Annotated in this window: 41 protein-coding genes and 1 pseudogene (1 of these 42 running past the window's edge); 39 read left to right on the forward strand and 3 right to left on the reverse strand. The window is 41.1% G+C overall.

What is annotated here, in order from left to right; translation table 11 throughout:
- Window positions 1–457 precede the first annotated feature (457 nt).
- Together IEW69_RS14055 and IEW69_RS14060 are read left to right on the forward strand one after the other, a co-directional pair.
- Window positions 458–3,619: a SusC/RagA family TonB-linked outer membrane protein gene (locus IEW69_RS14055; protein WP_188627511.1), complete on the forward strand. Its 3,162-nt coding sequence runs from the start codon at window positions 458–460 to the stop codon at window positions 3,617–3,619.
- Between the two features lie 12 nt (window positions 3,620–3,631).
- Window positions 3,632–5,119, forward strand: coding sequence for a RagB/SusD family nutrient uptake outer membrane protein (locus IEW69_RS14060; RefSeq protein ID WP_188627512.1), 1,488 nt, complete (start codon window positions 3,632–3,634; stop codon window positions 5,117–5,119).
- 226 nt (window positions 5,120–5,345) lie between these two features.
- Here the strand turns inward: IEW69_RS14060 and IEW69_RS17100 are convergent, their stop codons facing one another.
- Entirely contained in the window at window positions 5,346–5,474 is a 129-nt protein-coding gene (locus tag IEW69_RS17100; protein ID WP_188627513.1) for a recombinase family protein, read from the reverse strand.
- A 357-nt stretch (window positions 5,475–5,831) separates the two neighbouring features.
- Here IEW69_RS17100 and IEW69_RS14070 point away from each other — a divergent pair, with 357 nt between their 5' ends.
- Window positions 5,832–9,125, forward strand: coding sequence for an RHS repeat domain-containing protein (locus IEW69_RS14070; RefSeq protein WP_188627514.1), 3,294 nt, complete (start codon window positions 5,832–5,834; stop codon window positions 9,123–9,125).
- Complete coding sequence (locus tag IEW69_RS14075) at window positions 9,076–12,393, forward strand: DUF6443 domain-containing protein (protein ID WP_188627515.1); 3,318 nt, start codon at window positions 9,076–9,078, stop codon at window positions 12,391–12,393. Before IEW69_RS14070 ends, IEW69_RS14075 begins: the two co-directional genes overlap by 50 nt.
- Window positions 12,394–12,602: 209 nt before the next feature.
- Here IEW69_RS14075 and IEW69_RS14080 read toward each other — a convergent pair whose 3' ends face one another.
- Window positions 12,603–13,001, reverse strand: coding sequence for a hypothetical protein (locus IEW69_RS14080; RefSeq protein ID WP_188627516.1), 399 nt, complete (start codon window positions 12,999–13,001; stop codon window positions 12,603–12,605).
- 1,044 nt (window positions 13,002–14,045) lie between these two features.
- On the opposite strand from IEW69_RS14080, the gene IEW69_RS17105 reads away from it, so the two are divergent.
- The 24 genes and pseudogenes from IEW69_RS17105 to IEW69_RS14200 all read left to right on the forward strand — a co-directional run bounded on the left by IEW69_RS17105 (window position 14,046) and on the right by IEW69_RS14200 (window position 42,364).
- A complete protein-coding gene (locus IEW69_RS17105) occupies window positions 14,046–14,234 on the forward strand; it encodes a transposase family protein (RefSeq protein WP_188627517.1) in 189 nt (62 codons plus the stop codon).
- Window positions 14,176–15,942, forward strand: a complete 1,767-nt coding sequence (locus IEW69_RS14090) for an RHS repeat domain-containing protein (RefSeq protein WP_188627518.1) — start codon at window positions 14,176–14,178, stop codon at window positions 15,940–15,942. Before IEW69_RS17105 ends, IEW69_RS14090 begins: the two co-directional genes overlap by 59 nt.
- An 81-nt stretch (window positions 15,943–16,023) precedes the next feature.
- Complete coding sequence (locus IEW69_RS14095) at window positions 16,024–16,992, forward strand: RHS repeat domain-containing protein (RefSeq protein ID WP_188627519.1); 969 nt, start codon at window positions 16,024–16,026, stop codon at window positions 16,990–16,992.
- A 5-nt stretch (window positions 16,993–16,997) separates the two neighbouring features.
- Window positions 16,998–17,600, forward strand: coding sequence for an Imm26 family immunity protein (locus IEW69_RS14100; RefSeq protein ID WP_188627520.1), 603 nt, complete (start codon window positions 16,998–17,000; stop codon window positions 17,598–17,600).
- Window positions 17,601–17,605: 5 nt separating this feature from the next.
- On the forward strand, window positions 17,606–17,857 hold the full coding sequence (locus IEW69_RS14105; protein ID WP_188627521.1) for a hypothetical protein: 252 nt from the start codon (window positions 17,606–17,608) through the stop codon (window positions 17,855–17,857).
- Between the two features lie 131 nt (window positions 17,858–17,988).
- A pseudogene (locus tag IEW69_RS17120) lies at window positions 17,989–18,333 on the forward strand (transposase); the annotation flags it as partial.
- A 362-nt stretch (window positions 18,334–18,695) separates the two neighbouring features.
- Window positions 18,696–19,124 carry a type IV pilin protein gene (locus IEW69_RS14115; RefSeq protein ID WP_188627523.1) on the forward strand — a complete coding sequence of 143 codons (429 nt, stop codon included), beginning with the start codon at window positions 18,696–18,698 and terminating at the stop codon, window positions 19,122–19,124.
- Between the two features lie 54 nt (window positions 19,125–19,178).
- Window positions 19,179–19,637 (forward strand): hypothetical protein, encoded by a 459-nt coding sequence (locus tag IEW69_RS14120; RefSeq protein ID WP_188627524.1) that lies wholly within the window; start codon window positions 19,179–19,181, stop codon window positions 19,635–19,637.
- Window positions 19,634–21,085 carry a GspE/PulE family protein gene (locus IEW69_RS14125; RefSeq protein ID WP_188627525.1) on the forward strand — a complete coding sequence of 484 codons (1,452 nt, stop codon included), beginning with the start codon at window positions 19,634–19,636 and terminating at the stop codon, window positions 21,083–21,085. The genes IEW69_RS14120 and IEW69_RS14125 overlap by 4 nt, the downstream gene beginning before the upstream one ends.
- A 23-nt stretch (window positions 21,086–21,108) precedes the next feature.
- The gene (locus IEW69_RS14130; protein ID WP_188627526.1) at window positions 21,109–23,052 is read left to right on the forward strand and encodes a type II secretion system protein GspD; all 1,944 of its coding nucleotides are present in this window, start codon (window positions 21,109–21,111) and stop codon (window positions 23,050–23,052) included.
- A complete protein-coding gene (locus IEW69_RS14135; protein ID WP_188627527.1) occupies window positions 23,052–24,107 on the forward strand; it encodes a hypothetical protein in 1,056 nt (351 codons plus the stop codon). The genes IEW69_RS14130 and IEW69_RS14135 overlap by 1 nt, the downstream gene beginning before the upstream one ends.
- A 4-nt stretch (window positions 24,108–24,111) precedes the next feature.
- Window positions 24,112–24,630: a hypothetical protein gene (locus IEW69_RS14140; RefSeq protein ID WP_188627528.1), complete on the forward strand. Its 519-nt coding sequence runs from the start codon at window positions 24,112–24,114 to the stop codon at window positions 24,628–24,630.
- A 15-nt stretch (window positions 24,631–24,645) separates the two neighbouring features.
- Complete coding sequence (locus IEW69_RS14145) at window positions 24,646–25,599, forward strand: fibronectin type III domain-containing protein (protein ID WP_188627529.1); 954 nt, start codon at window positions 24,646–24,648, stop codon at window positions 25,597–25,599.
- 5 nt (window positions 25,600–25,604) lie between these two features.
- Window positions 25,605–26,090 (forward strand): hypothetical protein, encoded by a 486-nt coding sequence (locus IEW69_RS14150; protein ID WP_188627530.1) that lies wholly within the window; start codon window positions 25,605–25,607, stop codon window positions 26,088–26,090.
- Complete coding sequence (locus IEW69_RS14155) at window positions 26,090–26,635, forward strand: toxin-antitoxin system YwqK family antitoxin (RefSeq protein WP_188627531.1); 546 nt, start codon at window positions 26,090–26,092, stop codon at window positions 26,633–26,635. The genes IEW69_RS14150 and IEW69_RS14155 overlap by 1 nt, the downstream gene beginning before the upstream one ends.
- Before the next feature lies 1 nt (window position 26,636).
- Window positions 26,637–27,887: a hypothetical protein gene (locus IEW69_RS14160; RefSeq protein ID WP_188627532.1), complete on the forward strand. Its 1,251-nt coding sequence runs from the start codon at window positions 26,637–26,639 to the stop codon at window positions 27,885–27,887.
- A gap of 26 nt (window positions 27,888–27,913) precedes the next feature.
- Window positions 27,914–28,243 carry a hypothetical protein gene (locus IEW69_RS14165; RefSeq protein WP_188627533.1) on the forward strand — a complete coding sequence of 110 codons (330 nt, stop codon included), beginning with the start codon at window positions 27,914–27,916 and terminating at the stop codon, window positions 28,241–28,243.
- The gene (locus tag IEW69_RS14170) at window positions 28,224–28,748 is read left to right on the forward strand and encodes a PulJ/GspJ family protein (protein WP_188627534.1); all 525 of its coding nucleotides are present in this window, start codon (window positions 28,224–28,226) and stop codon (window positions 28,746–28,748) included. The genes IEW69_RS14165 and IEW69_RS14170 overlap by 20 nt, the downstream gene beginning before the upstream one ends.
- On the forward strand, window positions 28,739–29,902 hold the full coding sequence (locus IEW69_RS14175; protein WP_188627535.1) for a type II secretion system F family protein: 1,164 nt from the start codon (window positions 28,739–28,741) through the stop codon (window positions 29,900–29,902). Before IEW69_RS14170 ends, IEW69_RS14175 begins: the two co-directional genes overlap by 10 nt.
- 556 nt (window positions 29,903–30,458) lie before the next feature.
- Window positions 30,459–34,640 (forward strand): DUF5977 domain-containing protein, encoded by a 4,182-nt coding sequence (locus tag IEW69_RS14180; RefSeq protein ID WP_188627536.1) that lies wholly within the window; start codon window positions 30,459–30,461, stop codon window positions 34,638–34,640.
- Between the two features lie 37 nt (window positions 34,641–34,677).
- Complete coding sequence (locus tag IEW69_RS14185; protein WP_188627537.1) at window positions 34,678–37,905, forward strand: RHS repeat domain-containing protein; 3,228 nt, start codon at window positions 34,678–34,680, stop codon at window positions 37,903–37,905.
- Between the two features lie 4 nt (window positions 37,906–37,909).
- Window positions 37,910–38,314, forward strand: a complete 405-nt coding sequence (gene bfi1, locus IEW69_RS14190) for a Bfi1 family immunity protein (protein ID WP_188627538.1) — start codon at window positions 37,910–37,912, stop codon at window positions 38,312–38,314.
- A 701-nt stretch (window positions 38,315–39,015) separates the two neighbouring features.
- Window positions 39,016–40,041: a hypothetical protein gene (locus tag IEW69_RS14195; RefSeq protein ID WP_188627539.1), complete on the forward strand. Its 1,026-nt coding sequence runs from the start codon at window positions 39,016–39,018 to the stop codon at window positions 40,039–40,041.
- Window positions 40,007–42,364 (forward strand): hypothetical protein, encoded by a 2,358-nt coding sequence (locus IEW69_RS14200; RefSeq protein WP_188627540.1) that lies wholly within the window; start codon window positions 40,007–40,009, stop codon window positions 42,362–42,364. The genes IEW69_RS14195 and IEW69_RS14200 overlap by 35 nt, the downstream gene beginning before the upstream one ends.
- Window positions 42,365–42,368: 4 nt before the next feature.
- On the opposite strand, the gene IEW69_RS14205 is transcribed toward IEW69_RS14200, so the two are convergent.
- Complete coding sequence (locus IEW69_RS14205; RefSeq protein ID WP_188627541.1) at window positions 42,369–43,238, reverse strand: transglutaminase-like domain-containing protein; 870 nt, start codon at window positions 43,236–43,238, stop codon at window positions 42,369–42,371.
- A 38-nt stretch (window positions 43,239–43,276) separates the two neighbouring features.
- Between IEW69_RS14205 and IEW69_RS14210 the strand changes: the two genes are divergently transcribed.
- The 11 genes from IEW69_RS14210 to IEW69_RS14260 all read left to right on the forward strand — a co-directional run.
- Window positions 43,277–44,059, forward strand: coding sequence for an O-methyltransferase (locus IEW69_RS14210; protein ID WP_188627542.1), 783 nt, complete (start codon window positions 43,277–43,279; stop codon window positions 44,057–44,059).
- 87 nt (window positions 44,060–44,146) lie between these two features.
- Window positions 44,147–45,127, forward strand: a complete 981-nt coding sequence (locus IEW69_RS14215) for a deoxyhypusine synthase family protein (protein ID WP_188627543.1) — start codon at window positions 44,147–44,149, stop codon at window positions 45,125–45,127.
- A 253-nt stretch (window positions 45,128–45,380) separates the two neighbouring features.
- Window positions 45,381–46,673: a c-type cytochrome gene (locus IEW69_RS14220; RefSeq protein ID WP_188627544.1), complete on the forward strand. Its 1,293-nt coding sequence runs from the start codon at window positions 45,381–45,383 to the stop codon at window positions 46,671–46,673.
- 44 nt (window positions 46,674–46,717) lie between these two features.
- Window positions 46,718–49,747, forward strand: a complete 3,030-nt coding sequence (locus IEW69_RS14225) for a TAT-variant-translocated molybdopterin oxidoreductase (protein ID WP_188627545.1) — start codon at window positions 46,718–46,720, stop codon at window positions 49,745–49,747.
- Between the two features lie 23 nt (window positions 49,748–49,770).
- Window positions 49,771–51,243: an NrfD/PsrC family molybdoenzyme membrane anchor subunit gene (gene nrfD / locus IEW69_RS14230; protein ID WP_188627546.1), complete on the forward strand. Its 1,473-nt coding sequence runs from the start codon at window positions 49,771–49,773 to the stop codon at window positions 51,241–51,243.
- Between the two features lie 2 nt (window positions 51,244–51,245).
- Window positions 51,246–51,782, forward strand: a complete 537-nt coding sequence (locus IEW69_RS14235) for a DUF3341 domain-containing protein (protein ID WP_188627547.1) — start codon at window positions 51,246–51,248, stop codon at window positions 51,780–51,782.
- Window positions 51,775–52,356, forward strand: a complete 582-nt coding sequence (locus tag IEW69_RS14240) for a c-type cytochrome (protein WP_308420593.1) — start codon at window positions 51,775–51,777, stop codon at window positions 52,354–52,356. The genes IEW69_RS14235 and IEW69_RS14240 overlap by 8 nt, the downstream gene beginning before the upstream one ends.
- Before the next feature lie 22 nt (window positions 52,357–52,378).
- Window positions 52,379–53,593 carry a quinol:cytochrome C oxidoreductase gene (locus tag IEW69_RS14245; RefSeq protein ID WP_188627549.1) on the forward strand — a complete coding sequence of 405 codons (1,215 nt, stop codon included), beginning with the start codon at window positions 52,379–52,381 and terminating at the stop codon, window positions 53,591–53,593.
- A 63-nt stretch (window positions 53,594–53,656) separates the two neighbouring features.
- The gene (locus IEW69_RS14250; RefSeq protein WP_188627550.1) at window positions 53,657–54,925 is read left to right on the forward strand and encodes a cytochrome c oxidase subunit II; all 1,269 of its coding nucleotides are present in this window, start codon (window positions 53,657–53,659) and stop codon (window positions 54,923–54,925) included.
- Between the two features lie 19 nt (window positions 54,926–54,944).
- Window positions 54,945–56,840 carry a cytochrome c oxidase subunit I gene (locus tag IEW69_RS14255; RefSeq protein WP_188627551.1) on the forward strand — a complete coding sequence of 632 codons (1,896 nt, stop codon included), beginning with the start codon at window positions 54,945–54,947 and terminating at the stop codon, window positions 56,838–56,840.
- 87 nt (window positions 56,841–56,927) lie between these two features.
- Window positions 56,928–57,671: the 5' portion of a COX15/CtaA family protein gene (locus IEW69_RS14260; protein WP_188627552.1), read on the forward strand. The gene runs 315 nt beyond the window's last position; 744 of the gene's 1,059 nt are visible here — the first part of the coding sequence; it begins with the start codon at window positions 56,928–56,930; the stop codon falls past the right edge of the window.

Below are 57,671 nucleotides of genomic sequence, written 5' to 3' on the forward strand. Positions count from 1 at the left end.
ACTTCTTTGAAATACAAAAATACTTTTTTGTCTTAAATGTTTGGAATTTAAAACAGTACCTTTTTTTTTACGCTTACTTTCCTGGTGCGAACTACCGCATCGATGGCGGTAACATTCCAGTCGTGTAAGGAAAGGCCTCGAGTCAAACGCAGACCAAACGCACAGCAACCCCAGACGAAACGCACACCAAGCGCACACAACCTGTGCGATTGCTGTGCGTTTGGTGTGTCTGTTAACTGGTCTTGAACCGTGTCGATATTCTGTTTGGAGCGGGCGTTTTTGGATTTTCCTTTTTAATCGCTTGGTTAAATTTGCCTAACAATCTTTGGTGTCAGAATCCTTTTTTGAGAAATTTTTTAGAGGTTAAAACAATCTATTCTACATTTTGGTAAATTATTTCTCTGAATATTTCTATATTCAGCTCAACTTAAAAACTCTTAACCAACTCATTTCCATTATGAAAAAACTATTACAAAGTTTGTTTATTTTGCTTTGCATTGCCCAAACGGCAGTCGCGCAAAATCGGACAGTCACTGGTACAGTTACGTCCAGCCAGGATGGTACGCCGCTCCCGGGCGCTACAGTGAAAATTCCAGGGTCCAAAACCGGGACCCTAACATCGGCAGAAGGCCGGTATTCAGTTTCCGTACCGAGCTCAACAACAACGTTAGAGTTCTCCTACATTGGCTACGTCCTGCAAACAAAAGCCCTTGGAAGTTCAAACGTTGTGAACGTAGCACTGGTTTCCGACGCTAACGACTTAAATGAAGTTGTGGTAACAGGCTACGGTAACATTCAACGTAAGAGCTTTACAGGCGCTTCATCAACGGTTACAGCAGAGCAAATCGCGAACAAACCCGTACAAAGCTTTGGTCAGGGTTTAGTTGGTCAGGCTACAGGTGTGAGTATTGTTCAACCAAATGGTTTGCTAAATAACCCTCCTGTAATTCGTGTTAGGGGGCTAAGTTCATTATCCCTTTCTTCCTTTCCTTTGGTTGTTGTAGATGGTATTCCAATTTCGACATCTAACTCTTCTGCGAATTCAGCGGCGAACAACCCACTTGGAGACATTAACCCGGAGGATATTGAAAGTATCGACATCTTAAAAGACGCTGCCTCTACCGCTATATATGGCTCCAGAGGTGCAGCTGGTGTATTAATCATCAACACTAAAAAAGGTAAAAGAGGGGAAACTCGTCTTAATTATGATGGCTGGGCAGGTGTAAGCAATGCAGTAAGGCTACCTGAAGTAATGAATGCAAGTGAATACGTTGCATACAAAAATCAAGCAGTTAGAAATTTAAAACAGGTTAACCCAACTGCGCAAGTACCGTCCGATGCGGAAGGCAATAGCTTTCTTCCAAATGTGCGAGGCGATGGGTCTATTGTAGATACAGACTGGAACGATGTGGTTTATCGTCAGGCCTTCACACAGAACCACAATGTGAGTTTGAGCAGTGCAACTGATAAGACCACCTACTTTCTTTCTGGTGGTCTGTCAGATCAGCAAGGATTTTTGAAGGGAAACAACTTTAAAAGGTATAGCGGCCGCGCAAATGTCTCGCACCAGGCTACCAGTTATTTAAAGCTAACGATGAACATGGCTTACACCAATTCTTTTAATCAGAGTCCAAACAGTGGTTCTACTGATGGCGGTGCGTTTGCCAGTTCAGGATTAGGTAGATTGGCTTTTGCTTTAGCGCCTAATTTAAGACCATTTAATGATGATGGTTCTTATAGCTTAAATGCTACGGGTGGTACAATTGGAAATGGGTCAAACTTAGTTTCCTCTACCTGGTCGAATCCGGCTGTTCTAATTGATAAGGATAGAAATACATCAGAAACCACTCGATTCATAGCGAATTTAGGCGCGGAACTTAAACTAGCTGATGGTTTGTTTTTGAAATCTTCGTTCTCATGGGACCGTGGAAACACAGAAAACTACAGGTTCTGGAATCCGCTGTCGGGTGACGGATTCAGCACAACTGGAAGTGCCTATAACAACAACAATCGCAGAAACAACCGCAACTTTATCAATACGCTAAACTATAATAAAGTATTTGGTGGCGTTCATAGTGTGTCCCTGATTGCAGGTAACGAAGCCCAAAGCACCAAGGTAGATGACTGGGGTGCAAACCGTACAAACTTATCTGATCCTTTCTACACCCAGTTTCAAGGTCAGTTTATCAACAACACTGCTGCAGGAAATGGATTATCTGCAACTGCTTTAGCATCTTATTTAGCAATTGCTAACTATAACTACGACAATAAATACTTCATCAGTGGTAACTTCAGAAGAGATGGTAACTCCGGTTTTTCTGAGGCAAAAAGATGGGGTAATTTTGGTGGCGGTTCATTAGGATGGGAAGTGACAAAAGAAGGCTTTTTTGCTAATTCATCGCTAAGCACCATCATCAGTAATTTGCGCATCAGAGGTAGCTATGGTGTAGTTGGTAATGCTGCAGTTGGCGCTTACAATTATTACACCACGTATGATCCGACATTATACGGCGAAAGTGGTACAGGCTTCGTTTTCAACAGAGCTGGAAACGTGGATCTTGGATGGGAAACCAGCAAGCAAACAGACGTAGGTATTAACATCGGTTTCTTATCAAATCGTTTCTCACTGGAAGTAGATTACTTTAACAAGAATATTGACGGACTTATTCTTGCCGTTCCTCAAGCACCTTCAAAAGGTATCCCTGGTGGCACGATCCGTTCCAACGTTGGTAGCATGTACAACAGAGGCTTTGAATTCGCCTTGAATGCAGGCATTTTCCGTGACACAGAGTTCAAATGGACAACGACTTTGAATTTCACCAGAATCAAAAATATGGTAACTGCACTAGATCCACAGGTGGAGCAGATTCTAACCAGCACTGCCGGTTTAGAGCAAACCAGCATTACTAAAGCAGGTTACTCTGCAGCTCAGATCTATGGTGTAAAAACTAATGGAATAAACCCGGTTAATGGCCAGCGTATATTTGTTGACAGAAATGGCCGTGAAATCCAATACCTGCACCAAAGTGCTGGCAATGGTTACACTTACGTAAACGATGGATCAGCAGCACCATCGCCTGCAAGCCAGCAACAAATCTTAGGTAACACTTTACCAACCTGGTATGGTGGATTTAATAACACCATGACTTACAAAAGCTTTGATCTTGCTTTAAACTTTACCTTCTCAGGTGGAAATTACATCTATAACGGATCTCGTGCAGGTCTTCTGGATCAGCGTTTTTGGAATAACCTTCAGGAGGTCGTGACAAATGCCTGGTCACCAACAAATACATCAGGTACGCTACCTTTCCCAGTATACACGGATAACGTATCTAATGGATCTTCCTTCCTGATTTCAGAAAACATAGAAAAAGGAGATTTTCTAAGACTACAAACCGCTACTTTAGGGTATAGATTACCAAAAACGGTATTTGGTACTTCAGGTATCTCTGGCTTGAGGGTGTATGGGCAAGTAAACAACGCTTTCCTGATCACCGGATATTCAGGTGTTGACCCTGAGATTTCTTCAAACGGAGATTCGAATTTAGCCAGTGGTATAGAAAGAAATAGTATTCCTCAGGGCAGAGTGTTCACATTTGGAATTAGTTTAAGCTTATAATTAAAATACAACATGAAAATTTTTCATAAAATCACATATAGATTTCCGGCGGTAAGAGTTGCTGCCGTTGCAATTATGCTTACGGCGCTAGCTTCTTCTTGTAAAAAGGAATTTTTGGTTGAAGCGCCAGAGCTGGAGTTACCACAGGAAGAGGCTTATACGACACCTCAGCGTGTTGATAAAGTAATTACCGGGTTATATTCATCGGCAAAGAGTGGATCTCTTTTTGGAGGTCGTTATCACATCTATAATGACATTCGCGCAGAAGAGTACATCTTAAGAGATCCGAACAATGTAACTGGTGCTGACGTATATCAGGCTACGAATGATGCAACGAACTCCTATATCTCGAGCTTTTGGTCTGTTGGGTATTCTACAATCAACCGCGCTAACTTAGCGATTGATGGCTTAACGATAAATCTTGCCGGGCTAGCACCAACCGTTATCGATCCTGCATTAGGGGAAGCCAAGTTTATCAGAGCCCTTGTCTACTTCCAGCTTGTTCAAATATTTGCTAAACCTTACGTATTGAACGCAGGCGCATCAAGGGGACTGCCACTTAGGTTACTTCCTGAAACATCACTTGCAAATAATGCCCTGGCATCAAGTACAGTTGCAGAGGTATACGCCCAAATTATCAAAGATCTTGATGAAGCTGAGGCGCAACTACCAGCTACGTACACCACCGCCCTGGCTAAAACGACAAGAGCGCATAAAAACACTGCAATTGCTTTAAAAACACGTGTTTATTTAGCAATGGCAAACCATGCAAAGGTGATCGAAGAAGGCAATAAGATTGTTCCTCAGGCAGCACCATTTTCAACTACAGCCGGTGCCGGCCATGCTTTAGCGAGTAATGTTGCCTCTTTATATGTTCCGCCTTACACCGTGTCGGAATCGATTTTCTCCTTCCCGATGGCGGCAACAAATGCTCCAGGAACTCAAAATCAATTGGCTTATTATTATAACAGCTTCTCTGGTGCGAACTTGATTTATCCGCTGAATAAAAATGCGCCTGGAATATATGCAGATCCGTTATGGCCTGCAACTGATGCACGTAAAGTAGCCTTTACCGCATTATTTACAGGTTCTGGTTTGATAGCACAACCAGTGCTGAAGAAGTACAATACACCATCACCCTGGACGGATTTCGTACCTATGATCAGGTATGCTGAAGTTTTACTGAATGTTGCTGAAGCGGAAGCTGCACCTGGTGGTAACGCTGTTCGTGCAAGAGCACTTCTTGATGCTGTTCGTAAACGTTCTGATGCGACTTATGATTTTGGAACGCTTACTGGCGCTGCATTAACGGAGACGATCTTAAAAGAACGTCGTATTGAGCTACTTGGTGAGGGCCAGAGATATAATGATCTGGCGAGGTTAAATAGGGCATTGCCTGCTATTGGTGCCGCAGGTCAAACGATTGCTGTATCTGATCCTAGGTACACCTTCCCGATACCAGTTAACGAAAGAAATACCAATCCATTGGTAGGAGAGTAATCTTCTTGGATATGGAATGCGAGGGGCGGAAATTCATGTTTTCGCCCCTTTTTGCATGTTAGGACGAATTAGATGAATGATTCAGGACCTTTATTTCCTTGTTCAGCTGTTGTTCAATGGTAGATAAAGTTCATATATGCTTGCTTACGAATGTTACACCCAGATCCATTATCTCACTGATCAAGTCGATAGGATCGCTTAAGGATCTTCACAGCCTGCTAAGTTTTCAAACTATCACGCTATCCCCTTTCGGTAGTATGCTAAATAGCTTCATTAGTTGAGGTCTCTCTTTAGAAGCTCCAGAGATTTTTTCCTCAAATATCTGTTCACATCCGAATTGCTTCAGTGTGTCCAATTATATGTTTAAGGTCTGGTTCAATGTACTGAAAGTGGCCTACCCAATTTTCATAAAAAACGTTATAATCTCGATTAATGATACATAGATTATTGAGACCCATTAATGAGACTATAATCTATTTACATCTGTAAAGATGACCCATTTCAAAGAATTGTCTTAAAAATGAATCGTTTTGTGAGACTTCGACCTCAACTAATAGAATCATCGTGGTTGTCCTTGTTAGATAATCTCTCAACGTTGCGTTATTGAATAAAATAATTTTTGAAGTTTTTCTTACAGTGCAAGGTGGTTGCACTGAAGCATTCTACTTTTGGTTCGATTGTAATTTAACAAGCCTATCTACTTAGCGCGAATATGAACCTCAAGACATTTATTGGAACTTTACTTGCTACGGCTACTTTGAGCTATAGCAGCATTGCACAAACATCGACAGCACTTATGCCGAGTATGGAAAATGTTGTTCCCCCTTCACCCAATGTTGCTGCAATCAGCAAGTTTGGTAATATCCCCGTAGGCTTATCTACTGGCATCCCTTCAGTTGGCGTTCCAATTTACGAATGGAAAGGTCAGAACTTTGGGATAAACTTTAAAGTTTCTCTCGATTACCACGCAGGCGGAATCAAAGTTGATGAGATGGCCTCTACCATAGGATTGGGTTGGGCACTAAATGCCGGAGGTGTGATTTCAAGGACCAAACGTGGCATTCCGGATGAATTTCCTACAGATGGCTTTTTAGATCGAAAATTGCCAATAGACGCGTACGACGGTAATGTCCCTGTAGATTATGCTAACTCTGACCGATTATTTTACAGAATGAATGCAGGATATATTGATACTCAAAATGATATATTCACTTATAGTTTTAATGGTCGCAGTGGCAGGTTTGTTCTTGGGAAAAACAATGACTCACTCTTTCTAGATAATGCGAAACTCAAACTTGTTAAAGAAAAACAAGTTATTGGAGGACTTACACTATTTACCAAATTTACCATAATCGATGAGCTTGGATATAAATATATATTTTCTGCATATGAGACTACGCTGGAGAATCCAAGTTCTTTTTCCGGTAATTATACATCAGCTTGGCACTTAACTGAAATCGTCAACCCTTCGGGTAAAGACCATATTGTTTTACAGTACGACGACACTGATATGCATGTTGGAACTTCAATGTCTTCGACGCAGGCTATACCAGTGACGCTAGATGGCAATAAAGACAGTCACTATGCAGTTGGAGGAAGCCAGCCCTTTGTACGTACTAAAAGGATTAAGTCAATTATATTTCCAGACCAAAACACAGTAAATTTTACATATGATAATATAAGGCGTCAGGATGTTGGTAATTCCAATGACTATCTGTTGAAAAAGATTACAATAAGTAAGGGCCCAACCAGTAGGGGCTTTTTACTGAACCAAAATTATTCCCTGGGTGGTCGGGCCACCTTGTTGTCGGTTAGAGAAGTAGGTGGCACGCAGGAGATTCCTTTAAAGCCTTATATATTTGAATACTATACCGATTCCCCTCTTCCCCAAAGACTTACTTCATCTCAGGATCATTGGGGATACCCCAACGGCAATACTGGACCACTAATTCCTCATGAATTTTTCCCTGCGCCAGGTGGACAGTTCCCACCTTATAGGGAGTTTTCTGGAGGGAATCGTGATACAGACCCTAGCCGTATAAAGGCAGGTTCAATAACTAAAATAACTTATCCAACCGGAGGGTATACAGTTTTTGATCTAGAGGCCAATACTGCTAAAGATAATTGGCTGGAACAGAATGTAATTGTAAGTGTTCCTGGCCCTCCTTACGAGGATCGCTACATTAGTGCGCCAGTATCTAGCGCAAACAATCCAGCGGGAACCGAATCCTTCACCTTCCAGGGGGAGAATGGCACTTTTACTAGTTTTAAAATACAATTTGCACCTGGTGGATGTAATTTTGACTGTGCTCTTAAATTTGAGATATATAACGCGTCCGGAATACTTGTTACGACCCAACAAGCTGATTTCTCAAGTGGAACAACTACAACAGTTGAAAAGACATTTTCTCTTTTAGGCCTTGTTAAAGGAGCAAACTATTCAATCCGAATTTATACAATCAATACTACAGACTTCTATAAAAATGTTAGTATAGAATGGCGCGAAGTACGATCGGGCACACCTGTTCAGCACAATCTGGTGCATGTACAGCCCTTCGTTGGCGGCCTTCGAGCAAAGAGGATAAGTGATTATTTACCTGGATCAGCTACACCTGCAACAGTAAAAGAATATGAGTACGTGATGGAAGATGGGACAACATCATCAGGAGCCTTAGGCTTTAGGCCAATTTATTCCCAAATGGCTTTTTACGATTATAAACATAATGAGACTATTCCTGAACCACCGGGATATTTTAGAAATGCACCTGACAATTATATTCTTCGGTATGCTTCTAGTGTTTATGATCTTGCTTACGCTAATGGTAGTCCAGTAACGTACAAACGGGTTGTTGAAAGAATTGGTCAAGGCAACAATAATGTGGGGAAGATTGTAAGGTATTTTACCAATTTCTCCGATTCGCCGCCCGTTGTACACAATGTTTTCCCAACCATTCCAACGAGTCTTAGTCGCCATAGCTATGGTCTGCTGCTCAAAGAGGAAACCTATAACGCAGCTGGAAGTCTACTCAAGAAAACTGAGAATCTCTACAATATGATAAATAATACGTATGCGAGTTCCCAAAGTCGTGTAGAAAACTTTAGATCAATCAGTCTTGCTCCAGTACGTTTTCTTTGCCCTAAATCACATACTTCGACCCATGTTCACCCTGCAAACACTCCTTATTATTTTCTTTCGTCCAGTTTTACTCCTGTTGAAGGACGGGCAGAACTTACGCAAAGTAAGACCACCGAGTTTGCTGGTGGTAAGCAGGCTGAAGTTGTAACGAAGTACACCTATGATCCGGAAACTTATCTGCCAAAGCAGACAGTTCTGATTAACTCTAAAAAGGAGGAGAAAAAAACTGTCCTTAGCTACCCTAAAGATTTTCTTTCTACTCCGGTATATAAAGCGATGTATGATAAAAATATCATTAAGCCAGTTATCCTCGAACAGCTCTATACTAACCAGACACTTGACTTCTCCAGGTATACAGATTATAAGAACTGGAGTGCAGACGTATATGAAGCAGAGCTTATCAGTACAGTGTTTAAATCAAATACAGGTAAAGATCCCCGGATTAGATACCTGAAATATGATTTGCATGGCACGCCACTCTCGGTTCAGCAGGAGCGGGGGACAAAGGTCTGCTATATATGGGGCTATGGCGGAGATTACCTGGTAGCCAAAGTGAGCAACATAGACTATGTAACCCTGGAGAATCTACTGGGTGGCGCAACCGCTATCGAAGCATTTAGAAATAATAAGACAATTACAGAAAGTGCCATTACTACATTTTTAGCTCCGCTGAGAACTTATGTCACGAACACTAAAGATGTATTGATGACAGATTTCAGATACGATACCCTAAAAGGAATTGTCAGCCAGACAGATGAGAAAGGCATTACAACAGGCTATGAGTATGACGAATTTCAGCGTCTTATGAACATCAGAGATTTTGGCGGTAATATTATTAAAAACTTTAAATACAATCAACAAGGACAATAATACAATTATGAAAAGGTTAAAACATCTTTGCTTTTTATGCCTTTTTGCAGTGTCTGCAAAAAGTGTAGCCCAACAAAGTCCTTGTAGTCCGGTCGGCTCGGCCCCGACTGGCAGTCAGAATTACATCATCTCAAATGTGATTAAAAAGGCTAATGTTACCGGCGTGTCTCAAATCGGTTCACTTACCAATTGTGAACTTAATCAGACCATTCAGTATTTTGATGGATTAGGAAGGCCGTCTCAAACCATACAGGTTAAAGCAAGTCCCCTTGGCAGGGACATCATAGTACCTGTTGCTTATGATGCTTTTGGGAGAGAGGCCATCAAGTATGAACCTTATGCTGATCCCGGTACCGCTAATGGGAGTTTTCGCACTGCAGCGATTACCAACCAGCGTGATTTCTACAGGGAAGGCACAGCGCCTGCTTCCATCCAATGGACCAATGCTCCTTTTAGTAGAAGTGTAATCGAAGCCTCACCACTGAACAGGGTGTTAGAACAAGGTTTTCCAGGGCTAGACTGGCAGCCTAGTTCCAGCAGAACAGAGCTAACAGGTCGAACTGTAGTTTCGGAGTATTTGGTGAACGACACACTCGATGTACCATATATCCGGCTAACTGCAACGGGGGCAATCGCTACTGATTTTTATCCCGGAGGTAAGCTCTTCAAGACCATTACCAAAAATGAAAACTGGACATCAGGCAAGATAAATACTACTGAGGAGTACAAAGACTTTGAGGGTAGAGTAATCTTGAAGAAGATTTGGCAAACCAATACAGTGTTCTTAAGTACTTTTTATGTTTACGATGACTTGGGAAATCTACGATGTGTTGTGCCCCCATTTCCTGGGGCTACATCGATCATTACTTTAAATGAAAATGATGATCTGGTAAAAAAGTACTGTTATGTATATAAATATGATGATCGAAATAGGTTAACAGAAAAACGTCTTCCTGGCAAAGAATGGGAGTATATTATCTACAACAAACTCGATCAGGTTGTTTTAACCCAGGATGGAAATCAGCGTCCGCAGAGGCATTGGTCCTTTACTAAATATGACCCCCTTGGAAGAGTTGCTGCAACAGGTATTTACCGGCATGGAACCGTTGCAACGCGGGAGAGTTTGCAGGCTACGGTAAACAACCAAACAGGTGTATTATGGGAAACCTGGGCAGGGAGTGGCTACACCTTAAATATTTTTCCACAAACACCATACTTCTTCCATCAGATATTTAAGTATGATGACTACGACATGCCGCTACCGCCTGCTTATGTTTTGCCTGTAAATCGAAAGCCCAAGGGTTTGCTTACTGCCACATTGACTTTTGTTGATGGAACAGCGCAATACCTGGCAAGCATAAACTATTATGATGACTATGGTCGATTGATCAAGAACTTCAAACAGCATTACGCGTCTTCTGTTGTTGACGTCGGCAATTATGATGAAACGACAAACACTTATAAGTTTGCAGGAGAACTTGAAACAAGCACCAGAGTTCACCGCAAAACTAGCGCTTCAAACCTTACCATTGCTACTGCCTATGACTATGATGCATGGAGCAGACAAATAAGAACCAGGAAAAAGATCAATACTGAAGCAGAGGTTGTACTGGCTGAAAATCTGTATAATGAGGTCGGTAGTGGTGTAAAAGAAAAGCAGCTATATAATGGCTTGCAAAAAACGACTTACATTCATGGTCAGAGAGGCTGGCTCAGGGAAATGCGGTCCAAGGAATTTACTGAAATGCTGATGTATGGAGATAGTGCTGGAGGAAACAGAAATTTCAATGGTAATATCTCTTATCAAAAGTGGGGGTATAGCAACACCATTACGCCTAATATATATACTTACACCTATGATGGCTTAGATCGGTTGACTAAAGGAAGTAGCAATCCTGGATCAACAAACATCAGCGAAACGGTAACCTATGACAGCATGGGTAATATTCTCACCATGAACAGAAACGGTACCACGGGTACTTACAACTATTCTGGAAACCAGCTCACTAGGATCACTGGCTTTGAAACCCGCCCTTACCAATATTATTATGATGCTGAGGGTAACATGACCAAGAATGGAAGAAATCTGGACTCTTTGACTTACAATGCCTTAAATCTTCCAAAATCGGTGACACGGGCAGGGACTACGGTAAACTACCTGTATGCCATGGATGGGACAAAACTAAAGAAAACCAGTACAATTGGTGGTGCAACTGTTACCACGCATTATGTAGATGGGATCCAATATAATGGCAATAATATTGAATTCATCCAGACCGAGGAAGGTATTGCAAGAAGAAACACCAGTAGCTACAGCTATGAATTCAACTTGAAAGATCATTTAGGAAACGTAAGAGTATCATTCTTCAAAAATCCAGTAACAAATGCGCTTGAAATACTTCAAAAAGATGAATACTTTTCATTTGGAAAAAGAGTTGTTGTAATTCCTGGGCCAAATAAATACCTTTATAATGGTAAGGAAATTCAGGACGAATCTGAGACATACGATTACGGTGCACGATACTATGACCCGGTGATTGCCAGGTGGACAAGCATTGATCCGCTAGCGGAAAAAATGCGAAGACATTCGCCTTATAACTATGCCATAAATAATCCAATAAGGTTTATAGACCCTGATGGTAGGTATTCAACTGAAGCATGGATGAAAAATAATCTCATTAGCGATAGTGATTTAACTAACGCTTATAAAGCTCCAGAAGACGAAGAATCGCAGGAAGAGGAGGAGATTGGACCAGGACCAAAGGTAAAGACAACCAATAATAAGGGATCTAACGCTGCCAACAAGGGAGGAGTGTTAGATAATGCCTGGGATTGGGTGGTAGCTAATAAAGATAATTTGATAGCTACCGGCGGTGCTTTAGCAAATGGTTACGCAGGTGTTACCGAAATTGCAGGCGGTTCGGCGTTAGTGGCAGCACCTACGGGTGTATCTCAAGTTGCGGGAGCATATTTAATAGCTGATGGATCAACAAGGGTTGCAACAGCCGCAGTAAATATTTATGGAATATGGTCTGGCAATCAAAGTGCTAAGAATGCTCCTCATAACGCTTTAGGTTTAGCAAGTATGGCTGTAACTTCCAATCAAAAGGCTCAACAATTATTTCAATTAGGAGGTGATTTTGGCTTATCAAGACAAAACCTCATTAAGCTAGCAAATAGTGGCTTTACTAATATTCTTTCTGCTGGGCAGGGTGCTTGGCAGGTAATCCGACCTTATAAAGATGCTTATACTAATTTTAAAAAATAATGGATTTATTTAGAATGTTATTAGTTGTCCTTTTTTACTGTTTAATAATAATATTCTACTGGTACAGTAAGGGCAGATTTACTGTTAAAGATGAAATGAAAGAGCGATATGCTGAATGGGTAAATAAATATGGCACAAAAGCCTCAAAAGCATGTTTGAAGCTGCTAATTATATATACAGTTTTATTAATTTCCCAATTAATTTTCTAATCACGAAGCACCCCACAGCATCCACATGAATTTTTTAAGCAGGTCAGTCGTATCATTCATTAAGATTGATCTGCTTTTAGAAGTTTCAATTTTTAATTGTGGAAGTACTTTAAACAAATCTTCATCAGGTATAAATTGTATATAAATATTCTTCATAGAGCACTCAGAGGTAATTACTATATAATTACCCCAAGTTGATAATTCATTAACTAATTCAGGAGTTAAAGGCTCGTTGCCTCTAACGGCCTTGCTACCAGTGTTAAGTAGAAGTATCAAATCTTGTGTTTTGAATTCTGCCGGTTTACCATCTATGCTAATGGACAAAACCCCATTTGTTATTGTAGCTATTTCAAGCCTCTTGAAGAAAAAGAAAGGTAGGCTCAAAAGGATGAATGCCATTATTAGCAAACAACTTAAAGCTATTAAATGACCCACTATATTCGATATTATTTTATTATCAAACCAGGATAGAGTAAAAGCTATTAATAGGATTACACATGAAATTATAAGACATAAGTTCTGATAAGGCTTAATTTTTCCTAATATTAAAGGATGTATAAGTGTAAGGCTTTTATGATTCATAAACGAAAATATTTAATCCAATCAAATATATAATTATATGTCAAGCCTTGTCTCTAAAACCATCAAGTGAATACATGGTACGATTTTATCTTATTCAAGCGGCTTTGAAATAGTAATTATTTTATCTAGGATGGCATGGTCTACTCTATATTTGTTTAACCTACAATGTAATCGAGCGAAATATCTAAAACCTCAGAGATGTTAGCGATTAACAGAACGCAAAAGCCTTCCCGTGCGTACCTTCCCAGTACATTTAAGTGAATATCGCCCATTTCGTTAGCTAGCTTTGTAATATCTCAAATTCTTTTCGAATATTGATCCAACAAGTTCCAGGACTGATATCTGCCGTCTTTGTGTCTTAAAGCGTTAGTATTATGACAAAGAAAATAACCTTATTAGAAGTAGAAAAATTACAAATTTTGTTAGATATAACACACCTTTCAATTTGCACCTCGCTCTTCGTATAAGCCTTTTTATGAGTGTTGAATTATCCAACGCAATCTAAAATGTTCCAAAAAGATTGGAAAGAAATAAAATAATGGTTAAATACTTGCAATTTGTAGTCGGTAAATAACAGTGCACATAAAATGGCAATCAGGAGTGGTTCTTCGCCAATTTTGATGCAATTTCCCTCTGTTAACCATGATGATAAGTCGCTCATAATCAGTACAATAACTTCTCGGAATCCTTGTTTATCTTTGTTTTTTAAGTATCTTAAAGCATTGATAATCAGATACTTTAACAGTGAATTCAAGCATTACGTCTAAGTCAAATTTTATATCTTCATTCTATGCGAACCAGAAAACTAAAATATATAGGTGGGAAATTAGTGGTACAACAATCCGGTTATTTGCAAGGAGAGTGGAGAAAAGTTCTCATTGTCCTAGCTGTCGGAAAAGCAGCCGCAGTGTACGCTCTTTCTATTTGAGAACCCTTGCGGATCTGCCGGTCGCAGCAAATGCTGTTCTCATTATTCTTAAAACACGTCGCTTTGCGTGTAAAAATCCTCGTTGCGAAAAGCAAATATTCTCAGAACGGTGCATCCAGTAGAACAGAGTTAACTGGTCGAACTGTAGTTTCGGAGTATTTGGTTAATGACACACTTGATGTACCATATATCCGGCTAACTGCAACGGGGGCAATCGCTACTGATTTTTATCCTGGAGGTAAGCTGTTTAAGACCATTACCAAAAATGAAAACTGGACATCAGGAAAGATGAATACCATAGAGGAGTACAAGGACTTTGAGGGTAGAGTAATCTTGAAGAAGATTTGGCAAACCAATACAGTGTTCTTAAGTACTTTTTATGTTTACGATGACTTGGGAAATCTACGATGTGTTGTTCCCCCATTTCCTGGGGCTACATCGATCATTACTTTAAATGAAAATGATGATCTGGTAAAAAGGTACTGTTATGTATATAAATATGATGATCGAAATAGGTTAACAGAAAAACGTCTTCCTGGCAAAGAATGGGAGTATATTATCTACAACAAACTCGATCAGGTTGTTTTAACCCAGGATGGAAATCAGCGTCCGCAGAGGCATTGGTCCTTTACTAAATATGACCCCCTTGGAAGAGTTGCTGCAACAGGTATTTACCGCCATGGAACCGTTGCAACGCGGGAGAGTTTGCAGGCTACGGTAAACAACCAAACAGGTGTATTATGGGAAACCTGGGCAGGGAGTGGCTACACCTTAAATACCTTTCCACAAACACCATACTTCTTCCATCAGATATTTAAGTATGATGACTACGACATGCCGCTACCGCCTGCTTATGTTTTGCCTGTAAATCGAAAGCCCAAGGGTTTGCTTACTGCCACATTGACTTTTGTTGATGGAACAGCGCAATACCTGGCAAGCATAAACTATTATGATGACTATGGTCGATTGATCAAGAACTTCAAACAGCATTACGCGTCTTCTGCTGTTGACGTCGGCAATTATGATGAAACGACAAACACTTATAAGTTTGCAGGAGAACTTGAAACAAGCACCAGAGTTCACCGCAAAACTAGCGCTTCAAACCTTACCATTGCTACTGCCTATGACTATGATGCATGGAGCAGACAAATAAGAACCAGGAAAAAGATCAATACTGAAGCAGAGGTTGTACTGGCTGAAAATTTGTATAATGAGGTCGGTAGTGGTGTAAAAGAAAAGCAGCTATATAATGGCTTGCAAAAAACGACTTACATTCATGGTCAAAGAGGCTGGCTCAGGGAGATGCGATCGAAGGAATTTACTGAAATGCTGATGTATGGAGATAGTGCAGGAGGAAACAGAAATTTCAATGGTAACATCTCTTATCAAAAGTGGGGGTATAGCAACACCATTACACCTAATGTATACACTTACACTTACGATGGCTTAGATCGGTTGACGAAAGGAAGTAGCAATCCTGGTTCAACAAACATCAGCGAAACTGTAACCTATGACAGTATGGGTAATATTCTCACCATGAACAGGAACGGTACAACGGGTACTTACACCTATTCTGGAAACCGACTAAACAGGATTACGGGCTTTGAAACCCGGCCTTACCAATACTACTATGATGCTAATGGCAACATGACGAAGAATGGAAGAAATCTTGACTCTTTAACATACAATGCCTTAAACCTTCCAAAAGCGGTGACTCGGGCAGGGACTACGGTAAGCTACCTATACGCAATGGACGGCACCAAGCTGAAGAAAACAAGTGTAATTGGTGGTGCAACCGTTACCACGTATTATGTAGATGGAATTCAGTAAAATGGTAATAGTATCGAGTTCATTCAGACCGAGGAAGGTATTGCAAGAAGAAACACCAGTACCTACAGTTATGAATTTAACTTGAAAGACCATCTAGGAAACGTAAGAGTATCATTCTTTAAGAATCCAGTATCGAACGCGCTTGAAGTGATCCAAAAAGATGAATACTTTGCTTTTGGAAAAAGAGTTGTTGTAACTCCTGGAACAAATAAATATCTTTATAATGGTAAAGAGCTTCAGGGAGAATCGGAAACGTTTGATTACGGAGCAAGATTCTATGACCCGGTGATTGCCAGGTGGACAAGCGTTGATCCGCTAGCCGAACTTGAAAGACTAAGGTCGCCGTATAACTATGGAGTAAATAACCCAATAAGGTTTATAGACCCTGATGGTAGGGCAGTTGATGATATTCACGGAGGTGTCCGGCTTACTGGTGAGGATGCTAAAGCTTTATTTGGACAAATAAAAGCGTCTAATTCTTCTTCTGATCAAGATGAACAAGGGGAAGAGGAAGAAGATGAACAGGGGCCTGGGCTGGGAGGAAAAAATGCTTCCGTTGCTAAAAAGGGGGGTAGTCCTTGGGACTGGAATCATATATACGATAAAGCTGCACAAAAGCGGGTCAGCAGTTTATTAGAGGGTGACATCTTAGGCTATTTGGATTATGGCGATGCACCAGTCTTTGGTGGGTTTGGCTTGGGCAAGGCAACTTCTATGATTAATGGAGTTAGAGTAGCTTTAAATGGATCAAAAAGTGCCGCGCCTGCATTATATACTGTATATAGAGCGGTTACTCAAAATGGATCTGTGTATTGGGGTATGACGAAAGACTTTGTTCGGCGGGCGGCGCAGCATGGTGATAGATTTACAGATATAGCGGAGGTTCACGTAGGAATTCCGACAAAGGGTGCTGCCAGGGGTATTGAGCAACTAATGATTGATAAAGCTGGAGGTATAAAGAACCTTGAAAACTCAATAAATAGTATAGCTACGAAGAACCCTCAAATACTGCATTATTACCGAGAGGCAACTAAATTTTTGAGTAAGTAAGAAAAATGGCGAGAGTAAAAGTTAAAAGCGGTGATATTTATCAGATCGTTTTGCCTAATGATCTAGGATTTGCATATGCAAAATGTATTAATTTATTGGAGATAAACCCTGATGCTCGCTATCCCATTTTGATTAGAGTGTATAATTATAGATCAGCTCTCCCACAGCCTCTAAAAAAGTTTATTGCTAAAGAATTAATCTTGTGTCCACTATTAATTGCAGGAATATTGCCGTCAATTAATAGTGGCACCTGGAAGCTTGTAGGTAATACGCCGCTCCAAGAAGAAGATATTGTTATACCTCATTATAAGAGAGGAGAGCCTGATGAAGATCCTATAGAATGGTTTTGTGTATTTAATGCTGACATATCTAAAAAGATAAAATCAGAATTTGAAAATGTGAAACATTTAGAAACTATTGGTGCTACCGGATCAGCATTAGTGGGAACTAAAATAGCAATGGCCTTGCTTCTGGATGAAGGAAAAAGAGTTGAAGATTACTTCAAATTGGATGAGTATTTCGAAAAGGAATATTATAAACAAGTGACTACAATACCAGCCTATTATAAGCAGCCTGAAATTATGCGAGGAAAAGCAATAGAAAGCTAAAATCAGTGAAAAACCTAACTGTAAGAATACTCTTAAATGAAGCATCAGGTATAAATCTTAACCTTCGGCATACATTGGTTGATACATTAGAAGAAAGGGAGATTGGAGAAGTGTGGGATGAATGCATAGGAGAAAAGTATATGGAAGTGAATGTCTATGTTAAACCATCGAAGAGGATTGAGAAAGAAATAAAAGCAATTCTTGAATCACTGGGATTGCTTGAAGGAAGTGAGCTAATTTACACTGATATTCCTTAGTTTAAGTACTAGTATTTTGAGCATTGGTTGTTAAATCTTGTGCAAATCCGAGGACAGCTAACGGGAGGGATTCCGCAGAGGGTTTTTCCCAAATCATGTCAATAGTTTAACTTTAAACTATCGACATAAACATGGCAACACAAGAAGATTTTGATTTCGAAAACTTCAAAAAGAAAGATATAGCGGGCTTATATGCCGGCAAGAAAATGACGGGTACGGACGGAGTACTGGCGTCAATGATAAAACACTTTCTGGAATCAATGATGGACCGGCGAGCTGGAGCGCCACATTGCTGAAAGTAAACCAGCTGGTCAGCCTAACCGTAAGAACGGCAAAAGTAAGAAGACGGTTCGCAGCTTAAGTTACGGATAGTTTGAGCTGGAAACCGGTCGTGATCGCCTTGGCATTTTTGACCCCAAAGTTGCACCTAAGCGCCACGACTGGTCATTACAGAAGCACTGGAAGTCATGATCCTTTTGCTACCGCCTACTTATGTTTTTACTCTTGACCATTTCTTTGTCATAGGAGTCGTTGAGGACCTTCGACTAGCACATACGAAACATTATCTGTGGCAGGTAATAACATAATTTCCTCCGGAAGGATATATAGTACCCCTCAGATTTGCCGATCTCGATTCTGGAACTTTATAGTGGTTGAGTAAGCCGATATGCCACTAGTTTGGCCCGTCGCAATTTGGTTCGCGCCTCTTCTATGATAAAGGCTTTATTAAAATGTGGTATAAAGAAGTCCACTTTGGGGAAAAGTGAGAATATTATTGTGCATTTAAATTTTGGTATATGTAAAAATATGTATAATTTCGTATATCAATCTCCCTATAATGCTCGCTATTAAATTATCTCTCAGATCTAAAAAGATTCCCGCCTACACGCTTACTGAAATTCTTGTTGTATTAGTAATTATTGGCATCTTGGTGCTGCTTGCATTACCGAATTTAATGCCGCTAATAACCAAAGCTAAATCTACCGAAGCTAAAATGCAGCTCGAACATGTCCATCAGTTAGAGAAGGGCTATTATTATGAGCATTCAAAATACTCCAACAACCTTCCTGAGATTGGCTTTTCCCAAGAGAAGCTAACTACAGATGGCGCGGACGGAAAAGCAAATTACCGGGTGGAAGTGATAACAGCTACTTCGACTAATTTTCTTGCCCGAGCAACCGCAGTTGTGGACTTTGATGGTGATGGAACTTTTAATGTGTGGGAGATTGATCAAGAGAAGAATTTAAAAGAGGTCACTCAAGATTGATCTTCGATGTTAACGCTCTGTATTAACCTCTTAGCTATCCTCATACTTGCTTTTATGACGTATCAGGATGTAAAGTATCGTGCGATAACATGGTACGCTTTCCCGCTGCTCGGCGGGTCTCTATTTATCTTGAATAGAGATTTAAGCTCAACTGAAGTCCTTATTAACATTGCTTTTTTAGGAATCAACTACTTATCAGCAACAGTCATAATAAGCATTAGGGCTGGAAAATGGATTAACCTAATGAAAGCACATATGGGATTAGGAGATATCCTGCTGCTTATATGTCTCGCCTTCTACTTTCCACCGCTGAACTTTTTGGCCTTTTATATTTTTAGCCTTGTGCTGATTGCTATCTGCGCAGGTATTTATCTCAAGCTGCAGAAACCCCAAAATTTTACGGTACCACTTGCAGGGTTTCAAGGTGGTCTCTTAGGATGTTTGATCCTGATTAGTTCACTGACGGAGATCTCTTTAAATAATGTCACCTGGCTAAATAGTTACCTGCAATGATCGAGGTTAAAACCTATACGCATCGTCCTGAGCTGCTCCATGAACTCGATAATGAGACTGCATGGCAGTATAGAATATTTCCTTTCGATATTAAAGGCACGGCCTTGTGCCTTTACATAGGACAGGACGAAAAAAGCTCCGATGCTCATGATGACAAACAATCTTTGCATGATGAACTGGAAATAATACTCGGTAGGGAAGTAATTCTTGAGATTATATCTAATAATGAGCTATCTAAACTGCTGAACCAGTACTATCTTAAAGAAAACAGTTCTTCCAGTGTTGAGAATTTAAAGCATGATAATGCCTCTGATAATTTCCTGGATAAACTGATTCAAGAAGCTAAAAAACTTAAAAGCAGTGATATTCATATTGAGGCCTTTGAGCAACAGTGCCGCGTTCGTATAAGAATAGATGGACTACTTATAGAGCGTTATAAGGTCAATCTTCTAGAATACCCCGCTATCATAAACCGGATCAAGATACTTGCAAATCTTGATATTGCAGAGAAACGCCTACCCCAGGATGGAAGGATAACTTATAAACTTGGAACCAGTGCAATTGATATAAGGGTATCAATACTGCCGACGTTGCATGGAGAAAAGATTGTACTCCGACTTCTGAACAATGATGCAACCAATATTGATCTGCTGAAACTAGGACTCTCAGAGAAGGACCTAAAACCCTATTTGGATGGCGTACAAAGGCCCAATGGAATTGTGCTAATCAGCGGGCCAACAGGATCCGGTAAGACAACTACGCTTTACGCGACATTAAAGCTGCTTAATAAGTCTACCAGAAACATTTTAACAATTGAAGACCCTATTGAGTACACGCTTGAGGGCATTAATCAGGTTCAGCTAAAAGAGAATATAGGTCTTGGCTTTGCCTCGGCACTTAGAACCTTTCTGCGTCAGGATCCCGATGTAATCATGGTAGGAGAGATAAGGGACCCGGAAACAGCAAACATGGCGATTAGGGCTGCAATGACGGGACACCTGGTTTTATCCACTATTCATACCAATTCTGCCTGGGGTACAGTGTCAAGGTTACTGGATATGGGAATACCATCTTTTTTGACCTCGAGTACCTTAAACATGTCAGTAGCGCAACGCTTAGTACGCCTGCTTTGCCCGCATTGCAAGAAATCTCAGCCTTTCAATGGAAGCGGTTACCCAGGTAATTTCAGTCCATTTTATAAACTTGAGACCCACTTTGTTTCAGGGGGATGTGACAACTGCTATAACACTGGTTTCTCAGGCCGAAAAGCTGTGTATGAAGTTCTTCCAATAGATAATGAACTTGCTATGCTCATAAAGTCAGGAGAAATGAATGCAGCGTCTGTGCTAAAGGCAAAGGGAATTAAATCCTTGGCCGAGAACGCCTTCGATATGTTTGCTGCCGGTGAGACTTCTCTTGAGGAGATATATCCTTTACTACTGAACTGACCCATACCTGATAAGAAAAGATAATGAAGAATTTTTACAAAATTTTCCTGCTTTGTTTAACTGGATTGCTACTCCACCTGCCTGTGGTAGCGCAGCAGACCAAGGTTGAGCGTATGGATGCTTTGGAAAGAAAGTTGGTTGGCCTTTCTGCGTCGGTACCTGGCCTTAAGCAGAAGGTCCAGGTTGGGCTATCAGGAGTGTCAATTCAAGAATTTTTAAGAGCTGTTGCACAGGCTAATCAGCTAAACATTAACGTAGACCCAATGCTGAACATCAAGGTTGTAAGTAATGTTTCAAGTGAAAACGCCTTGAATATCTTGCTGTTTCTGGCCGAAAATTATGACCTGGACATAAACGTGATCGGTTCTATTATTACGGTATCCCCATACAATCCGCTGGTAGTAAAGCCTCCATTTGTGGAGAAGAATATTCCGGTAACTTATAATCCTGGAAATGGATCTTTGTCTTTGGAACTAAGTAATGACAGCCTGATAAATGTAGCTCGTAAGATTAGCCGGGTGTCTGGTAAAAACATTGTTGTCCCATTTGCTTTAAACGGCAAATTAGTGACGGGATACTTTAACAATGCTCCTTTTGAAACAGCGCTTGAAAAGCTTGCTTATGCAAATGAGCTAAAGCTTACTAAAACCAGCGACCAGGTATTTGTCTTCCAGGTCTTAAAAGAAGATGAGGAGCTATATATCAATGGAGATAAAAACACCGATGTCAGAAAAAACTTTAAACCCTTGCAGCAAGCCTCGGGTGGCACCGGCGGACCAACCGGATTTAATGTAGAGGCAAAAGGAAAGCTACTCAACATCAACGCTGTAAATGCTCCCATTATCGACCTAGTCAAATTTGCCTCAGATGAGATCGGCGTAAACTATTTTCTGTATTCTGAGCTCAAGGGGAACATCAGCACAAAAGTCACAAACATGAGTTTTGATAATTTTCTCACGGCCATGTTTAATGGAACGGAGTACACCTACAAGCTAGAAAATGGGATTTATTTAATTGGTGACAGAAGACTAGAGGGATTAAGGCGAAATAAAGTCCTACAACTGCAGTACAGATCTGTGGATACGGTTATGATGATGATCCCTGCGGAGTTAAAGCGTGGTCTTGAAATCAAAGAATTCAGAGAGCAGAATACGTTATTAATATCAGGAGCATCCCCCCAGATTTCTGAGGTTGAAAGTTATATCAGGGAGCTTGACAAGCTTGTGCCAATGGTTCTACTGGAGATTACACTCCTGGATGTACGAAAGGGACATACAGTAAAAACCGGCATTACTGCAGGGATTGCCGATTCAACGGTAAGGACCCAAGGCCAGGTCTTATCAGGGCTGGACATGACCTTGGGATCTGGATCCATTAATGAGTTTCTTGGAAGAATTGGCTCAAACCAAACATTCAATATTGGAAGGGTGACGCCAAACTTTTATATGAAGCTCAGTGCACTTGAAGCAAATAACAATGCTGAAATAAGGCAGGTACCCAAACTCAGCACCTTAAACGGACACGCTGCAACATTGAGCATTGGTACCACAAGGTACTACGTCACTAAAACGCAAAACGTATTCTCTTCTGTGAATACGCAGACTGTCTTTACTGAACAGTTTAACAAAGTGGATGCGAATCTTGCTATAACGGTTAATCCGGTTGTGTCTGGAGATGATCAGGTCACCATGCGAATCAAGGTTGAAATCTCAGACTTTATTGGGACGCCCCCCGCCAATGCCCCGCCGCCTACCAGCACAAGTAAATTTGAGAGTATTATCAGGGCACACAATGAAGACATGATTGTGCTTGGTGGTATGGAACGAACCGAGCGAAGTGAGACGGGCAGCGGAGTACCGCTACTATCCAGGATACCGGTACTAAAATGGCTTTTTAGTAGTAGAGAGCGTACTAAAAGTAAGGTTGTCACCCTGGTTTTCATTAAGCCGACCATAATTTATCAATAATGAAACTTGCGCTCCATAACGTGTTTCACTTAGGCAAGCTCCTATTGCTGGCGATCAATCAGGATCGAAATGGTAAGATCTCGTTATCATCTTGCGAGCTAACTTGCGCTGGTGATAAAATAACGGTATCAAAAAAGAATGCTGATCTTAAAAACATCACGCATTTCGCAAAACAGCACCAGTCCGGGAGTCCTGTGGTTCTTACGCTATCAGGAAAGGGAGTTCTGCAAAAAGAAGCCGTGGGGACTACACCCTCAGCGCTGGAAGCATTCAATCTTACACTACCTAATTCAAAAGCTGATGATTTTTATCTCCAGTGGCTTTCTGGTGAGTCACAAAGAATTACCATGGTCCGCAAAGAAGCAGCAGATTTAATCATGAATGAGCTCTCGGACCTTGGATTCGTAGTTGTATCATTAAGCCTGAATCTTGGTGAAGCTGAGCTCAAGAAAGCTGGTGTTAACCTTCTGCTCGGACTAGAAGTAGTAGCAGTAGCACAACCTATGTTAGCGCGTAACCTGGAGCAGATCCGGGCAAAGGAAAAACTTAAGGGAACAGGTCTTATTACGGCTTGTTTAGTTTTTGTAACGCTTGTTGTAAATATCCTTCTAAATGCAACATTTTCAGAAAAGGCAACCCAGTTGCGGCAGCAGCAAAATTTATCACTTGATAAAGTTGGAAAGTATCAAATGATTGAATCAGATGTAGTTGAAAAGATATCTCTGATTAAAACAACAGGTTGGACCGGGGGCTATCCGCTAGCATTTCTTACTGACCGGGTTATGGCTTCTAAGCCGGTTACTATCGGGATGTCTCAATTTGTCATCAACCCACTTACGAGGAAAGATTCCGATGAGAGAGGTGTAGCCTATGAAAACCTGAAAATTCTCATCAATGGTAATAGTAATGATGCAGCTGAATTGAACAACTGGTTGCATAAAATCAGGTCTATGACCTGGGTTAAAGATTGCGAGTTAGTGTCCTATAATTATAATAAGGAATCCGGTAGAGGCGAGTTTATGCTTGCCTTAAACATTCAGGATTTAAACAATTAAGTTCATGAGAATAAAAAGCAAAGTCGATTTCAAGCTTATGTTAAAGTTTACTCCTCTACTCGGTGTCCTTCTGTGTGCCATGTTGTGGACGACTGCTATTAGCAAGACATGGAATAGCTATAAAACATATGCTACGCTCATGCAGGCTGGTCAGTCAGAGCAGCTTAGTATAAGCCCGGCTTTTACAGAAAGTAGGGCAAGCGCTATAAACAAACTATATGATAGGTATGAAGTTGACACGCTGAAATGGAAAAGCAAGTTATGGAATCATTGTGCCACCCTTGGCAGTAAACATAACGTTTCCATGAGGTCCTTCTCTCCATGGGAGAAATTTACAAGCAACAAAGATTCGCTTCTAATACAGAAAATAGAAATGTCTGGCACCTACCATAACCTGATTAGCCTGCAACAGGAGCTTGAAGTATTTTCTGGTATTGGTAAAGTTTCCGGGTTAGTTTACCAGAAGCCTATTCGGGAATCTAATACGACGCTTACCATTTTAGTAACAGGTATACCTCAATAAAAACATGAATAAACTATGAAAAGAAGTCTACTTATACCCATTATCCTTCTACTAGGGATGTTTTTAGCCTGTAAAGACTTCATAGAGCCTTCACTGGAAAACCGTAAAGTGGTTCTTGTGGCACCAGCCGAGGGCAGTGAAAGTAACAAGTATCAGGTTGGGTTTTGGTGGGAGCCTGTGCAGGATGCCTTGTACTACCGGGTGCAGGTGGCAACGCCAGATTTTTCCGCTGCAGTTTCGCTGGTACAAGATACCCTCATTGAGGGCAGAAGTCGCTTTGAGACGACACTTGAACCTGGGCGTTACCAGTGGCGGATCCGAGCAGAAAATGGGAGCAGCAGTACTAAGTACGTTTCGGCAAAATTCATCATTCATGAGTCTTCTTTGAATGATCAGAAGTTATCCGTTGCCAGTCCATCAACAAATTACCTGAGTAATTTAGCGACCGTTACATTGGAGTGGAATAGGTTGTTTGGTGCGGATGAATATTTGCTTCAGATTGACACTGCAAATTTTGAAAATGAGGCTACCCTCACATATAATCAGGAATTAAGCGGAAACCAGTTTAAGTATGCTTTCCCTAGAGAAGGTATTTTCAGATGGCGGGTGCGTGCGCAAAATGCAAGTGGAAGTTCTAAATGGTCAGATATCAGAACTATGACATATGATAGAACGCCACCTGGGGTGCCTACACCGGTGAGTCCAGCCAAAGGTGTAGAATCCAGTGCGCCGGTTAGAATAACTTGGTCTAATGTTCCAGCTGCAAAAAGGTATAAATTGTTTTTATACAAGAGTGATGGTGCTACACTATATAGTTCAGCTTTTCCCCTAACTGTTTCTGCCAACGCCTACAACTTTAGCTCAGGGCAACAGGGTGAAACCATTTACTGGAATGTTGTTGCCGTAGATGAAGCTGGGAATGAAGGTCCAGCAAGTGTACTTACGAGTTTTATATACATTACGCAATAACTAAAATGAAGTCTAAAAAGGCAGTTTATTTTCTTGCAGCCATCGTATTAGCTGTATGGGGATTAATCCTGTACAAAGTCTTTTTAGCAATGCAAGATAAAGATTCCAGAAAGATAACTATAAGTACAAAAGTCCAAGCCAAACTATCGGTGCCTTATCAGTATCCAGACACTTTCACACTTCTGCTGAAATATCCGGATCCATTTACCGGGCAGGTTCAAACGCCGCCAGATACAACAGTAAAGAACAAAGAAAAGACTGTAAGTATAGCCGTTATGGCAAAAGTCCCAAATCCACTTGACAGTTTGAAATACCTGGGTTTTGTTGCAGGGGGATCTAGTAATAGAAGGGTTGCTGTGTTAAGTTATAAGGGCGTGGAAAGCTTACTCAAAGAGGGAGAAATGCTGCATAGCATGAAAATATTGAACATAGAAAACAATGCCGTTAGGGTTAGTAATGGCCGAACCATAAAAGTTCTTAAAAAAGAGTAATGAAGAATCAATTCTCGATAGCGGCTCTGCTTATTCTGGCCCTACCATGCTGTAAACCGGTCGAAGTAAAACAGGCCGAGGATATAACCTTGAAAGCTGTGGTGCATAGCGATACAAGTACAATAAATTTTCGATTGGCTAAGGGCGAGCCGAGTCCGAAAACAAATGCTAGTAGTACGTACTACTGGTTTGCACATGGAAAAATTAACACTGCACAAGGGTATCATGCTGGAAAGCTATTACATGGACCATACGTGGAGTACGACCGGGCAACGAAGAAGCCGATCGCATCAGGAGCGTTTGCCAAAGGACTTAAAACCGGCAGATGGCTAAGGTGGGAAAAGGATGGCAGGCTTAAGGAAATAAAGTTTTTTAAAGATGGAGAGCTTAATGGTCCCTTGGTTAAGTATGATGTTGCAGGCAACCCTAAAGATACTTTGAAGTACAAAGGAGGCAAGGTGGTACTCAAGAAAGTAGAGTCAGCAGATTCATTGAAGGTAAGTGTACTAAGTAGAATAAAGAGGTTCATCAAATTAAAAAAGTAATATGGTACGCTCGTCAGCACTTTATATCTCTTTGATCATTTCCATCCTTATCGCAATTATATGCGGATCGGTTCTGCTTGCCGCCTATATGTATAGAATGCATGAAAGTAAGATAATCCGTCATGAAAGGCTATTAAGGAACGTTACTTCAGCATCTCTTCTAGTACTACGTGACTCTTTTACCTATGATAAGGTACAACGCATTCAGTTGTTTGAAAGTAAAGATGAATGGGAAGACAGTGTAATATTAGAGAAACGACAGTGGGGTATATATGAGCTCGGACTGGTAACCAGCTTTAAAAACGGTGACAGCATCAAAAAAGCCTTGTTGATTGGCTCACCATTAAAGGATACCATTTCAGCGTTGTATATCGCCGATGAAGATCGGCCTGTATCCATTAGCGGCAAAAGCAGAATTGAAGGTGTTGCTTACTTGCCTAAATCTGGTATTAAAGCAGCATACGTTGGTGATGCTAGCTATGAGGGAAAACAGCTAGTTTATGGCAAAGTGCTTGAAAGTACGCGTGAATTACCCTTACCCGATACGATTTTAATCAATAAGCTTAATGAGCTGTTATCAGGCAGAGCTCTTCAATATGAGCCGATTTTGCCGGGCTCGTTAACTAATTCGTTCTTTGACAGCATTATGCGTATCCATCTGCCTGTAAAACATTCATTGATTTCAAAATGCAGAATCAAAGGAAACGTGATTATTTCATCAGACAGCTTGATAAAGGTTGACGCGCTAAGCAGTTTAGACCAGGTAATTCTAGTTGCTCCTCACGTTAAAATTTTATCGGGGTTTAAAGGAAGATTACAAATCATTGCCTCAGATTCTATAAGTGTTGGAGATTCGGTAAAGCTTAGCTATCCGTCTGCTTTGGTCTTAATCAAATCCGATACTGCAGGATTTCAGCCCAGGATAAGCGTTGGACGGAACTCCGTTGTGCAGGGTCAGCTATTTGCCTGGGAGAAAAGCAGAAGCCAGATGATGCCGCATATTGAGATTGGGGATAGCTCGGTCATCAAAGGGGAAATTTGGTCTAAAGGCTATGTACAGCTAGGTAAAAAGTCCGCGGTATCTGGGTCCGTCTCAGCCATCAGGCTGACAGCTAACATTTCCTCAATCATTTACGAAAACTACCTCATCGACGCTAGGATAGACAGAAGTAGTTTGTCAAAATATTATACAGGTTCTAAAATGTTTAACAGCAGTAGAAAATCGGGAATTGTATTATGTCATCTTCAATAACGAGCCGAAAGCTAAGATCCTCTACGATGATTGAAACCTTAGTCGCTCTGGTCCTCTTAATGATTGCCTTTTCATTTGGCATGGTCATATTCATGAAAGTTACCTCTACGGGAGCCTCGGATAAGAAAATGCGTGCTGATAACCATTGCGAACTTCTTGCAGACAGCTTAATGCAAGCAGATAAAAAAAGGGACATTCACCTGGTCCAGAATGGAATTTCATATAAGGTTAGTTTTAGAGCGAGCGAAGAGCAGCCGGACATTCTTGTAATGAACATTCTAGCTGAGGATCCCAAGGGTACTTTGATAACTGAATACTTGCAATTAATTCGAAATTATGAAAGCGGCACGAATTAAGTCTTTTACGCTCATTGAGATGGTTCTTGCCATGTTATTCTCAGCTATAGTTGTAGGGATGGCTTATACTTCTATAACCATCTTCACCAGGTTGTATGAAAATTATAGGCTTAAAAGATCAGCCGGAGCCGATCTGCAATTAATGAAACAAGCTATTTCCCGGGACTTTAGCCATTCATCACTAGTCGAGATTGATGGCAGTCATTTTTACCTAAAAGACTCGATGGGAGCAGCCGCGGTGTACTACACATTAAATGAAAACTATCTAGTCAGGAAAGCACCACTTAAGTCTGATAGCATAAAATTGGACGATCTTGCTTTTAGAGGATTCTTTGAAGGTCTTTCAGTTGATAAAGGAATTGTAGATCATATCGTACTACATTTTAAGAGTGAACAATCTCCCTCCACCATTAGTGCAAGAAAAGAATATTCTAAAGAAGAACTATTTAACTGGGAGGATTCTCTGCAAAACGCAACTTTAAGCCCTAAGCCTTTATGGAAATAATAGATATATCAGATTACAAACGGGTAAACAAAGGGGAAGCTAAACCTTCTGCTAAAGGTGGTGAAAACAATTTCTCTGACAAGTTAAGTGATGTACTATCCAGAGATATCAGATTTGGCTCCGGGCAATTACCTGACCAAAAAAAAGAGGACTTCTTTTTTGAACTGAGTACGCTTTTAAAGTCGGGTATAGATCTAAAAAATAGTCTTGATCTACTAACAATAGAAGGTTCAGGAGATAAATATTTGGCCGTTTACAAAAAGATAAAAGAAGCTGTTATAGCTGGAATTTCTTTATCAAAGGCAGTATCGTTGAGCACCAAGTTTTCTGAATACGATGTACTAAGTATACAGATAGGAGAAGAAACGGGAAATCTGGCGATTGTTATGGAAGAGCTTGGTGGATTTTATAAGCGAAAGGTTGATCAGCGCCGCAAGATAGCCAGCGCGCTGACCTATCCCGCAATTGTGCTTACAACATCCTTTGGTGCAGTATTTTTCATGCTTCGCTTTGTCGTACCCATGTTCAGTGATGTATTCAGACGCTTTGGAGGAGAACTGCCTTGGATGACAAAGTTGGTAATCAGCGCTTCGGGACTGATGTCAGCAATCGTTCTCCCATTTATGCTATCTATTGGAGTGTTGATCTATGTGTATTTCCGGTATAAAAATCAGAAAAAAGTTCGTGCGATGTTAAGCAGATTGGTACTAGCAATACCAGTAGTTAAAGACTTGGTGCTAAAGATTTATCTCGCAAGGTTCTGCAACACCATGCAGCTTTTAATTAGTTCAAGAATTCCATTGTTAAAAGCAATAAGTCTGTCACGAAAGACAATTGGGTTTTATCCATTAGAAGTGGCTTTAGAGAAAACAGAAGTGAGTGTGATGTCAGGAAGATCACTTCATGATAGCCTTTCCGATTTTTCAGTATTTCCAGCGAAAATGGTACAACTCGTGAAAGTGGGAGAAGAGATCAATAAGCTTGAGGATTTCTTTAAAAACTTAGGTGATCAGTACGTGCAGGAAGTCGAATATCAGACCAATACGCTTAGCAAATTAATAGAGCCTTTGATCATTATTTTTCTTGGGCTAGTGGTGGGTTTTATACTTATAAGTATGTACCTGCCGATGTTTCAGATGAGTAATAGCTTTTAACATTAAAAACCTGTATTAACAACTAATCCAACCTATAATTAACGTTCAATATGAGAATTGACCTCAATCGTGTAAGCACAATCGACTTCTTAATTAGGCACAAATCCACCGGATGTCCAGATCTATTTGCAAAACGACTTAGTATTTCCAAAAGGACCTTGCACTTTACGCTGAGTCACATGAAGGATATTTTTAACGCGCCCATAGAATATAATCGGCACAAAAAGACATATTTCTATGCAGAAGAAGGATATGTAATTATATCATTTAAGCGTATTAGCCCCTCTTTCGATGCGCATTCTCAACCCACGCCCAATGTGGATGGTAATTATAGCGGTTAACCGCAGTTTTTTTGATAAGAGCTTCACTTGTGAAGTCATCGAATGAATTCTACTTGTGTGGTCGTATTCCTGAACGTATCTGTTTGTCCATTTTCATTCTTAGATAACTACTGAAAATTTCTTAGAAGAATTTCAACTATTTCTGGTAGTGCAAGTTGGTTGCACTGTGTTGAAATATATTTGTTTAAACCACCTCATCCATTAACCTCAAAAAGATGCAAAATCCCAAAAACTTTCTTAAAAGGCACCACAAAAGTGTATTCCTATCTTTACTATTAGGTCTTTTTAATTTTTGTTTATTTTTATGCTCAAACCTAGCATTAGGGCAAAGTAGTTTAGCGCCAAAGCCAATTGTAGTTACTCCGAAATCGCCAAATGTGGCAGCCATAGAAAAATATGGAAATTTCGAGGTAAACCTTTTTCACGGGGTTCCAGAGATAGTTATTCCACTATTTGATCTTAAGTCTAAGAAGTTTGATATTCCAATAAACTTATCTTACCATGCATCAGGAGTCAAAGTAAGCGATGTAGCCAGTTGGGTGGGCTTGGGTTGGAGCCTGAATGTAGGTGGTCAGATCTCCAGGAGTGTAAAGGGGAAAGATGATTTACGTGGAATATTAAGGCCCGATTACCAACTAAAAACACCCGCTCAAGTCAACCCAAATACATTTGATGGTTACTTATACTTAAAGTCTCTTTCAACAAATGATCAAGATGGTGAACCAGATGTTTTTTCATATAGTGTGCCTGGTAAGTTCGGAAATTTTCTTTACAAGAATTCAACTACACCGGTCTTAATCCCGTCTGAACCAGTCCGTATTACAAGAGATCTGATTCCTGAGGCTACCTCACACTTATTTAGATTTAACATGCTGGATGAACAGGGCAACAATTATCTTTTTGGCAAAAAACTTAATGGCGAATCCGTTGTCGAATTATCTACAACGGAACTTGGTGGCAAGGTAGACACTTATGCTTCAAGTTGGCTTCTAACACATATGATTTCTGCTGATAAATCGGATACAGTTTCTTTTGATTATCAGTCAGCCGACAATGTCCAACTTAGTGTTGAAGGTATTGATAATGTATCTGTCACAGATAATATTTGGAATGATGGAACAACTGGATGTTGTGAGATTCCACCCCCACCACCTAGTTCCTCAATTCAAAATACAACAACAAGTTCTAACTTCTCTGTAAATCAGCGTTTGCTCCAGAAAATCGAATTCCCACGGGGTAAAGTAGAGTTTTTAACTTTGTATGATAGAAATGATTTGTCAGCCAGGAGCTTAGATCACATAAATGTTTATGCAAAGGACAATCTTGGAGCACAAATTTTACTTAAGAATATACATTTTTTTTACAGCTATTTTGGGAGCTCACCATCTTCAAGGTTAAGATTGGACTCCATAATAGTAAGTCGGTACGATTACCAGGACAGACAGACTTACAGGTTTACTTATAATGATCAACCAAACCATCCAAATTTCAAGAAAGCTCAAGATTATTGGGGGTACTATAATGGAGAACATAATAGCACCTTAGTACCCAGAACGATTATTCCCTATCGCATTGGTGTACCTCCAAGTTTAACCAACACAGCTCAAATTGGAGACGCAAACCGGGCACCTAATCCCAATGTAGTTCAAAGCAACATACTTAAAAGAATTCAGTATCCAACAGGAGGCTACACCATTTTCAATTATGAGCCAAATAAATTTTCGAGTTCGGTAAGGGACACGATTGGAGGTGGTGTACGTATACAATCGATCTTAACCTACCCGAGCCTAGGAGCTGAGCCTATAATAAAAAGCTACAAATATGGAACTTTTAACAATAAGGAATCTGGAACAGGTTTACTTAACACACTAAAAACATTGTACTTTACACCAACAAGAACTAGCTCATACGTTGCTTCTCCTCCATATCAAACAACCAGTGATAATACGGTTTACTCTTCAAATATTTCTTACAGTATAAATGAATATGACGACTCAAATGTCTTTTACCCCTTTGTAACAGAATACATAGGCACCCCAGAAGTCAACCTGGGTAAAAAGGTGCATGAGTTTAGTATGGCAAGTGATATTCCTGTAATTAATAATACTTCTGGCATCATGCCCCAAGTTCAATCTAATCATTGGAAAAGAGGAAAGCTTCTAAATCTTAAAGAATATGAAAAGCTTAATGGTCCAAATTATAAGTTAAAGAAAGAGATCAGCAATTATTACACTTCGATTAAGCCTGAAACGGTTTCAAACATAGGGCTAAATGTCGTCCAGTCATTCGTACTCTCTGGTTTAGCAGAACCTTTTTACTATTCGGGAAATTTTCCTAGACCGTATTCATATTCCTTTTATAATCTTTATACGGGTGCCTATTTACCAACTTCAAGTACGGAAAAGACTTATGGTACCTCCAAGAATCTAGAGACATATACTGAATATAAGTACAACAATTCTTTTCAACCATCCATTATTAAAAATTTGAAATCAAATGGAGACACGTTAATCACGAAATTTAAGTATGCTGATGATTATAATGCTTCTGTTAGTACAACAAGTGGATCAGGAATCAAAAATCTTCAAAATTTAAATGCGGTTTCATTTCCTATTGAGAAAACGGTAAGTGTAAAAGTGCCATCTGGATTGGAATCAGTGGTAGGAGGTGAGCTTAAAACATACTATGACAATAGGCAGCTATTAAAAGACGAATACCGCTTGGAAACCGATCAGCCTATTAGCGGTTATCAGGCATCATCTATAAATGGAAGTGGGCTGCTAACTATCCCTTCCGTTTTCAAGAAAAGGATAAGCTATACATCTTATGACGCAAATGGAAACGCGCTAGAGTATTTGGTGGATAATAAGCGGAAAAATGCATTCATTTGGGATCGGAAGCAAAGTTACTTGATAGCTGAAGTTCAAAATGCCGGTTCAGGTCAAATTGCTTATACATCATTTGAGTATGGAAGTAAGGGCAATTGGACCTATAATGAATCAGGAACCCAAGATGTATTTCCCTTCTATATTGGTGTTGTTGGTGAGAAGGTCTATGACTTTGCTAAGTTGTCCGAACCGATTTCAAAATCAGGTCTCTCTCAGGAACCGTATGTTGTGTCTTACTGGGGTAAGAAATCTTGTTCAGTAAATGGTTCGGGTCCAACTACTACAAATGCTGCAAATAGCCATGGGTGGATGTTTTTTACCCATACGGTGACTCCAATTAATGGTATAATTACCTTAACATCAAGTGATGCTATCATAGATGAATTAAGACTTCACCCAGCATCCGCAATGATGAACACCTACCTGCACGAACCGCTAGTCGGTGTAAAAGCAACTGGTCAAAGTAATGGCAATTTTAATGTTTTTGAGTATGATAGTTTCCAAAGGTTGTTGAACGAAAAGGATCATAATTTAGCGATCACCAAAAACTACAAGTATAATATCCCCACTCCAAGATCATTAGGTGGCCTTCCCATCATATATACTAACACTAAATTATCAGGCACGTTTATTAAAAATAACTGCAGTTCACAGTATTATGGAACAACAGTAAAATATGAAATCGAGGAAGGGTCATTTTTTTCAACAGTAAGCTATCAAGATGCTCAAAATAAAGCTACTGCTGCATTAACAGCAAATGGACAGCAGTATGCTAATGCTAATGGTAAGTGCAGGCTGAAAACAGAGGTGATATGGGAACCTGTTGAGTCGTATTGTCAGATAAAACAATTGAACGTCGCCCCTCCATCGACCTCTGGCTACGGATTGATAAACATACAGTCAGCTCCGAATACTACAAATTTTACAACCGCGACTATTGTTAGACCATATTCGAATTTTGCAGTTAAAGTGAATTATGTATTCTATATGCAATCCGGAAAGCAATTTTTCGGGTCAATTAACCTGGAAGCTGGTGAAATGTCTAAAACTTTCACTGTTTCATTGTCACCATACACAAACGAAATGCGAAACGGCGGAGATGTAGTCTCAATCGAGCTATACAATAATTTGTACCAAGCCGGAACTATTTTTTATGAAAAACGCCAGAAAAAAGTAGGAGGACAAGTGGTACTAACAGAACCTAATTTAAAGGGTGTTGGTGAGGGGCCGTACTATGATGTTGTCCGAGGTACAATACCAGGTTATTCCAGCTGCCAAGGGGGGTATGTCATGGAAATACCATTTAAGGTTGCTTATGCAAATACAGATTTATCCATAGAATTCCAAAAAGTCTGCCCATCTGGACAAATAGGATCAAGGGTTTATTATCAAGTGCCAGCTGGAAAGTACACTTCATCCATATCCCAGGCAGATGCAGACGCAAAAGCTATGGCTGAGGCAAATGCGAATGGACAGAGTAATGCAAATACCAAAGGAACTTGCTTCTAGTAAATGATTATCAATTAAAAAGGCTAACAAAATTCATATGAAAACTATTTGGTCACTATATATATGTATAAATATCTTTTTGATATCTATATCTGCTAAAGGGCAGCAAAGTGCTTGTTTGCCGGTGGCAACAGCGGCAACAGCTTCTCAAAATTATGTTATTAGTAATACGATTAAAAAGAACGGGATTACAACTGACGCACAGATTCAGGCCCTAACCAACTGCGATCTGAATCAAACAATACAATACTTTGATGGAATTGGGCGATCGATACAAAGCATTGATGTAAAAGCCAGTCCCATGGGTAAGGATATTATTGTTCCGGCTGCTTATGATGCTTTTGGAAGGGAGACGACCAAGTATGCGCCTTATGCCGATTCTGGAACTCCAAACGGAAGTTATAGATCTTCAGCTATTACAAATCAGCGAAATTTCTATAAGGAAGGTGTCGCACCAGCATCAATCCAATGGACCAATGCTCCTTTTGCAGTGAGTGTCTTAGAGGCATCCCCATCAAGCCCGGTTTTACAACAAGGTTTTCCAGGGCTAGACTGGCAGCCTAGTTCCAGCAGAACAGAGCTAACAGGTCGAACTGTAGTTTCGGAGTATTTGGTTAATGACACACTTGATGTACCGTATATACGCCTCACAGCAACAGGAGCAATAGCTACTGATTTCTATCCTGGAGGCAAGCTTTTTAAGACCATTACCAAAAATGAAAACTGGACATCAGGAAAGATAAATACCACTGAGGAGTACAAGGACTTTGAGGGTAGAATAATCTTGAAGAAGCTTTGGCAAACCAATACGGTATCCTTAAGTACCTTTTATGTTTACGATGTTTTCGGTAATTTGAGATGCGTTGTGCCTCCCTTTCCAGGAGCACCTTCAGTAGTTACCTTGAATGAAAATGATGACTTGGTAAAAAAGTACTGCTACGTTTACCATTATGATAAGCGTCAGCGCTTATCTGAAAGGCGTCTTCCCGGAAAGGAATGGGAATATATTATCTACAATGACTTGGATCAAGTCGTTTTGACTCAAGATGGTAATCAGCGTCCCGAGAGGCAATGGTCTTTCATCAAATATGATCCTCTTGGAAGGATTGCCGCTACAGGGATTTACCGCCATGGCACCATTGCGACTCGTCAGAATTTACAGGCTACTGTCGACAACCAACCCTCAACGGTGCCACTTTGGGAAACTTGGGCCGGAAGTGGATACACATCCAACTCCTTTCCCACAGTTGTCTACTTCTTCCATCAAATATTTAAGTATGATGACTACGACATGCCGCTTCCACCTGCTTATGTGATGTCAACTGGACGCAGCTTCAAAACTAAAGGTTTACTGACTGCCACATTAACTTTTGTTAATGGAACAGCGCAATACCTTGGCAGCATAAACTATTATGATGACTATGGACGATTGATCAAGAATTTTAAACAACATTACGCCTCTTCTGCTGTTGATGCTGGCAATTATGATGAAACTACAAATACTTACAAGTTTGCAGGAGAACTTGAAACAAGCACCAGAGTTCACCGCAAAACTAGCGCTTCAAACCTTACCATTGCTACTGCCTATGACTATGATGCATGGAGCAGACAAATAAGAACCAGGAAAAAGATCAATGCTGAAGCAGAGGTTGTACTGGCTGAAAATCTGTATAATGAGGTAGGTAGTGGTTTGAAAGAGAAGCAGCTATATAATGGGCTTCAAAAAACGACTTACATCCATGGTCAGAGAGGCTGGCTTAGGGAGATGCGCTCCAAGGAGTTTACTGAAATGCTGATGTATGGAGATAGTACTGGAGGAAACAGAAATTTCAATGGTAATGTATCGTATCAAAAGTGGGGGTACAGCAACACCATTACGCCTAATATATATACTTACACTTACGACGGTTTAGATCGCTTGACCAAAGGAAGTAGCAATCCTGGTTCAACAAACATCAGCGAAACGGTAACTTATGACAGTATGGGTAATATTGTCACCATGAACAGAAACGGTACCACGGGTACTTACAACTATTCTGGAAACCAACTCACTAGGATAACTGGCTTTGAAACCCGGCCTTACCAATACTACTATGATGCTAATGGCAACATGACCAAAAATGGAAGAAGTCTTGACTCTTTAACATACAATGCCTTAAATCTTCCTAAATCAGTGACCCGGGCCGGTACTACGGTGAACTACCTGTATGCAATGGATGGGACAAAACTAAAGAAGACAAGTACAATTGGTGGTGCAACCGTTACCACGCATTACGTAGATGGCATCCAGTATAATGGCAATAGTATAGAATTCATTCAGACTGAAGAAGGTATTGCAAGGAGAAATACCAATAGCTACAGCTATGAGTTTAACTTAAAAGACCATTTAGGAAATGTAAGAGTATCATTCTTCAAGAACCCAGTAACCAATGCGCTAGAAGTGCTCCAAAAAGATGAATATTTTGCTTTTGGTAAAAGAGTTGTTGTAACTCCTGGAACAAATAAATACCTTTATAATGGTAAGGAGTTACAGGAAGAGTCTGAGACATATGATTACAGAGCAAGGTTCTATGACCCGGTGATTGCCAGGTGGAATGTGCCTGATTTATTATCAGAAAGGCATTATGACTTGACTCCATACAACTATGTAATGAATAATCCATTAATGTTCATCGATCCATTAGGTTTAGATACAATTAAGCCTAACCAACTTGTCTCTCCAAAACCTGGAATTAAGCCATTTAATCCAGGTGTTGACGTAATTTCCTTAAGTGAAGTAAAAATTGTAGCCGGAAAACCAGGGGGTTCGAACGGTATAGCTGGCTCACGAGATCCTGAGAAAAGTTTGGCTGATAATGTAGGCTTAGCAGATGCTCTTTTAGGTCCAATTGCGGGGGGCAGTGAAAGGATATTACGAAACAGAGGCGCATACCTTCCCAGGAATGAAGTTTTTCGTCGAAGTTCGGAAATAATTGTGCGCACCCCGATGGCAAACATAAGTGTCTCCTCACGCCTTTTAAATCGTGTTAGGCTTGGAGGAAAAGTGTTAGGTGTTGCTGGATTAATAGCTACCAGTTCTCAAATATATAGCGATATTGACAAACAAAAGTATTATAGTGCTGGAACAAGGACCTTGGTAGCAAGTGTAGCCATCGGAGCAGGTGCGATTCCTGTAGTTGGATGGGGAATAGCCGGCGGGATTGGCGTAGCAGACTATATTTGGGGAGACGAATTTTACGATTATGTAGAAACTAAAATGAAGTAACTAAATGAAAATTTATAACTATCTTTTTTTTAAAGGGTATCAGATGGCAGTGAGATCAGGAAATTTTGATGATCTGCCAGTATTAGGAGCAATTCTTTTTGTGGGCTTCGGTTTAATGTTAAACTTTTTTTCTATTATGTTTTTCTTAACTGGTATAGATCTGCTACAAGTGTCTTTTGATACAAAATACAGATTTATATTTTCGTTAGGGCTAGTACTTGTTCTCCTTGCATATTACTTGTACAAAGACAGATACAAAGCGATACTAAGTAAGTACGAGAAAAGGGAACAACTTCAAAAAAAAGGCATACATCCTATTATTGTATTTGTTCTATATTATAGCATTAGTGCAGGACTGTTGCTACTTGCAGGAATATTTAAGAATGGTGACTGGATATTTTCGAAATAACGCACGGCAACAGAGGGTATTCCGGTCGAATTGATGGAAAGGGTACCCTAGAATGATCGAAGTATTAATATTGGTTATAGTTTACTTATAAGATCCCCCTAGGTTGATATAAATATTTTAAAAAACTCAAAAATATTTACAAAAATGAGCACCCTTGATTATGGAGAGAGAACTTGTAGTTTTTTAACTATCCACTTTACTGAATCTCATTTTTGTTGCTCACACATGAATGCCTAAAGTGAGGAGCTATTAGCTTCTGCGAATCGTTGAAGCTATAAGAAGGGGGCTTGTTAGCTACTGTATGACGGTAAACTCCATGTGTAATCTTCCCTAAAAACAGCTACAGAAATAAATATAGAATAATATGGAAAACTTTCAGCGCTAAACCAGCGCCAGTTTTCCACATTACAACAAGACAGTAATAGCTATAGTAAGTGGAATTCTTTAGTTTTGAACGTAGCTAGTTATGGGAAGATTACGCATGCAAAAGCTAACATCACAGGTGCGCTTGAGGAAATTCATTATATATCATGAACATATCGTAATTAACATAAGAATAATTACAAGCTTGGTTTACTAAAACGGTCGTTTTTCTGGAATTTCAGGTTCAAAACTTTTAAGACTTGAAGTTAACTGCTCCGTATCGTAAATCCTCATCAGCCTTTTTTCGGTATTAATCTTACTTTTGACCTGTTAAGATTATGCGCAAATTCGTACTGCTGTTGATTTCTGTATTTCTATTATTTGGTTGTGGTCAGAAATCAAATGTGCATACGACTTTCTATTTCTGGAAGACCAATTATAAGCAGGACAATAAAGCGGATCATTACCTGCAGCGTTTTAAATCAGGATCAATCTATGTGCGCATTATGGATGTGGATTTCAACCCCGATTTGCAACAGGCTGCGCCGGTTTCCCCAATAAAGTTTTCAGACGCACTCCCTGAACAGCTGGAGATCATACCCGTAGTTTATATTCTCAACAATGTTTTCAAACATCTTGATACTACTCAAAATACTGCTTTGGCAGATCGAATCGCTACCTTTGTGGATGCAAAGGTAAAGCAAGCCGGCAAGCGCGACTTTACAACGTTGCAGATAGATTGCGACTGGACTAAGTCAACCAAGGTCAACTACTTCGATTTCCTCGAGCGCTTAAAAGTTCACCGGGTAATGAAAGGCAAACAGCTCTCTGTAACCCTGCGAATGCACCAGGTTAAAAATATTGTATCAAGTGGAATACCGCCGGTGGAACGGGCGATGCTGATGTGTTACAACATGGGCAACCTCCGTAAATTCGGACCGCAAAACTCTATTCTGGATCAGCAGGAAATGACCAGCTATCTTCAGGATCACCTCAAAAATTACCCCTTAAAACTTGATGTGGCGCTACCTGTTTTTGAATGGGCTGTTGTATTTAGAAAGGGGCGGTATGCTGGTATATCAAAACGCATCCAAAAGGCCCAACTTGATGATGGAACCCTTTTTAAACGCGACCCAAATTCAAGCTTATATGAGTTGCTGGTGGATTATCCGGCAGCAGGACTAAAACATGGAGATGTGGTTCGCTGGGAAAGCGTAAATGCAGCAGATTTGCTGCTCGCCGCTGAATTCTTAGGCAAGCATTTAAAATCTGAAGACCGAGACCTGGTGTTCTACCATCTTGATTCCAACCTTTTAAAAAACTTTACTGATGAAGACCTTCAAAAAGTTATCGCTGCGCTTTAGCGTATTCCTGTTTACTTTCTTCGGCGAAATTGCAGTGGATGTCGCCTGTGGGCCGGAAGTGGATCCTTATGACTATTACGTTTCCTACTTCCACAATAACGTGCAGGGCGATGAATATACACCTTTCGCCTATAATCAGATGACTTACCTCAATAGCGAGGAGGATGTGGCAAGTGAGCCGGCCATAAACAGCAGCGAATGGGCAAAATATCTGCATGTGAAAGCTGATGATGTTTACAAGATCATGTATGCCGCAGATAGCACGGTGAGTTCCATGATGACGAATTATAACGGGAAGATGAAGACATTACCGGACAGTCTTCGGGCGAACAGCTTTCTGCAAGGCTTATCGAAAAATAAAAAGGCACTTCAATATTTCAAGTTCGCCAAGCGCTGTGAACCTTTCGCCAATGTTGGTTATGATCCATGGGATCCGGAACCCCGCGACAGTACTGCTATGGGGCTGCTTGGCAATGAAGCCCTAAAGTTTATCAAAGGCACCCGTGATCAATTTATAAAACTGCGTTATGCTTATCAGGCAGCGCGAATGTTCCACTACGCCGGCATGTATGAAGAGAGCAAGCAGGTCTATGCGCAATACATTGTAAACAGCAAAAGTAAGAGTGCAGCCAAAGGCTGGGGATTGGCACTATATGCTGGCGCTACCCGGAGGTTGGGTGACCCGGAGGCATCTGCGTATCTATTTTCGAAAGTCTTTGCCAGCAATCCCGAACGAAGGGTACAAGCCTACAAAAACTATTACTACAACAGTACGCCGGCAGCTGGTGCTTTGAAATATGCCCAAACTAATGAAGAGCGTGCAAACATCTGGGCAATCAATGGTTTTGGTAATCCGGATTTTGATCTGGAGAGTCTGAACAAAGTTTACGAATATGATCCCGGCAGTCCGCTCAATGGCGCTTTGCTGATCCGCGAAGTAAACAAGCTGGAACAGGCGCTGATTGAAGGCAGCGATCTCGCCCGGATTTCATACAATTACTATTTCGCTGCTGAAAACAAGACTTACAAAGACAGCGTTCAAGCTGTAAACCTGAAACAGCTTGTTGATGTTCGTGATTTCGCCATAAAATTGGCTACAGCGCGCAAGTATCCTCAACCGGAGTTGGGTACGTTAACCGCTGCATATCTCTCCTGGATTGCCAATGATGATGTGCTCGCACAAAAATACCTCGACATGCTCCATCCGGCACAGCTTTCTGAACGGCTCCGTGATCGGTACCGTATCACGCATTTGCTGCTTAAAGCTAAAAACATCAGCAAAGGCGAGGCATTTGATGAAAATGAGCTGCTGCCCCCGCTAAAATGGCTGGATGATAAACGTGCAGGTGCAGATGCACGTTATGGCAGAACCACCCGGAATTTCTACCAGCAAATTCTGGCACCCGCTTATTTGAAATTGGGCGATACGGCGAAAGCTGCCTTGGCCATGAGTAAAGCTGATCCGGGTAGCTACGAAGCCATTTCTTTCCTGCAACAGTATATGCGGCCCACCAGTATGCAAGCTTTGTTGAAATATAAAGCGCAGGCTAATGGTGGAGACATGACCGCCCAACTTGCGCAATCGTTTACTTGGTTTAGTGACGATGATTTTTATGAACTCTACGGCACAACTTTCCTGCGCACACATCAATATGATGAGGCGGTAGCCATGTTTTCAAAACTTTCTGCAGGCTACAAGTTCTTCATGCCGGAAAACTGGTACAACGGCGATGCTGATCCCAAGCTGTACGCCAACCCCTTCCTGGAGACCATAAATGATTTCCCCAAGAAGTATGTGTCGGAAAAAGGGTCTTACACCAAAAAGACCTTTGCGGCGGAAATGGCGCGCCTGCAGAAGTTAACCGTGCTTGATAAAAAGAATGCTGCCCTTTACTATTATAAGATGGCTAACGCGGTATACCAGACCGGCTATTTTGGTAACAGCTGGTATTTGATCAGCTACGCCTGGTCATCCTATGATAATGGTATGGCGGAAAAGTATTTCTATGATGGCGATTACAAAGCGGCTCGAACAGCCAAAATGTGGTATCTAAAAGCTAGGGCCTTAAGCAGCGATCCAAACTTCAAAGCGAAGTGTACCTTCATGCTCGCAAAATGTGAGCAGAAAGCGATAATTCTGAACCCAAAATGGAATGCCTTTGCCTACTGGAATTTTGATGAATCCAAACACAAAAGCTTTCTGGAGGCGAACTATAACAATGCTTATTTTAAAGAATTGAAAGCTAAATATGGCAAAACGCCATTCTACCAGATTGCGGCCGGTGAATGCAGCTACCTTAGCGACTTCATCAATAGGAAATAGGCCGCTACAGATCTGTATTGTTAAGGATGTTCTGCAGTTCCTTTAGCTCTAAAACCTTTTCTGTAGCGCCAAGATTCTCATAGGAGGAGATCAGGTTTCTGATGATTCTCCGGATGATCTCAACGTTACTACATGGCGTATAAAAACCGGGTAGGGGCTCAAGCTGCAGCTGACGCAGAAACTGATCCACATCGTGTTTTCCGAAAATCGCCCCTTTATTAAAAGCGTTGATGTAAAAGAGCACGCCAAATTCATGATCCTCACGTTTGCCTTCATCCAGGTAGCCCAGGATAAAGTGCTGCGGCAGGTTTACACCATAAATTGGGATGTCTAATTTCTGCGCCAGGGTAGAATAGATGATCGCAAGAGAGATTTGATTTCCACGTTTGCTTTCCAGGACCTGATTGATGTAAGAGTTCTGTGGATCGGTATGGTTGGTGGTGTTTCCACGGAAGCCATATACATTGTAAAATATGTGGTTGATCAGCTTTACCTTTTCAATGGAGCTCATCTCGTACTGAAGGTTCAGCCAGATTTCCCTTTTGATCTCTTCGATCTGGTTGATCATCTTCTGCTCATCCAAATCCGGATATTGATAGCGATTCACGATCAGCGCACCTTTGAGTAAATCAAAAGCGCCACTCTGATACCAGAGGTTGAGGTCTTCCTTAACGGTGTTGAATTGAATCTGGTGAACGACATTCTCGATGCGCTGCTGCAGCACGGCATCAGGGGCAGTTTCCCATACATTCTCCAGATACTCGATCACATCATTGCCTTGTTCAACAAGTCGCTTTTCTACATGCTCGAATATCTCGGGATCGGGATCGTCGAGCAGCTTCACTAAGGCGTAAATTTCTGTGCTGTTATTCATACTATACTATTTGAATTGTTTGCCCTACTTTTGCAGCTATGGCATTTACTTTCATTAAGGATTATTTGTTGCATCGTCTGACTGCCAAAACCAGACATGGTACACATTCACCCTTTGTATATAAACTTGCTGATGAAGTTATTTATAATAAACGTCAGTTCGCTCAATATAATATCATAGAAGCACAACGTAAAAAACTGCTACAGGATGATACCATGATCCAGGTAACTGACTTAGGTGCCGGATCTCATTTGAACAAGGATCGGACCAAGAAAGTTAAGGAAATTGCTAAAAATGCGCTCAAAAGTCCTGCACTGGCGCAACTGATCCATCGCCTGGCAAAGTTCAGCAATCCGAAGTCCGTAATTGAACTGGGGACCTGCCTGGGTATTACCTCGGCATACCTGTCGACTGCTGCGCCCGAGGCTTCAGTAATCACCATTGAAGGTTGCCCGCAGACGGCTGCGGTTGCGAAACAGAACTTTGAAGATTTAAAGTTGAACAACATCAGACTTGAGGTTGGCAACTTCGACCACATCCTGCCGGGCATCCTTGCCGAACAGCAGCAGCTCGACTTTGTGTACATCGACGGGAATCACCGGAAGGATGCGACCTTGAATTATTTCAACTGGTGTTTACCGAAGGTTCATGAGAATACCATGTTGATTTTTGACGACATCTACTGGAGCGCCGGCATGAAGGAAGCCTGGGCAGCCATCAAAGCACACCCCCAGGTTACTGTTACCATCGATTTATTCTGGATTGGTCTCGTGTTTTTCAAGAAAGGGCAGGCCCGGGAAGATTTCAAATTGAAAGTCTAAGTATAAATTATTGAAAAGCAGGTATATGCCTGCTTCGACTATTAAATATTATTTACCTACTTTTGCGGTTTAATAAAAACACCAATAATGAGCACAAGTAGAGGACCTGTATCACAATTTTTAGAAACGAATTATCTTCATTTTAATGCTGCCGCTTTGATGGACGCTGCTAAAGGATATGAGCAGCACCTGGAAGAAGGTGGAAAGATGATGATCACCCTTGCGGGTGCAATGAGTACTGCTGAATTGGGTATTTCACTAGCTGAAATGATCCGTCAGGATAAAGTAGCCATCATTTCCTGTACCGGTGCAAACCTGGAAGAGGACATCATGAACCTGGTTGCGCATTCACACTATAAAAGAGTTCCAAATTATAGAGACCTTAGTCCGCAGGACGAATGGGATTTGTTGGAAAACCATTATAACCGGGTTACCGATACCTGTATTCCGGAAGAGGAAGCTTTCCGCAGGTTGCAGAAACACATCCACAAAATCTGGAAAGATGCGGATAATGCCGGCGAGCGTTATTTCCCACATGAGTATATGTACAAAATGTTGCTAAGCGGCGATTTGGAACAATACTATGAAATTGATCCTAAAAATTCATGGATGCTTGCAGCAGCAGAAAAGAACCTGCCAATCGTAGTACCAGGATGGGAAGATTCAACCATGGGTAACATCTTTGCTTCTTACGTGATGAAAGGCGAATTAAAAGCCAGCACCATGAAAAGCGGTATTGAGTACATGGGATGGCTTGCAGACTGGTATATCAACAACAGTGCAGGTAAAGGCATTGGATTTTTCCAGATTGGTGGCGGTATCGCGGGCGACTTCCCGATTTGCGTTGTACCAATGTTATATCAGGATATGGAAATGCCTAATATTCCATTCTGGAGTTACTTCTGTCAGATCTCTGATTCGACAACTTCTTACGGTTCTTACTCCGGAGCAGTACCGAATGAAAAGATCACCTGGGGTAAATTAGATGTGAATACACCTAAATTTATTGTAGAGTCTGATGCCACGATTGTGGTACCATTGATTTTTGCATGGATACTAAAAAAGTAACTTAAAATACCAAAATCTATGACCTGGTTTTCAGGTTATACGGAAATCAGCAAGATGAAAAAATTGCTGATTTTCGCGCTTAAAGGGCATTTTAAGGCATAGTTTAGAATGATTATAAATTGAAAATGCTGTCATTAATTTGTCATTGGTATACTAATAAACTTTACTTTTGTTCACGTTTTGATAGTTAGGCATTCGATTAAATATCAAGATCAATCATACAGTTTTAATTAAAAGCATTAAAATACTCATTATGAGGAATATCTCATTGATCATTAGAAGAGTTTGGAAGTCCGCATTCATGTTTACGGCTCTATCTGTTTTAATAGTTTCTGGTTCAAAAGCACAAGATGTTACAGAGGGAAGGACAATCTTTAAGGAGCGTTGTACTTCATGTCACGCCTTAGACCGTGATTTAGTTGGTCCTGCGTTACAGCCAATCGTAGGTTCAAAAGACGAAGCGTTTTTAATTAAATGGATTAACAATGCTCCGGCATTGATCGCGTCTGGAGACAAAGAAGCTATTGAGGCTTCGAAGTGGAATCCAAATGCGGAGATGACGGCGTTCCCAACTTTAACTGAAGTGCAGATCAAAAGCATCCTTGCTTATGTAAAAGCAGGTGAGCCTAAGAAAGCAGGAGAACCTGAAGGTGGTGCTGTACAACAGGAAGTTTCAAGCTTCTCTATTGCAGGGGTTATCGCCGTGATTCTGATCTCTATCATTGTATTGGTGGTGTTAGGCCGCGCAATTCAGATGTTGGAGCGCTTAATCTTAACAAAACAAGGTGTTGTTCTTGTTGAGAAAGAGAAACTGCCACTGATGGCTGGTATCGGTCAGTTGTTCAAGAACAAGAAGTTCATCTTCTTCTTCATTCTGTGTATGGTGGCTGTGCTAAGTACATTCGGATGGATGGGCATGTGGAATACCGGTGTTCACACGGGTTACCAGCCGGTTCAGCCAATCAAGTTCTCGCACGAGTTACACGCAGGTGTTAACCAGATAGACTGTCAGTACTGTCACTCTGGTGCATTCAAATCTAAGAACGCAACCATTCCATCGTTAAACGTTTGTATGAACTGTCACAAGGCTGTTCAAGGCAGGGATAACAATGATGGAAACATTTCTCCTGAAATCCAGAAGATTTACAATGCATTGGGTTACGATGCAGATAAAATGTCGTACGACAAATCTAAAGAGAAACCAGTTGAGTGGGTTCGTGTTCACAACCTTCCTGACTTCGCTTACTTTAACCACTCACAACACGTAGTTGTTGGAGAGCAGGCTATCCGTAAGGAAAAAGGTCTTCAGCCAAATGAGCCGGTATGTTTTGCATGTCACGGTCCGGTTGATACCATGGAAGAAATTTATCAATACTCACCTTTGACGATGAAATGGTGTATTAACTGCCACAGGGAAGCTGAATTGGACGTTAAGGACAATGGCTACTATACTAAAATTATAGAAGCACACGAGAAAATCAAAAAAGGTGAAAAAATTACCCCAGCATCACTTGGTGGTCTGGAGTGTGGTAAATGTCATTATTAATAGAGTTTAGTTAAGAACGTTCGATTAACAGTAATATAGCTTAAATGGAAAGCAATAAAAAATACTGGAAAGGCTTAGAGGAGTTTAAAAGCACTCCCGAATTTGTTGAAAACAACAAAAACGAATTTGCTGAGCCCCTTCCAATAGAAGATGTTTTAAATGAAGCAGGATTAAGTACGGTAACTCCGCGCCGCGACTTTTTAAAGGCGCTTGGCTTTGGTCTTGGTGCTGTAACGCTTGCTGCTTGTCAGCCTGCGCCTGTACATAAGTCTATCCCGTACCTGGTAAAGCCGGAAGATGTAATTCCTGGTATACCTAACTATTATGTATCAAGTTTTAACGGACAGAGTGTATTGGTGAAAACCAGAGAAGGTCGTCCGATTAAGATTGAACCAAACCCGAATGCTGGTGTTTACAGCCAGGGTACCAATCCACAGGCACAAGCTTCTGTGTTGGATTTATATGACATCTCTAAATTAAAAGCACCAGTACTTAAGAATCAGGAAACAACCTGGTCTAAAGTAGATGAGTACGTTAAGTCAGAGCTTGCAAAGGTTCAGGCTTCTGGCAAAAAGATCCGCATTGTTTCTTCGAGCGTAAACAGCCCATCAACATTAAGTGTGATTGCGGATTTCATTAAAGTATATCCAGCTGCTGCACACATCCAATATGATCCGGTTTCTTATACAGGTATCATTAAGGCTAATGAGAATAGCTTCGGTAAAGCTGTTCTTCCAAAATACAACTTTGATAAAGCAGACCTGATTGTAAGTTTCGGTGCCGATTTCCTTGGTACCTGGATCAGCGGTGAAGAATTTACTTCACAGTATGTTTCCAACAGAAACAATACAAGTCTTGCAAAAGGCAAAATGTCCCGCCACATTCAGTTTGAGGCAGGCATGAGCTTAACAGGTACCAACGCAGATACACGTCTTCCAATTAAATTATCGGAAGAAGGTCCTGCATTGATCACCTTATACAACGCCATTACCGGTGGCAACCTTGCTGGTGGTGTATTGCCAAACAATACTGCTGCTGAAAAAGCAATCAAACTTGCTGGTAAAGAACTTGCACAAATGAAAGGCCGCGGTCTTGTTGTTTGCGGTTCTAATGATGTTTCTACTCAAATTCTGGTAAATGCCATCAACTCCGCAATGGGCAGTTATGGTACAACCATCGATTTAGATACCCCTTGCAGACGTTATGCAGGTAACGATGCTGCTTACGCAGAATTTGTTAATGAAGTGAACAGAGGTGAAGTTGGTGCCGTATTCGTATTGAATGCTAACCCTGCTTACGATTCTTTCAATGCTAAAGCTTTTGCTGACGGCATGAAGAAAGTGCCTTTGAAAGTTTCTTTCGCAGACAGAGCGGATGAGACTGCTGCTTTCTGTGATGTCATCGCTATTAACCAAAACTACCTGGAGTCATGGGGTGATGCAAGCGTTTACGAAGGATACTATACCATCGTACAACCGACCATCAATCCAATCTTCAACTCAAGACAGGCGGAGCAGAGCTTATTGATCTGGTCTAACAATCCTGTTGTTGAATACTACCAGTATGTTCGTAACAACTGGGAGAAAAATGTATTACCATTGTTCGGCAAGAGCTGGAATGATGTTTTACAATCAGGTGTTGTGTTTGCAACCACGCCAAAGGCTGCCGGATCATATACGTTTAGCTTATCGCTTGCATCTGTAGCACCTTCGGTGTTGAACAGCAGCAAAGCACTTGCAAAAGACATCGAATTGCACGTTTACGAAAACAATGCAATTGGTGATGGCCGTTATGCAAACAACGCATACCTGCAAGAGTTACCTGATTCTGTAACTAAAGTAACCTGGGATAACTACATCGCATTAGCGCCTAAATTTGCTGAAAAGTTAGGTTACAATGAGTTTGACGTGGTTACGGTTAAAGCTGCAAACGGTTACACTGTTGAGCTTCCAATTTTAATTCAACCTGGTCAGGCGATCGGTACTGCTTCTATTGCATTAGGTTACGGTAGATCTAAAGCAGGTGCTGCTGGTAACGCTGTAGGTCAGAATGCATATCCTTTCCTTGCTTTCAATAACGGTACACGCCAATATGCTTCTAATATAACGATCGAAAAAACCGGTCGCAGACATGAGCTTGCGCAAACCCAAACCCACCACTCTTTCGAGGGTCGTAACATCATCCGCGAAGCAACCTTCCAGGAGTTTGTTAAGAACCCTGCTGCAGGATCTGGTAATCATGGTGAGAAGCACAAGACTTACGACATGTGGGATACGTTTGAGAAACCTGGACACAACTGGGTTATGGCAATCGACCTGAATGCTTGTACTGGATGTGGATCTTGTATTGTTGCCTGTAACGTAGAAAACAACATTCCTGTTGTTGGTCGTGACGAGGTGAGAAGACGCAGAGAGATGCACTGGATCCGTATCGACCGTTACTACACCATCAATGATGGCGACAACAAAGTAACCAAGGAAGATGAAGTTGAATCCCTTGACAATCTGGATAACGTATCTGTTGTTCACCAGGTGATGTTATGTCAGCACTGTGAGCACGCACCATGTGAGACGGTTTGTCCGGTACTTGCTACGGTACACTCCTCAGATGGTTTGAACCACATGGCTTATAACCGTTGTGTTGGTACACGTTACTGCGCGAACAACTGTCCGTATAAAGTACGTCGTTTCAACTGGTTTAACTACTGGAATGACTCCCGTTTCGATAATTATCTGAACAATGAGTTTACGCAATTGGTTCTGAATCCAGATGTAACTGCTCGTTCAAGAGGTGTTATGGAGAAATGTTCAATGTGTATCCAGAGAATTCAAACTGGTAGGTTGGAAGCGAAACTTGAAAAACGTGCACTAAGAGATGGCGACATCAAAATGGCATGTCAACAAGCTTGTCCGGCAAACGCAATCGTTTTCGGTGACGGTAACGATCCAGAATCTGAAGTTTCAAAAGCATTACGCAGCGAGCGTGTTTACTATGTGCTTGAAGAGATCAACACGCAGCCTGGAGTAGGATACATGACAAAAATTAGAAATACAGGTACAACAATACAAGCGTAAGCTGCTATTAAAGAAAATAAATTATGTCAGGACATAAGGAATCAATATTAAGAGAGCCATTAATCACCGGTAATGATATCACGTTTGCGAAGATCACAGACGATATCTTATCACCGGTAGAGAACAAGCCAAACAAGGCATGGTGGATAGGGTTTATCGTTTCAGCATTAGGTGCTTGTTTATGGCTGTTTGCTGTAAGCTACACTTTCTGGAATGGTATCGGATCTTGGGGTCTGAACAAAACAGTAGGATGGGCATGGGACATCACCGGTTTCGTATGGTGGGTTGGTATCGGTCACGCGGGTACACTAATCTCTGCGGTACTATTGCTGTTCCGCCAGAATTGGAGGAACTCCATTAACCGTTCTGCAGAGGCGATGACGATCTTCGCGGTTATCTGTGCGGCGACTTACGTTGTATCACACATGGGTAGACCATGGTTAGCATACTGGGTACTTCCATTACCGAATCAGTTTGGTTCACTATGGGTAAACTTTAACTCACCACTGGTTTGGGATATGTTTGCGATCTCGACTTACTTCTCTGTATCATTATTATTCTGGTACACTGGTTTACTTCCGGATATCGCGACCATCCGTGACCGTGCGGTAGGTTTCAGACGCAGAATTTACTCTGTACTTTCTTTCGGATGGACTGGTAACGTAAAAACCTGGCAACGTTTTGAGGCGGTTTCGCTAATCCTTGCCGGTATCGCTACACCACTTGTACTTTCGGTACACACAATTGTATCCATGGACTTTGCAACATCCGTAATTCCAGGATGGCACACCACGATCTTCCCTCCATACTTCGTAGCAGGAGCGATCTTCTCTGGTTTTGCAATGGTACAGACGTTATTGCTGATCACCCGTAAAGTATTAGGACTTGAGAACTACATCACCATGTTCCACATTGAGTCGATGAACAAGATTATCCTTGTTACAGGTTCGATTGTAGGTGTTGCATACTTGACGGAGTTCTTCATCGCTTACTACTCTCAGGTAGAATACGAACAGTATACTTTCATGACCAGGTTTACCGGTCCTTACTGGTGGGCAGCATGTATGATGTATGGTTGTAACATCCTGATGACGCAGTTAATGTGGTTCAAAAAGGTTAGAACAAACATTCCATTGTCATGGGTACTTTCAATCATCGTTAACATCGGTATGTGGTTCGAGCGTTTCGTAATTATCGTAATCTCTCTACACCGTGACTACCTTCCATCAAGCTGGGCGATGTTCTACCCAACATGGGTTGACGTAGCGGTATTCGTTGGATCGATTGGATTGTTCTTCACTTTGTTCTTGTTGTTCTTACGTGTTATGCCTTCTATAGCAATGGCAGAGGTGAAACTATTGCTGAAAACAGCAAGTGAGCAATCTAAAATGGAGCAGATTAAGGAAGGTCATGTGAGCAAGGAGTATGTTGCGGAGTACGTAGACTCTTTAGAGAAGTTTGATAGTGTTAAACAGGAACAATACGCAAAATTATAACAATGGGTAATATCAAATATATATTAGGCAGTTTTGGTGATCCGGACGAGATGATGCATGGCATTGAGAAGTTGCAGGAGAACAACATAAAGATACATGATGTGTATACGCCTATGCCGATTCACGGTATCGAAGCTAAACTTGGTGTGAAAAGATCAAGGTTGGATATCGCTGCATTCTTCTTCGGAATTACGGGAACAATCACGATGCTGTCTTTTGTTTATTACGCAGCAGCAGTAGACTGGCCAATAAATATCGGAGGTAAGCCACACTTTGCATTACCGGATTTTATTCCAATTACTTTCGAGTTGACCATCTTGTTTTGTGCATTTGGTTTGGTTGGATCTTACTATGCATCCTCACACATGTTCCCGGGCAGAGCACCAAGGGTAATGGACTTAAGAGCGACAGATGATCGTTTCGTCATTGCGATTGATGCTGCACAAAATCCGGAACACAGTAAAATAGATAATTTATTAAAAGAAGCAGGCGCTTTAGAGATAAAATATAACGAAAGAAAGTATGTTAGCTATGAATAAAAATAAGATAGTTTACGCCGCGTTTTTTGCCCTAGCTTTTGTTGCATCACTTTCTTCATGTGATAACAAGCGAAGCACCGGATTGGAGTACGCGAGAAACATGTATGATCCGCTGGCTCCTGACTATGATAAGCCAAACAAGAACTTTGCGAATGGTATGACGGCGCAAACGCCACCTCCAAATACGGAACCTATCGGGTTTGTGAGATACGAATACGCAAATACCAAAGAAGGATACGAAGCGGCAGGCCGTGAACTTGTAAATCCTTTAGAGGCAAATGATAAGAACCTTTTGTCTGGTAAAAAATACTACACCGTTTTCTGTGGCCCTTGCCATGGCGAGGAAGGTGATGGAAAAGGTCACCTGGTGAAGATTGAGAAGTATAGTGGTGTGCCTTCATACCACGGTGATGCTGCATCTTCAAGAGGTGGACTGATGAAAGACCTACCTGCAGGTAAAATCTACCATACCATTATGTATGGTTTAAATAACATGGGTTCACATGCTTCGCAACTTACGCCTGAAGAGCGTTGGAGAGTGGTAATGTGGGTTCAGAGATTACAACAAAAATAAATAATAGAAAAGCAAGAGATAAATGGGAACTCATAATTATAATTTTACTGAGCAGTTCGAATTTACGGGCAAACCAAAAATGTTAAGCATTATTGGTATCGTTATCGGATTGGCTGCAATTGGATATGGTCTTTCCGATCATGAACTTCATGAAAGGACATTTGCAAACCTGTTATTAATGGCCTACTACTTCGCATTCGTATGTATGTCGGGTGCTTTCTTCTTAGCCTTGCAATACGTTGCACAGGCAGGTTGGTCTGCATCGATTCTTCGTGTGCCGCAGGCAATGGCAAGAACACTGCCTTTAGCAGCTGTTGTATTGGTACTTGTAATTGGTGCCGGTTTATACAGCCATAACTTATACCATCACTGGAATGCACCAGGACTTACCGATCCGAGCTCTGAGCATTATGATAAACTGATTGCTGGTAAATCAGACTTCCTGAACGTACCATTCTTTATGTTCCGTGAGGTTCTTTTCCTTGCGATCTACAGCTTCTTCGCAGTAATGTTCGCTAAGAACTCTGTAAATGAAGATTTAGAAGGTGGTTTGAACTACTACAACAAGAACTTCAAGTATGCGGTTGTTTTCTTAGCACTTTATGGGTTTACGACACCGATCTTTGCTTTTGACACGATCATGTCTATTGAGGCACACTGGTTCTCTACCATGTTTGGCTGGTACAACTTCGCTTCTATGTGGGTTTCCTGCTTAGCAACGATTGCCGTGATCCTGATCTTACTTAAGAAATCTGGTTACATGCCATGGTTGAACAACAGTCACCTGCATAACCTTGGACAATTCATCTTCGGTTTCTCTATCTTCTGGACGTACACCTGGTTCTGTCAGTTCTTACTGATCTACTATGCAAACATGCCGGAAGAGACTGTTTACTTCTACAAACGTCTTGAATACTATAAATTCTGGTTCTACCTGAATCTTCTTTTGAACTTCCTTGCGCCAGTATTCTTGTTAATGGACAGAGACAACAAGCGTAGCGAGAACGTGCTTCTAATCGTTTCCATCATCATTATCTGTGGACACTGGGTAGATTTATACCAAATGATCATGCCTGGATCTGTAGAAAGCCACAATGGTTTTGGATTTATTGAAGTAGGTATAGCCGCTGGTTTTGTTGGATTGTTTACCTTTGCAGTCTTAAGTGCTTTAAGCAAGCAACCGTTGATCGCTAAGAACCACCCGTTCTTAGAGGAGAGTTTGAATCATCATTTGTAAGGTGTTCATTTTAAGAATAATTATATTATAGTACTTGAAGTACAACATACTACTTTTAAGAAAATGAGTCTAAAAAATTTGATAAGTAAAAAGACATTTGCGGGTCTGGCGGTTATGTTAACTGCATTTGTAAATACCACCAGTGTATTTGCACAGGAAGCCGCCGCTGCTGCTGCAACTACGGCTAAAACCGTGGACATGGAGCCTATTTATAAATCTGCGTTATTCTATGTCCTGTTATTCTTGTTGCTATGCTTATTTGTAGCTATAGTTGGAAAGGCAATACGTGTTTATGAATTGACCCGTACTGCACAAGATAAACCAGAAGGTATTAACTGGGATACTGTTAATGCCGTGCTGTTCCTGCTATTCCTGATCGTTGGATTGTATGGTGTTTACTGGGAGTACACGGTTCACGGAAAAATGATTCTGCCAGAAGCTGCTTCAGTTGATGGTGCCGAGATCGACAAGATGTTTAACATCACTTTGATTTTGACCACGATCGTTTTCATCGGAACACACATTGTATTATTCCTTTTCTCTTTCTTCTACAAATACAACGCAAACAGAAGAGCTTATTTCTATCCACACAACAACACCATCGAAAAGATCTGGACAATCGTTCCAGCTTTAGTACTATCGGTATTGGTGGTTATGGGTTTCATTACCTGGAGATCGATTTTCTACAAAGTTGTTGATCCGAACAACAAGCCTTTAAATATTGAAGTTACGGCACAACAGTTTGCATGGTACGTTAGATATCCTGGAGCGGATGGTGTTGTAGGTATGAAAAACTACAAAATGGTTACTGGTCTGAATACATTGGGTATCGACTTCAAGGATAAAAACACCCTTGATGATCAGAACGCTGAGGAGATTGTTATCCCGGTAAATAAACCAGTACGTTTTGCGATCAACTCAAAAGATGTTATCCACGGTTTCTATATGCCACACTTCCGTGTGCAGATTCTGGCTAATCCGGGTATGATGACATACTTCGAATTTACGCCAACAATTACAACAACAGACATGCAGGCTAAGACCAATGATCCTGCATTCAAATATGTATTGCTTTGCTCGCAAATCTGCGGTTCAGGACACTACAATATGCAACGCACCGTTAGGGTTGTTAGTCAGGAAGAATATGAGGAGTGGGTTGTTAAACAACCTACCTACATCAACAACGACTTGAGAAAGCAGTTTAACTTGCCTGTGGTTGCAGAGCCGACTACACCTGCACCAGCACCTGAGGCAACACCTGGTCCTGGTCCGGATACACTTGGAACAGACAGCGGTGCTGTTAGAAAAACGGATTTGGCCAAATTAAATTAACATACTGGATAGTAATATTATGTCAACGATAACTTTACACGATACGCATAAACACGATGGACATGACGCTCACGGCCATGAACATCACAAAGAAACATTCTTAACAAAGTATGTTTTCAGTCAGGATCACAAGATGATCGCCAAGCAGTTTTTGATCACCGGTATCATCATGGCTGTAATCGCGATGATCCTGTCCATTCTGTTCCGTCTGCAATTGGCTTGGCCGGATCAAAGTTTCCCATTGTTGGAAACGTTCTTAGGCAAATGGGCTGAAGGCGGAAGAATTAAACCCGAATTTTATCTCGCCCTGGTGACCATTCACGGTACCATCATGGTGTTCTTTGTACTAACCGCCGGACTATCTGGTACTTTCAGTAACTTACTTATTCCTTTGCAGCTTGGTGCACGCGATATGGCGTCTCCACTGATGAACATGTTATCTTACTGGTTGTTCCTAGGTGCTTGTTTAGTGATGATGGGTTCTTTCTTCGTTCAAACAGGTCCTGCAAGTGCTGGATGGACCATTTATCCACCACTATCTGCATTACCTAAGACCATCTCTGGTTCTGGTACTGGTATGACCATGTGGTTGATTAGTATGGTTATGTTCGTAGCATCACAGCTTATCGGTGGTATCAACTACGTTTCTACAATCCTAAACATGCGTACTAAAGGTATGGACCTTTGGAAAATGCCATTAACCATCTGGGCTTTATTCCTTACAGCTGTATTGGGTATCCTTTCTTTTCCTGTATTGGTTGCTGGTGTTGTGCTTTTAATCTTCGATAGAAGTTTCGGTACAAGTTTCTACCTTTCAGATATCGTTATTGGTTCACAAGTACTACCGAATGAAGGTGGTTCTCCAATCCTTTGGCAACACTTATTCTGGTTCCTTGGTCACCCTGAGGTATACATCGTAATTATGCCAGCTTTGGGTATCTCTTCTGAGGTTATCTCTGTAAACTCCAGAAAACCAATCTTCGGTTACCATGCGATGGTTTACTCACTAATTGGTATCATGGTGCTATCGTTCATCGTTTGGGGTCACCACATGTTCGTGACTGGGATGAACCCGCTACTTGGTGGTGTGTTTATGATCACCACGCTGATTATTGCGGTTCCTTCTGCGATTAAGACCTTTAACTACCTGGCGACGCTTTGGAGAGGTAACATCCGTTTCACGCCAGCGATGTTGTTCGCAATCGGTATGGTATCTTTCTTTATCTCTGGTGGTTTAACTGGTATTTTCTTAGGAAATGCTTCCCTGGATATTAACTTACACAATACTTACTTCGTAGTTGCCCACTTCCACCTTGTGATGGGTTCTGCAGCAATCTTCGGTATGCTTGCAGGTGTTTATCACTGGTTCCCTAAGATGTTTGGCAGAATGATGAACCCTAAACTGGCGTTCCTACACTTCTGGATTACCTTCGCTTGTGCGTACCTGGTATTCTTCCCATTACACTTCTTAGGACTTGATGGTGTACCACGTCGTTACTATGCATTTACGGAGTTTGAATTCATGCAGAAATGGGTTACCGTGAACGTATTGGTGACCTGGGCTGCAATTGTAGCTGCATTGGCTCAAGTTGCTTTCTTATTCAACTTCTTCTATTCGATCTTCAAAGGAAAACGTACTACGCAAAATCCTTGGAGTGCGAATACTTTAGAGTGGACTACACCTGTTGAACACCTACATGGTAACTGGCCAGGAGAAATTCCAACTGTTTACCGTTGGCCATATGACTACAGTAAGCCAGGTGCTGAAGAGGATTTCATCCCGCAAACGGTTCCTTTCTCTCAAACCATGAGTTCTAACGTACCGCATGACTTTGATGGAAACACTGAAGCGGAGCGCATCCAGGAAGAATGGATGGCTAAGCAAGAAAAAGCTGAGCGCGAAAAAGTTGACTAACACAAATAGTCTTTAAACATATTATTGGGGTATCTGCATGAGTATATACTCATATAGATACCCCAATTTTTTAACCCCACTTTGAGCATGATCTCAAAATCTGAACAGCGGTTTGTCAGACTAAATGGCTTCACGATTTTATTTACACTGCTGCTAATCCTTGCAGGGGGAATTGTGCGAAGCACTGGCTCTGGGATGGGTTGTCCCGACTGGCCCAAGTGTTTTGGACAGTACATTCCGCCGACTTCTATAGACCAGCTTCCGCTCGGTTACGAACACCATTTTATTGAAGAACGTGTAAAAAAGAACGAGCGCTTCGCGCGTTCTCTGGAGAAGCTGGGTAAGGTAGAACTTGCTAAGAAGATCCGTGAAGATAAGACCCTGGTTCAACCAGAGTCCTTTAATGCGGCAAAGACCTGGACAGAATATATCAACCGTCTTACAGGAGCGGTTACAGGTGTTCTATTACTTGCAATTGCAGGTTATGCATTCATCTACAGAAAGACAGCAACACGTATTTTGGTTCTCAGCATCATTAACCTGATTGTTGTGGTATTTCAGGCTTGGTTGGGTTCGATCGTGGTTTCTACTAATCTTTTGGCTTGGGTGGTAACGGTACACATGTTACTCGCACTGGTACTTCTGGCGATCTTGGTATACACATACGATTACGCAAGGCAGCGTCTGAAAGCACCAGTAGTGGTTATTGCGAAGGTGGGCTGGCTTAAGGTGCTGATCTTTGTGGCTATTGCAGTTAACGTTTATCAGATCGTGATTGGTACGGAAGTTCGGGAGCAAGTGGATTTCATTTCCAAAAGCCTGGATTATCAG

This window comes from Pedobacter quisquiliarum, from assembly GCF_014642175.1.
GTDB classification, from domain to species: Bacteria; Bacteroidota; Bacteroidia; order Sphingobacteriales; family Sphingobacteriaceae; genus Pedobacter; species Pedobacter quisquiliarum.

Excerpts from the sequence above, each read along its gene's own strand:
- IEW69_RS14055 (WP_188627511.1), top strand. The coding sequence starts at position 458 with ATGAAAAAACTATTACAAAGTTTGTTTATTTTGCTTTGCATTGCCCAA.
- IEW69_RS14060 (WP_188627512.1), top strand. The coding sequence starts at position 3,632 with ATGAAAATTTTTCATAAAATCACATATAGATTTCCGGCGGTAAGAGTT.
- IEW69_RS14070 (WP_188627514.1), top strand. The coding sequence starts at position 5,832 with ATGAACCTCAAGACATTTATTGGAACTTTACTTGCTACGGCTACTTTG.
- IEW69_RS14080 (WP_188627516.1), bottom strand. The coding sequence starts at position 13,001 with ATGGCATTCATCCTTTTGAGCCTACCTTTCTTTTTCTTCAAGAGGCTT.
- IEW69_RS14100 (WP_188627520.1), top strand. The coding sequence starts at position 16,998 with ATGGCGAGAGTAAAAGTTAAAAGCGGTGATATTTATCAGATCGTTTTG.
- IEW69_RS14115 (WP_188627523.1), top strand. The coding sequence starts at position 18,696 with ATGCTCGCTATTAAATTATCTCTCAGATCTAAAAAGATTCCCGCCTAC.
- IEW69_RS14120 (WP_188627524.1), top strand. The coding sequence starts at position 19,179 with ATGACGTATCAGGATGTAAAGTATCGTGCGATAACATGGTACGCTTTC.
- IEW69_RS14125 (WP_188627525.1), top strand. The coding sequence starts at position 19,634 with ATGATCGAGGTTAAAACCTATACGCATCGTCCTGAGCTGCTCCATGAA.
- IEW69_RS14130 (WP_188627526.1), top strand. The coding sequence starts at position 21,109 with ATGAAGAATTTTTACAAAATTTTCCTGCTTTGTTTAACTGGATTGCTA.
- IEW69_RS14135 (WP_188627527.1), top strand. The coding sequence starts at position 23,052 with ATGAAACTTGCGCTCCATAACGTGTTTCACTTAGGCAAGCTCCTATTG.
- IEW69_RS14140 (WP_188627528.1), top strand. The coding sequence starts at position 24,112 with ATGAGAATAAAAAGCAAAGTCGATTTCAAGCTTATGTTAAAGTTTACT.
- IEW69_RS14145 (WP_188627529.1), top strand. The coding sequence starts at position 24,646 with ATGAAAAGAAGTCTACTTATACCCATTATCCTTCTACTAGGGATGTTT.
- IEW69_RS14150 (WP_188627530.1), top strand. The coding sequence starts at position 25,605 with ATGAAGTCTAAAAAGGCAGTTTATTTTCTTGCAGCCATCGTATTAGCT.
- IEW69_RS14155 (WP_188627531.1), top strand. The coding sequence starts at position 26,090 with ATGAAGAATCAATTCTCGATAGCGGCTCTGCTTATTCTGGCCCTACCA.
- IEW69_RS14160 (WP_188627532.1), top strand. The coding sequence starts at position 26,637 with ATGGTACGCTCGTCAGCACTTTATATCTCTTTGATCATTTCCATCCTT.
- IEW69_RS14165 (WP_188627533.1), top strand. The coding sequence starts at position 27,914 with ATGATTGAAACCTTAGTCGCTCTGGTCCTCTTAATGATTGCCTTTTCA.
- IEW69_RS14170 (WP_188627534.1), top strand. The coding sequence starts at position 28,224 with ATGAAAGCGGCACGAATTAAGTCTTTTACGCTCATTGAGATGGTTCTT.
- IEW69_RS14175 (WP_188627535.1), top strand. The coding sequence starts at position 28,739 with ATGGAAATAATAGATATATCAGATTACAAACGGGTAAACAAAGGGGAA.
- IEW69_RS14180 (WP_188627536.1), top strand. The coding sequence starts at position 30,459 with ATGCAAAATCCCAAAAACTTTCTTAAAAGGCACCACAAAAGTGTATTC.
- IEW69_RS14185 (WP_188627537.1), top strand. The coding sequence starts at position 34,678 with ATGAAAACTATTTGGTCACTATATATATGTATAAATATCTTTTTGATA.
- bfi1 (WP_188627538.1), top strand. The coding sequence starts at position 37,910 with ATGAAAATTTATAACTATCTTTTTTTTAAAGGGTATCAGATGGCAGTG.
- IEW69_RS14195 (WP_188627539.1), top strand. The coding sequence starts at position 39,016 with ATGCGCAAATTCGTACTGCTGTTGATTTCTGTATTTCTATTATTTGGT.
- IEW69_RS14200 (WP_188627540.1), top strand. The coding sequence starts at position 40,007 with ATGAAGACCTTCAAAAAGTTATCGCTGCGCTTTAGCGTATTCCTGTTT.
- IEW69_RS14205 (WP_188627541.1), bottom strand. The coding sequence starts at position 43,238 with ATGAATAACAGCACAGAAATTTACGCCTTAGTGAAGCTGCTCGACGAT.
- IEW69_RS14210 (WP_188627542.1), top strand. The coding sequence starts at position 43,277 with ATGGCATTTACTTTCATTAAGGATTATTTGTTGCATCGTCTGACTGCC.
- IEW69_RS14215 (WP_188627543.1), top strand. The coding sequence starts at position 44,147 with ATGAGCACAAGTAGAGGACCTGTATCACAATTTTTAGAAACGAATTAT.
- IEW69_RS14220 (WP_188627544.1), top strand. The coding sequence starts at position 45,381 with ATGAGGAATATCTCATTGATCATTAGAAGAGTTTGGAAGTCCGCATTC.
- IEW69_RS14225 (WP_188627545.1), top strand. The coding sequence starts at position 46,718 with ATGGAAAGCAATAAAAAATACTGGAAAGGCTTAGAGGAGTTTAAAAGC.
- nrfD (WP_188627546.1), top strand. The coding sequence starts at position 49,771 with ATGTCAGGACATAAGGAATCAATATTAAGAGAGCCATTAATCACCGGT.
- IEW69_RS14235 (WP_188627547.1), top strand. The coding sequence starts at position 51,246 with ATGGGTAATATCAAATATATATTAGGCAGTTTTGGTGATCCGGACGAG.
- IEW69_RS14240 (WP_308420593.1), top strand. The coding sequence starts at position 51,775 with ATGAATAAAAATAAGATAGTTTACGCCGCGTTTTTTGCCCTAGCTTTT.
- IEW69_RS14245 (WP_188627549.1), top strand. The coding sequence starts at position 52,379 with ATGGGAACTCATAATTATAATTTTACTGAGCAGTTCGAATTTACGGGC.
- IEW69_RS14250 (WP_188627550.1), top strand. The coding sequence starts at position 53,657 with ATGAGTCTAAAAAATTTGATAAGTAAAAAGACATTTGCGGGTCTGGCG.
- IEW69_RS14255 (WP_188627551.1), top strand. The coding sequence starts at position 54,945 with ATGTCAACGATAACTTTACACGATACGCATAAACACGATGGACATGAC.